Origin of the sequence: Rhizobium sp. NZLR8 (assembly GCF_019685025.1) — a bacterium.
GTDB lineage: Bacteria > Pseudomonadota > Alphaproteobacteria > Rhizobiales > Rhizobiaceae > Rhizobium.
Window position 1 is genome coordinate 1 of record NZ_JABDVY010000012.1, and the last position, 57052, is coordinate 57052.

The 57052-nt window shown below is 58.5% G+C and carries 59 protein-coding genes and 1 pseudogene (1 of these 60 cut by a window edge); 32 read left to right on the plus strand and 28 right to left on the minus strand.

The window, feature by feature from the left end; all coding sequences use genetic code 11:
- Positions 1-675, plus strand: a 675-nt coding sequence (locus HJB89_RS23325) for a DUF6030 family protein (protein ID WP_221140778.1), incomplete at its 5' end; no start/stop codon positions are given.
- A gap of 27 nt (positions 676-702) precedes the next feature.
- Here HJB89_RS23325 and HJB89_RS23330 read toward each other — a convergent pair.
- Entirely contained in the window at positions 703-1077 is a 375-nt protein-coding gene (locus HJB89_RS23330) for a hypothetical protein (protein WP_221117536.1), read from the minus strand.
- 196 nt (positions 1078-1273) lie between these two features.
- Here HJB89_RS23330 and HJB89_RS23335 point away from each other — a divergent pair, with 196 nt between their 5' ends.
- The 12 genes from HJB89_RS23335 (at position 1274) to HJB89_RS23390 (ending at position 12533) form a co-directional block, all read left to right on the plus strand.
- Positions 1274-2347, plus strand: coding sequence for an endo-1,4-beta-xylanase (locus HJB89_RS23335; protein WP_207581445.1), 1074 nt, complete (start codon positions 1274-1276; stop codon positions 2345-2347).
- Between the two features lie 31 nt (positions 2348-2378).
- Positions 2379-3530, plus strand: coding sequence for a glycosyltransferase (locus HJB89_RS23340; protein WP_207581446.1), 1152 nt, complete (start codon positions 2379-2381; stop codon positions 3528-3530).
- On the plus strand, positions 3530-4033 hold the full coding sequence (locus HJB89_RS23345; protein WP_007630830.1) for a DapH/DapD/GlmU-related protein: 504 nt from the start codon (positions 3530-3532) through the stop codon (positions 4031-4033). Before HJB89_RS23340 ends, HJB89_RS23345 begins: the two co-directional genes overlap by 1 nt.
- Complete coding sequence (gene pssM, locus HJB89_RS23350) at positions 4030-4932, plus strand: exopolysaccharide glucosyl ketal-pyruvate-transferase (RefSeq protein WP_207581447.1); 903 nt, start codon at positions 4030-4032, stop codon at positions 4930-4932. Before HJB89_RS23345 ends, pssM begins: the two co-directional genes overlap by 4 nt.
- Before the next feature lie 151 nt (positions 4933-5083).
- Positions 5084-6586, plus strand: a complete 1503-nt coding sequence (locus tag HJB89_RS23355; protein WP_207581448.1) for a lipopolysaccharide biosynthesis protein — start codon at positions 5084-5086, stop codon at positions 6584-6586.
- A gap of 31 nt (positions 6587-6617) precedes the next feature.
- The gene (locus HJB89_RS23360) at positions 6618-7649 is read left to right on the plus strand and encodes a polysaccharide pyruvyl transferase family protein (RefSeq protein ID WP_207581449.1); all 1032 of its coding nucleotides are present in this window, start codon (positions 6618-6620) and stop codon (positions 7647-7649) included.
- A gap of 10 nt (positions 7650-7659) precedes the next feature.
- Positions 7660-8481 (plus strand): galactosyl transferase, encoded by an 822-nt coding sequence (locus HJB89_RS23365; RefSeq protein WP_207581450.1) that lies wholly within the window; start codon positions 7660-7662, stop codon positions 8479-8481.
- Between the two features lie 81 nt (positions 8482-8562).
- Positions 8563-9507: a glycosyltransferase family 2 protein gene (locus HJB89_RS23370; RefSeq protein ID WP_221150580.1), complete on the plus strand. Its 945-nt coding sequence runs from the start codon at positions 8563-8565 to the stop codon at positions 9505-9507.
- Between the two features lie 23 nt (positions 9508-9530).
- Entirely contained in the window at positions 9531-10415 is an 885-nt protein-coding gene (locus HJB89_RS23375) for a glycosyltransferase family 2 protein (protein ID WP_207584357.1), read from the plus strand.
- The gene (locus HJB89_RS23380) at positions 10412-11392 is read left to right on the plus strand and encodes a glycosyltransferase family 2 protein (protein WP_221117518.1); all 981 of its coding nucleotides are present in this window, start codon (positions 10412-10414) and stop codon (positions 11390-11392) included. The genes HJB89_RS23375 and HJB89_RS23380 overlap by 4 nt, the downstream gene beginning before the upstream one ends.
- 209 nt (positions 11393-11601) lie before the next feature.
- Positions 11602-12060 carry a glucuronosyltransferase gene (locus HJB89_RS23385; protein WP_221150581.1) on the plus strand — a complete coding sequence of 153 codons (459 nt, stop codon included), beginning with the start codon at positions 11602-11604 and terminating at the stop codon, positions 12058-12060.
- Positions 12057-12533, plus strand: coding sequence for a glycosyltransferase (locus tag HJB89_RS23390; protein WP_207581454.1), 477 nt, complete (start codon positions 12057-12059; stop codon positions 12531-12533). The genes HJB89_RS23385 and HJB89_RS23390 overlap by 4 nt, the downstream gene beginning before the upstream one ends.
- Positions 12534-12677: 144 nt before the next feature.
- Here the strand turns inward: HJB89_RS23390 and HJB89_RS23395 are convergent, their stop codons facing one another.
- The 4 genes from HJB89_RS23395 to HJB89_RS23410 all read right to left on the minus strand — a co-directional run bounded on the left by HJB89_RS23395 (position 12678) and on the right by HJB89_RS23410 (position 18798).
- Positions 12678-13373 carry an SGNH/GDSL hydrolase family protein gene (locus tag HJB89_RS23395; protein ID WP_207581455.1) on the minus strand — a complete coding sequence of 232 codons (696 nt, stop codon included), beginning with the start codon at positions 13371-13373 and terminating at the stop codon, positions 12678-12680.
- A gap of 185 nt (positions 13374-13558) precedes the next feature.
- Positions 13559-14866, minus strand: coding sequence for an HlyD family type I secretion periplasmic adaptor subunit (locus HJB89_RS23400; protein ID WP_207581456.1), 1308 nt, complete (start codon positions 14864-14866; stop codon positions 13559-13561).
- 15 nt (positions 14867-14881) lie between these two features.
- Positions 14882-16669: a type I secretion system permease/ATPase gene (locus HJB89_RS23405; protein ID WP_221117519.1), complete on the minus strand. Its 1788-nt coding sequence runs from the start codon at positions 16667-16669 to the stop codon at positions 14882-14884.
- A gap of 503 nt (positions 16670-17172) precedes the next feature.
- A complete protein-coding gene (locus HJB89_RS23410; RefSeq protein WP_221150582.1) occupies positions 17173-18798 on the minus strand; it encodes a right-handed parallel beta-helix repeat-containing protein in 1626 nt (541 codons plus the stop codon).
- A gap of 687 nt (positions 18799-19485) precedes the next feature.
- On the opposite strand from HJB89_RS23410, the gene HJB89_RS23415 reads away from it, so the two are divergent.
- A complete protein-coding gene (locus tag HJB89_RS23415) occupies positions 19486-20196 on the plus strand; it encodes an Ig-like domain-containing protein (RefSeq protein WP_207581458.1) in 711 nt (236 codons plus the stop codon).
- Positions 20197-20300: 104 nt separating this feature from the next.
- Here HJB89_RS23415 and HJB89_RS23420 read toward each other — a convergent pair whose 3' ends face one another.
- The 5 genes from HJB89_RS23420 to HJB89_RS23440 all read right to left on the minus strand — a co-directional run bounded on the left by HJB89_RS23420 (position 20301) and on the right by HJB89_RS23440 (position 27039).
- Positions 20301-21005, minus strand: coding sequence for a hypothetical protein (locus HJB89_RS23420; protein ID WP_221150583.1), 705 nt, complete (start codon positions 21003-21005; stop codon positions 20301-20303).
- Positions 21005-23281: a polysaccharide biosynthesis tyrosine autokinase gene (locus HJB89_RS23425; RefSeq protein WP_221150584.1), complete on the minus strand. Its 2277-nt coding sequence runs from the start codon at positions 23279-23281 to the stop codon at positions 21005-21007. The genes HJB89_RS23420 and HJB89_RS23425 overlap by 1 nt, the downstream gene beginning before the upstream one ends.
- 51 nt (positions 23282-23332) lie before the next feature.
- Positions 23333-24043, minus strand: coding sequence for a sugar transporter (locus HJB89_RS23430; protein WP_207581461.1), 711 nt, complete (start codon positions 24041-24043; stop codon positions 23333-23335).
- Between the two features lie 79 nt (positions 24044-24122).
- Positions 24123-25334 carry a polysaccharide biosynthesis/export family protein gene (locus HJB89_RS23435; RefSeq protein ID WP_164014128.1) on the minus strand — a complete coding sequence of 404 codons (1212 nt, stop codon included), beginning with the start codon at positions 25332-25334 and terminating at the stop codon, positions 24123-24125.
- Between the two features lie 298 nt (positions 25335-25632).
- Entirely contained in the window at positions 25633-27039 is a 1407-nt protein-coding gene (locus HJB89_RS23440) for an O-antigen ligase (protein ID WP_207584358.1), read from the minus strand.
- 304 nt (positions 27040-27343) lie between these two features.
- Here HJB89_RS23440 and HJB89_RS23445 point away from each other — a divergent pair, with 304 nt between their 5' ends.
- Both HJB89_RS23445 and HJB89_RS23450 read left to right on the plus strand, forming a co-directional pair.
- Positions 27344-27943, plus strand: coding sequence for a transglutaminase-like cysteine peptidase (locus tag HJB89_RS23445; RefSeq protein ID WP_207581462.1), 600 nt, complete (start codon positions 27344-27346; stop codon positions 27941-27943).
- A gap of 269 nt (positions 27944-28212) precedes the next feature.
- Positions 28213-29541, plus strand: coding sequence for a UDP-glucose/GDP-mannose dehydrogenase family protein (locus HJB89_RS23450; RefSeq protein WP_221150585.1), 1329 nt, complete (start codon positions 28213-28215; stop codon positions 29539-29541).
- A gap of 110 nt (positions 29542-29651) precedes the next feature.
- Here HJB89_RS23450 and HJB89_RS23455 read toward each other — a convergent pair whose 3' ends face one another.
- Positions 29652-30446, minus strand: coding sequence for a metallophosphoesterase (locus HJB89_RS23455; RefSeq protein WP_207581464.1), 795 nt, complete (start codon positions 30444-30446; stop codon positions 29652-29654).
- Between the two features lie 664 nt (positions 30447-31110).
- On the opposite strand from HJB89_RS23455, the gene HJB89_RS23460 reads away from it, so the two are divergent.
- Positions 31111-31314 carry a KTSC domain-containing protein gene (locus tag HJB89_RS23460; protein WP_007630795.1) on the plus strand — a complete coding sequence of 68 codons (204 nt, stop codon included), beginning with the start codon at positions 31111-31113 and terminating at the stop codon, positions 31312-31314.
- An 81-nt stretch (positions 31315-31395) separates the two neighbouring features.
- On the opposite strand, the gene HJB89_RS23465 is transcribed toward HJB89_RS23460, so the two are convergent.
- The 3 genes from HJB89_RS23465 to ung form a co-directional block, all read right to left on the minus strand.
- Complete coding sequence (locus tag HJB89_RS23465; RefSeq protein WP_207581465.1) at positions 31396-32001, minus strand: alpha/beta hydrolase; 606 nt, start codon at positions 31999-32001, stop codon at positions 31396-31398.
- Positions 32002-32012: 11 nt separating this feature from the next.
- Entirely contained in the window at positions 32013-32945 is a 933-nt protein-coding gene (locus HJB89_RS23470) for a VOC family protein (RefSeq protein WP_207581466.1), read from the minus strand.
- Between the two features lie 130 nt (positions 32946-33075).
- Positions 33076-33783 (minus strand): uracil-DNA glycosylase, encoded by a 708-nt coding sequence (ung, locus tag HJB89_RS23475; RefSeq protein WP_221150586.1) that lies wholly within the window; start codon positions 33781-33783, stop codon positions 33076-33078.
- A gap of 236 nt (positions 33784-34019) precedes the next feature.
- Between ung and HJB89_RS23480 the strand changes: the two genes are divergently transcribed.
- The 3 genes from HJB89_RS23480 (at position 34020) to HJB89_RS23490 (ending at position 37348) form a co-directional block, all read left to right on the plus strand.
- Positions 34020-35444, plus strand: a complete 1425-nt coding sequence (locus HJB89_RS23480; RefSeq protein ID WP_207581468.1) for a phosphomannomutase — start codon at positions 34020-34022, stop codon at positions 35442-35444.
- Positions 35445-35481: 37 nt separating this feature from the next.
- Positions 35482-36909, plus strand: a complete 1428-nt coding sequence (locus tag HJB89_RS23485; RefSeq protein WP_207581469.1) for a mannose-1-phosphate guanylyltransferase/mannose-6-phosphate isomerase — start codon at positions 35482-35484, stop codon at positions 36907-36909.
- A 133-nt stretch (positions 36910-37042) separates the two neighbouring features.
- Entirely contained in the window at positions 37043-37348 is a 306-nt protein-coding gene (locus tag HJB89_RS23490; protein ID WP_164014133.1) for a hypothetical protein, read from the plus strand.
- A 15-nt stretch (positions 37349-37363) separates the two neighbouring features.
- On the opposite strand, the gene HJB89_RS23495 is transcribed toward HJB89_RS23490, so the two are convergent.
- Positions 37364-38320: an endonuclease/exonuclease/phosphatase family protein gene (locus HJB89_RS23495; RefSeq protein WP_221140815.1), complete on the minus strand. Its 957-nt coding sequence runs from the start codon at positions 38318-38320 to the stop codon at positions 37364-37366.
- A 280-nt stretch (positions 38321-38600) separates the two neighbouring features.
- Between HJB89_RS23495 and HJB89_RS23500 the strand changes: the two genes are divergently transcribed.
- Complete coding sequence (locus HJB89_RS23500; protein ID WP_221140817.1) at positions 38601-39617, plus strand: NAD-dependent epimerase/dehydratase family protein; 1017 nt, start codon at positions 38601-38603, stop codon at positions 39615-39617.
- Between the two features lie 36 nt (positions 39618-39653).
- Here the strand turns inward: HJB89_RS23500 and HJB89_RS23505 are convergent, their stop codons facing one another.
- Entirely contained in the window at positions 39654-39968 is a 315-nt protein-coding gene (locus HJB89_RS23505) for a hypothetical protein (protein ID WP_207581472.1), read from the minus strand.
- 228 nt (positions 39969-40196) lie between these two features.
- Between HJB89_RS23505 and HJB89_RS23510 the strand changes: the two genes are divergently transcribed.
- The 7 genes from HJB89_RS23510 (at position 40197) to HJB89_RS23540 (ending at position 47003) form a co-directional block, all read left to right on the plus strand.
- Positions 40197-40433, plus strand: a complete 237-nt coding sequence (locus HJB89_RS23510) for a hypothetical protein (RefSeq protein ID WP_207581473.1) — start codon at positions 40197-40199, stop codon at positions 40431-40433.
- A gap of 348 nt (positions 40434-40781) precedes the next feature.
- On the plus strand, positions 40782-41486 hold the full coding sequence (locus HJB89_RS23515; RefSeq protein WP_207581474.1) for a CerR family C-terminal domain-containing protein: 705 nt from the start codon (positions 40782-40784) through the stop codon (positions 41484-41486).
- Positions 41483-42490 (plus strand): secretion protein HlyD, encoded by a 1008-nt coding sequence (gene hlyD, locus HJB89_RS23520; RefSeq protein WP_221117526.1) that lies wholly within the window; start codon positions 41483-41485, stop codon positions 42488-42490. The genes HJB89_RS23515 and hlyD overlap by 4 nt, the downstream gene beginning before the upstream one ends.
- On the plus strand, positions 42487-44229 hold the full coding sequence (locus tag HJB89_RS23525; protein WP_221150587.1) for an ATP-binding cassette domain-containing protein: 1743 nt from the start codon (positions 42487-42489) through the stop codon (positions 44227-44229). Before hlyD ends, HJB89_RS23525 begins: the two co-directional genes overlap by 4 nt.
- Positions 44226-45368 (plus strand): ABC transporter permease, encoded by a 1143-nt coding sequence (locus tag HJB89_RS23530; protein WP_221150588.1) that lies wholly within the window; start codon positions 44226-44228, stop codon positions 45366-45368. The genes HJB89_RS23525 and HJB89_RS23530 overlap by 4 nt, the downstream gene beginning before the upstream one ends.
- Positions 45368-46477 carry an ABC transporter permease gene (locus HJB89_RS23535; protein ID WP_221150589.1) on the plus strand — a complete coding sequence of 370 codons (1110 nt, stop codon included), beginning with the start codon at positions 45368-45370 and terminating at the stop codon, positions 46475-46477. Before HJB89_RS23530 ends, HJB89_RS23535 begins: the two co-directional genes overlap by 1 nt.
- A 130-nt stretch (positions 46478-46607) precedes the next feature.
- Positions 46608-47003, plus strand: coding sequence for a DUF1236 domain-containing protein (locus HJB89_RS23540; RefSeq protein ID WP_003542187.1), 396 nt, complete (start codon positions 46608-46610; stop codon positions 47001-47003).
- Here HJB89_RS23540 and HJB89_RS23545 read toward each other — a convergent pair.
- The 7 genes and pseudogenes from HJB89_RS23545 to HJB89_RS23575 form a co-directional block, all read right to left on the minus strand.
- Positions 46993-47226 carry a hypothetical protein gene (locus HJB89_RS23545; protein ID WP_259672104.1) on the minus strand — a complete coding sequence of 78 codons (234 nt, stop codon included), beginning with the start codon at positions 47224-47226 and terminating at the stop codon, positions 46993-46995. The genes HJB89_RS23540 and HJB89_RS23545 overlap by 11 nt on opposite strands.
- A gap of 100 nt (positions 47227-47326) precedes the next feature.
- Positions 47327-48857, minus strand: a pseudogene (locus HJB89_RS23550) (winged helix-turn-helix domain-containing tetratricopeptide repeat protein).
- Between the two features lie 84 nt (positions 48858-48941).
- Positions 48942-49379, minus strand: coding sequence for an EamA family transporter (locus tag HJB89_RS23555; protein WP_207581480.1), 438 nt, complete (start codon positions 49377-49379; stop codon positions 48942-48944).
- 41 nt (positions 49380-49420) lie between these two features.
- Positions 49421-50464, minus strand: a complete 1044-nt coding sequence (locus HJB89_RS23560; protein ID WP_207581481.1) for a Gfo/Idh/MocA family protein — start codon at positions 50462-50464, stop codon at positions 49421-49423.
- A 9-nt stretch (positions 50465-50473) separates the two neighbouring features.
- Positions 50474-51259, minus strand: coding sequence for a ThuA domain-containing protein (locus tag HJB89_RS23565; protein ID WP_221117529.1), 786 nt, complete (start codon positions 51257-51259; stop codon positions 50474-50476).
- A 195-nt stretch (positions 51260-51454) separates the two neighbouring features.
- Complete coding sequence (locus tag HJB89_RS23570; protein WP_207581483.1) at positions 51455-51796, minus strand: multidrug efflux SMR transporter; 342 nt, start codon at positions 51794-51796, stop codon at positions 51455-51457.
- 18 nt (positions 51797-51814) lie between these two features.
- Entirely contained in the window at positions 51815-52378 is a 564-nt protein-coding gene (locus HJB89_RS23575) for a TetR/AcrR family transcriptional regulator (RefSeq protein WP_221117530.1), read from the minus strand.
- 167 nt (positions 52379-52545) lie between these two features.
- On the opposite strand from HJB89_RS23575, the gene HJB89_RS23580 reads away from it, so the two are divergent.
- A complete protein-coding gene (locus tag HJB89_RS23580) occupies positions 52546-52956 on the plus strand; it encodes a group II truncated hemoglobin (RefSeq protein ID WP_221132346.1) in 411 nt (136 codons plus the stop codon).
- Positions 52957-52958: 2 nt separating this feature from the next.
- On the plus strand, positions 52959-53330 hold the full coding sequence (locus tag HJB89_RS23585) for a DUF423 domain-containing protein (RefSeq protein WP_221132345.1): 372 nt from the start codon (positions 52959-52961) through the stop codon (positions 53328-53330).
- Positions 53331-53439: 109 nt separating this feature from the next.
- Here the strand turns inward: HJB89_RS23585 and HJB89_RS23590 are convergent, their stop codons facing one another.
- The 5 genes from HJB89_RS23590 to HJB89_RS23610 all read right to left on the minus strand — a co-directional run bounded on the left by HJB89_RS23590 (position 53440) and on the right by HJB89_RS23610 (position 56344).
- Positions 53440-53754, minus strand: coding sequence for an antibiotic biosynthesis monooxygenase (locus tag HJB89_RS23590; protein WP_221116572.1), 315 nt, complete (start codon positions 53752-53754; stop codon positions 53440-53442).
- 9 nt (positions 53755-53763) lie between these two features.
- Positions 53764-54036: a hypothetical protein gene (locus HJB89_RS23595; RefSeq protein ID WP_221150590.1), complete on the minus strand. Its 273-nt coding sequence runs from the start codon at positions 54034-54036 to the stop codon at positions 53764-53766.
- Positions 54033-54440 carry a DUF2325 domain-containing protein gene (locus HJB89_RS23600; RefSeq protein WP_221150591.1) on the minus strand — a complete coding sequence of 136 codons (408 nt, stop codon included), beginning with the start codon at positions 54438-54440 and terminating at the stop codon, positions 54033-54035. Before HJB89_RS23600 ends, HJB89_RS23595 begins: the two co-directional genes overlap by 4 nt.
- Positions 54441-54547: 107 nt before the next feature.
- Positions 54548-55867 carry an energy transducer TonB gene (locus HJB89_RS23605; protein WP_221150592.1) on the minus strand — a complete coding sequence of 440 codons (1320 nt, stop codon included), beginning with the start codon at positions 55865-55867 and terminating at the stop codon, positions 54548-54550.
- A 54-nt stretch (positions 55868-55921) separates the two neighbouring features.
- Positions 55922-56344, minus strand: a complete 423-nt coding sequence (locus HJB89_RS23610) for a hypothetical protein (RefSeq protein WP_221116569.1) — start codon at positions 56342-56344, stop codon at positions 55922-55924.
- 175 nt (positions 56345-56519) lie between these two features.
- Here HJB89_RS23610 and hemP point away from each other — a divergent pair, with 175 nt between their 5' ends.
- Positions 56520-56702, plus strand: a complete 183-nt coding sequence (hemP, locus tag HJB89_RS23615; protein WP_207584360.1) for a hemin uptake protein HemP — start codon at positions 56520-56522, stop codon at positions 56700-56702.
- Positions 56703-56710: 8 nt separating this feature from the next.
- On the plus strand, positions 56711-57052 hold the 5' portion of the coding sequence (locus HJB89_RS23620; protein ID WP_221116568.1) for a hemin-degrading factor. It continues 708 nt past the right edge of the window; 342 of the gene's 1050 nt are visible here — the first part of the coding sequence; its start codon is at positions 56711-56713; the stop codon falls past the right edge of the window.

Sequence of the window (57052 nt, forward strand, 5' to 3'; positions counted from 1 at the left end):
CCCCTGCCCCGCCCGACGCCCCCAGCCACCTTCACGTTTCCATTGCATATCATCGAACCGCCGGTGGCACAGACCGCGTCGACTTTTCTGCGGACATGGCGGATATCCGGGCCTGCAATGTGTGCGGCGCTGCGCAATGCCGGCATCGAAACCAGCGATTGGGCGGCGGCAAGCTTCGACGCCGATACGTTCGAATGCATTTTCGAGCATAGCGGCAAGCGGGAGAAGGATCAGCTTCCGAGCTCCATCTTCGTCATCGTTCGCGGCGACGCCACCGGCGCGATCAACAACATGCGGGTGAAAATCATCAATCCCGAGACGGATCAAAATGGTCAGCTCGATCCCAACATTCTGCGAATTTTCGAAACCATGTTGCGGCAACCGCAATGGCTCGATTTTCACGAGACGCTGAACGCGATCAAAAATCTGAGGGACATCAAGGAAGACGGCTTTGGAGCCAGCATCAATTTCAGCCGCGAAGTGCTCAATCCTGGGCGGTATAATTTTACGCTAGCCCTGGATGCCACTTCGGGACCCCAGAAAAGAACGAGAAACTATTTTTCCGAGAGAGCATGGCTTCGATCGCCCGAGCCGACGGTCGGGACCGACCTGCGGCCGGCATCCATTCCTGCCGATGCCAAGGCACCGGCACAAAGTCAGGAACATCCGCATTAGGGTCAGCTGAGATTATGCGCCGACTTCTCACGCCATGTAACTTGCATCGTCGTGATGCCTGGCCAAAATCTCGTAAAGCTCTTTCAAACTGTCCGCACTCGGCCGTTCGGTGCTGTCCCCGCCCGCCAAGCGCCAGACACGCTCGACATTGAGGTCCTGCGTGACTTGCTCAAGGTCTTCGTTCAGCGAGCGAATGGCGGCCTCCGATCGACGCAGCCGCCCCGACAGCCTGACAAGCGCTGCGAACGACAGAAAAATGACGCCGGTGACACCGAGAACGAGCGCCGAGAATTGTCGGGCATCGAGAAGAAATAGATCGTTTCGAATGGTCGTCATAAAAAAAACGGCATTTTGCAATGCCATATGAAAACAGCTTATCAGATAGCTAAACCAATCTTCCATCACCAGCGCCCTCCAGAACAGTTTATATCGTGGCGCCGGCTGAAAAGTCTAGCAGACACTGACAATATCCCCTACGGCGAAAGTATATTTAGGGTTGAATTACTCCGTTGAATTGAACGCGAATGCCGCGTTGCCGACGAGCCTGGCCCTCTAAATTTGGCCGCGGACATCAAAAAAGCCAACCGTGAGAGATAAAATGAATAGAAGACGTTTCCTCGCCTCGGTTCCGCTCGCCCTGTTGTATGCCAATGCGGGCCACGTCCTGGCACAGGTGCCTTCAGCGGGAGGGCTGCGCGCCCTTGCCGACGGCAAGGCGTTCCGATTCGGATCGGCAATCGACCTGCAAAATATCAGCGATCCAATTGCTTCCGAGATATACATCAATAACGTCAATTCAATAACGCCGCGAAACGAACTGAAGTGGAATGCGACGGAAAAGAGGCCCGGTGTTTTCAGTTTCAGGAATGCGGACCGGATGGTTGCATTTGCGCAAAAAAACAACATGAGGGTTTATGGCCATACGCTGATCTGGTATCGCGTCCCGGAGTGGGTGTCGGACATCACCGACGCGAAGGCGATTCAGGCGACGATGAACCGTCACATAAAACAGGTTGTCACTCGCTATAAGAACTCAATCGACGCTTGGGATGTGGTGAACGAGCCGTTGGAATATGATGCGCCGGATCTGCGAGATTGTGTTTTCCGACGCCTTCTTGGCGACGACTATATCCGTATGAGCTTCGATATGGCACATGAGGCAAATCCCGGCGCAATGCTGGTGCTGAACGAAACGCATCTGGAGAAAAAATCCGACGTGTTCGAACAGAAGCGCGCGCGTATCCTGAGAATCGTTGAGGATCTCGTCGCCCGGAAATCGCCGATCAATGCGGTGGGGCTGCAGGCGCATTTCCGTCCCGGCCTCGACCGGATCGATCCGGAAGGAATGGGGCGCTTCTGCGCGGCGCTGAAGGACATGGGTGTCGGCGTGTTCATCACCGAGCTTGATGCCTCCTGCCAGTTCCTGAACCGCGACAAAGGCTTTTCGCCGACGTCATACGCGGATATTTTCGGTGATGTGATCACTGTGGCGGCCGAGCGTGGCGACTTGAAAGGCGTGACAGTATGGGGCATGTCGGAAAAATACGGCGAGCGCATTGAGAACGAAGCCGCTCCCGACGCAGCCTGCGCAAAGCGCGTTAATCTTTATGACGACAACAATGCGCCGAGAAGTGCGGTTAATGGCATCAGGCGGGCAATAGAGGCGATGTGATGGGCAAGACAACGGAGACGTCGACAGATTCATGAGAAAAGCCGTTATTTACGTGGAAAAATTTTTGCCTGCCAGCCAGGCATTTGTTCTCAATCAGGCGGTAGCATTTCGTTCTTTCGAAGCTGAAATTCTTGCCGGCACGCGAATTCCGTCCGCCCACACCAAAAAATCCACTATCCCGGTTCATGACATCCGTCGGTCTCCCGTTGCGCGGGCCGGCGAACTGCTTCTGAAAATTCCGCAGATCGGCCTTCCCTTTCTCTTTCCGGCGATCGGCCAGGCCGATCTCGTTCACGCCCATTTCGGCAAGAACGGTTATGTCATCGGCCCCCTGGCGCGCGCCGCCGGCAAGCCGCTGGTCACGACATTCCACGGGTTCGACGCCACCTATGGCGGTGACCCGAAAAAGCCGGGCGGCTTCAATCAGGTGCGCTTTTTTGCCAAGGGCCGGAGCGAGATGGCTGGCTGGAACAGCTGGAATATCGCCGTTTCCGATTTCATCCGCGATCGGCTGCTGGCGCTCGGCTTTCGCGCCGACCGCGTCTATCGCCATCATATCGGCATCGATCTCGATCTGTTCAAAATGGAGCCACGTCCACGAAAAAAAGGGCTGGTGGTTTCCATTGCCCGCTTCGTCGACTATAAGGGCCACCGCTTCATGATCGACGCGCTGGCACGCGTGGCGGCCGCCGGCACTCCGGTCGAATTCGTCATGGTCGGCCAGGGTCCTTTGAAGGAGGAAATCGAAGCACTGGCGCGTCGTTCCTTGCCAAGCGTCACGATCCATGAAAATCTGTCGCAGACTGAGATAAGGGATCTGCTCGCCAGTGCGGAGCTTTATCTCCATGGAAGCGTGACCCTCGATAATGGTCACGCTGAAGCTTTCGGCCTGGCCAATCTCGAGGCCGAAGCCGTGGGAACTCCGGTCGTCGCATTTCGCTCGGGAGGCGTGGGCGAAGCGATCGAAGAGGGGAAAACTGGTTATCTCGTGGAGGAGCGGGATGTCGCAGGAATGGCCGAAGCAGTCGGAAGGCTGCTCAATGACCAGGCCCTGTGGACAGCCTTTAGCGCGCGGGCACCGCTTCTGGTGGCCGAGCGCTTTGACTTACGTCGTCAGACGGGGATGCTCGAGGACTATTACAGTTCCGTGCTAGACGAATTTTCCAGCCGGGGTCGGACTTGATGGTGCAGACAGGAAAAAAGCCGAAGTGGGGACTGAACGTATTTCGGCCGCTGCGGAACGGAATTGTGAAGGCCAAATGGCTCTACTATACGAAGTTCTGGGGAATGGACATCGATCCGACGGCCAGCTTTTCCCTGAGCGTGCGGTTCGACAAGACCAATCCGAAGGGATTGCATATCGGCGCGGAAACCTATGTCGCCTTTGAGGCGGCGATCCTGACCCACGACCTCACGCGCGGGCTCTATCTTCACACGAGAATCGGCAGACGCTGCTTCATCGGCGCCCGCAGCATCATTTTGCCCGGTGTTGAAATCGGCGACGAATGCGTCATCGGCTCGGGCTCGGTGGTGACCAAGAGTGTTCCACCGCGCTCGCTGGTCGCGGGCAATCCGGCAAAGATAATCCGCAGCGATATCGAGATCATTTCGCGTTACGGGCGCATGGCACGCGAAGACGAGACGGTCTCGATCGTCAAGCACTTGCCGACTGGAGAAGCACGATGAAGATGTTTGCCTACCGCGGGAAACACGAGAATTTCGGCGATGAACTCAACCATTGGCTCTGGGAGCGTCTGCTACCCGGCTTCTTCGACGATGACGAAGGCCAGCTCTTTCTCGGCATCGGTTCGATCCTCTACGACAATTTCGATCCGAACATGCAGAAGATTGTCTTCGGCTCGGGTTATGGCGGCTACACCAACCCGCCGAAAGTCGATCGCAACTGGACATTCTATTTCGTCCGCGGAAAGAAGACCGCCGAGATTCTCGGCATCGATTCGAGCTACGCCATCGGCGATTCGGGCATCCTCACGCGGAGCTGCTGGGATGCAAAAAGCATCGAGAAGCGTTATCCCGTCTCGTTCATGCCGCATTATGAAAGCGCCATGTACGGCAGCTGGGATAAGGTTTGCGATCTCGCCGGTATCCACTATATCGATCCGCGCTGGTCGGTGGAAAAAGTTCTGACCGAAATCAGCGCATCACATAAAGTCGTCTCGGAAGCGATGCATGGCTGCATTATATCAGACGCGCTTCGCGTTCCTTGGCGGGCGATTCGCCCGATCGCTCCAGGGAACAGAGCCAAGTGGTACGACTGGGCGAGTGCACTTGATCTGGAGATCGATTTCGACCCGATCGGCCCGTCGAACCTCGTCGAAGCCGGAGCCTCGCTGGTTCGGAAAAATACCTACCTATTGAAGAACGTAACATTCCGTCACCGCCGGATCCGCCAGCTGACCGGAAATTATGTCTTCGGATCGACCGTCAAGACATTGCAGCGAGTGGCAGAGAAGCCGGGCCAGCTCAGCACAGACGAGTCTATTGTAAGAGCACACGAGAGAATGCTGGTCGAGCTGAACCGGCTGAAGCAAGATTTTTCCAAGAAAGCGGCAAGCGCCCTTTAAGGTCGCAATCGCTTTCGTGACGAGGCAATTAAAGCATGATGCTTTCTAACTTCATGAATACCCTCTGCGCCGGCAAGGAGCAGAAGCACCTTCGATGCGCATGCGGCCCGCTCAAATGGTCAATGTCCGCGACCTCGGGAGCCGTTCGCCCATGAGCAGTGTGACCGACCGACTGATCCAGGGCAGCATGTGGCTGAGCCTGTCCCGCGCCATCGTCAACGGGCTTTCGGCACTCAGCACCTTTGTCCTCGCCTGGTATCTCGTACCGGCTGACTTTGGTCTCGTCGCTATTGCAACGACGATTCAAGTCATCTTGAGTTCGGTCACTGAGCTTTCGCTCAATCAGGCGCTCATCCGCCACGAGTCTCCGAGCGAAACCCATTTCAGCGCGGTTTGGACACTGAGCGTGACAAGAAGCGCCATATTGGCGCTGCTCTTTGCCGCCGCGTCTTATCCGATCGCCGAGTTTTATAATGAACCTCGTTTGACGAGCGTGATGCTTGCCTTGAGTTTCAGCCTGCTCCTGAGCGGCCTCGCCAACCCACGCCGCGTCATGCTCCAGCGCGATCTGATCTTCTGGCAGGAGTTCGTGCTGAACGTCTCGCAAAAGCTGGTCGGTTTCGTCGTGACGGTGGCAATTGCCGCCATCTACCAGAGCTATTGGGCTCTCGTCATCGGCACCCTTGCCTATCAGGTGACCAATATCATCGTGTCCTACACCGTCTTGCCGTTCTGGCCGCGCATAACCTTCCGCCATGCCCGCGAATTGTTTTCCTTCTCGGTCTGGCTGACGGCCGGACAGATCGTCAACACGCTGAACTGGCGCATCGAGTATCTGCTGATCGGTAAGATGCTGGGCGCCACACAGCTTGGTCACTATACGGTCGGCAACACTCTTTCGACGCTGCCGACGCGCGAGGCTACCGCGCCGTTGAACCAGACGATTTATCCGGGCTTTTCGAAGGTCCGGAACGACCCGGTCCGGCTTGTCGCAGCCTATCAGCGCGCACAGGCCCTGTTGGCTGCGGTGGCGCTTCCGGCCGGAATCGGCATGGCTGTTGTGGCTGACCCGATGATGCGGCTTGCCTTGGGAGAGAAGTGGGCTCCTGCGATCTTCATCGTGCAGGCACTTGCATCGGTCTTCGCCCTGCAGACCCTTGGCTCGCTCGTCCAGCCGCTGGGCATGGCGAAGGGCCATACCAAGATGCTGTTTATCCGCGACACGCAAATGCTGGTGGTTCGCATTCCCATCATCATCGCCGGTCTCATGATGGCCGGGCTTCCGGGCGTCGTTTATGCGCGCGTGCTGACGGGTCTGATTTCCACCGTTGTCAACATGCTTCTCGTCAAGCGCTTAATCAATCTGCCGTTCTTCCAGCAGCTCGCGGCAAACTTCCGCGCGCTTGCCAGCGTCGCCCTGATGGCCGCCGGCATCTGGGGATTGTCGCATTTCATGAGCGCTCCCGTCGACAAGCTGGCCTTGGCCCTTCACCTGGCCATTCTGGTCATCACGGGCGGTATTCTCTATGTCGGTTCCAGCTTTGTCCTGTGGCTCGCAATGAACAAGCCAAATGGCCCGGAAACCGAAGTTCAGCGTATCTTTGCCAAGTTCCTGTCAAAAGCCAAACGTATTGCCGTTCCCAAGTCGGCTTAAAGCTAAAACGAACATTAACAAGTGAGGCAGAATGACCAGCCTATCCAGATCTGAGCTGATCGCAAAACTCAATGGCATGATCCATGATTGCCTGAAGGACTATGTCTCGCGCGACGAACCGCTCGCGATTCTCGACTTCCCCGACATCCGCAATTGCGGCGACTCGGCGATCTGGCTGGGTGAGATGGCCTATCTCAAGGATCGCTTCGGCAAGCGCCCGGACTATGTTTCCAGGCTGTACGATTTCTCAGCCGAAGAGCTGAAACGGCGAGTTCCCACAGGCCCGATCTTCATTCACGGCGGCGGCAATTTCGGCGATATCTGGGTTGCCCACCAGGATTTCCGCGAAGCGATCATGGAGCGTTTCCCCGATCGGCAGATCATCCAGTTCCCGCAGTCGATCCACTATAGTTCGCCTGAGCGCATCGAGCAGTCCAAACGGGCAATCGGTCGCCACAAGAATTTCGTGCTGCTCGTGCGAGACGAAGAATCGAAGGAATTTTCCGAAAAACACTTCGACTGCACCGTACGGCTATGCCCGGATATGGCCTTTGCCATCGGCCCACTTCCGGACAGGGCCACCCAGATTCCCGTTCTCGCCATGTTGAGAGAGGACGCAGAACGGGTCGGCGGCACCGATCGCAACATTCCTTCCGAAATTCCTGTGGAAGACTGGATCACGGAGTCGAAACGGAAGGTAGATATCGCCAAGAAGCTGGGGGTGGCGTCGGCCTATCTCGCATTGAAGCCAAGCGAAGTTGCATTGCGGAGGCTGGACGCCGCAGCGCACAACCGTTTCGAGCGCGGCATCAGTCAGATCTCGCGTGCTCGCGCAATCGTCACCGATCGTCTGCACGTCCATATTTGCTCGTTGCTGCTCGGCCGCCCACACGCCGTGCTGGACAACAGCTACGGAAAAATTCGCCGCTTCATGAATGCTTTCTCCGGCGGAACGGATCTTTCATACAAGGCAACCTCGCTCGACGACGGGATCGAATGGGCGCGTCACCAGGCGGCGATGGACCATGCCGGTCGAAAAGAAGCCATGAGCTTGCGGGCGTAGGGAGAATTCGATGCCACTCGTCACCTTCATTATACCGGTCCGGCATCAGGACAATGCCCGCGATTGGAGCAGGCTGAAGGCAAATCTCACCCAGACCGTGGCCTCCATTTCCAACCAGACCAATGGGGACTGGCGCGGAATCATTGTGGCGAACGAAGGGGCCGATCTGCCTGATCTGCCGGAAAAATTTTCCGCCTTGCGCGTGACTTTTCCGCCAAACGACCTGCATGAGCTTGGAAAAGGCAGCAAGGAAGACTTCCTCGATGCCTTCCGGGCTGACAAAGGCCGGCGTGTTTTGAGCGGCATGTTGAACGCCGCCGACAGCCGCTTCTTCATGATTGTCGACGATGACGATTTCGTCAGTTCTCGAATCGTGCAACATGCATCCGAAAATCGGGACGCCAACGGGTGGACGATCGACCATGGTTACATCTGGGACGATGGCGGCAATTTCCTGTTCGGCCATGATGACTTCAGCCATCTCTGCGGCACATCCTTGATCGTTCGTGCCGATCTCTACGATCTGCCGAACCGATTTGAGGATGCTTCGCTCGACTGGATCAAGTCGATGCTTGGTAGCCATGTCCGTATCGCGAAAATTCTGGCGCAACGCGGAGCGCCGCTTGCGAAACTTCCCTTTCGCGGGGCGGTCTATCGGGTTGCCCATGGCGGATCGCACAGTCAGGCACCAAGCCTGCTGCGACAGTATTTCCTGAACCGCGGCGTGCTCACCAAACCGCGGCGCTGGTTGCGTAATCTTCGTAAGCTGAGGGTGCTCGGCGAAACTCATAGGCGCGAATTCTTCGGCAAGACGCGGTCGAATCCAGCCTAAAACCCTTTCACCCGAACATCGCACAGGCAGTCAAAATATGAGGCTTTTCTCTTTCGACTTCACCAAGAGGGTTGGTAACTGATGTCGGATGTATTCGTCAGCGTTATCTTTTCATCCTACAATGGCGCCAGCCGCCGGCTGCGCCACACTTTGGATTCCTTGGTGCGCCAGGAGCTTCCTCATGATCGATGGGAACTGATTGCTGTCGACAATAACAGCAATGACGACACGTTTGATCTTTTGAAATCCTATAGCGACAAGCTCCCGATCATCATCCTGCAACAGTACAAGCCCGGAAAGTCCGGCGCGCTGAACTTGGCTTTGGATCGGGTGAAGGGAGATCTTGTCGTCTTTACGGATGACGATATTCGCGCCGAACCGAATTGGCTGAAGGCGATCGTCGACTGCGCCACCGCCCATCCGGGCTACGGCGTCTTCGGAGGCCGAATCGTCCCTGATTGGGAAAAGGAGCCGACGGCCCGCTTTATCGAGTGGATTCCCATGGGATCCACCTTTGCGATCGTGAATGAAACGCAAAGCGGACCGTGCGACCCGACAAAGGTCTGGGGCCCCAATACGATCATTCGACGTGAACTGCTTGGACCGAGCGTACGCTACCGGGAAGATATCGGTCCTCTTCCAGGTAAGATATTTGCCATGGGCGAAGATGCGGAGATCATCATTCGTTTGGCGGCAAATGGCGCCAAATCCTATCGATGCGCCGAAGCCGTGGTTCATCACTGGATTCCGGCAGCAAGTGTCACCGAGGACTGGGTGCAAAAACGCGGCGAGCGGCTTGGTTATGGCATGCCGGCGCTCTTTCCCGACGAAGTGCCTGGAGGGGTAAGGCTAAGTGGAGTTCCGCTTCCGACCTGGATCGAAAGCGCGCAATGGGCATTGCGGGCAGCCACGCTTTATCTCTTGCCGCAATCAAAGAAGCGTTTCTGGGCTATCTGGAAATATTACTACATGCGGGGGTATCGTGCTGGAATTCGCCGATATGCGCCTCAGACGCTGGCGCGGTGATCGATTGTCCAGGAGGCGATGATTTGAAACTCTCGGTGCTCATCAATAATTTCAATTATGGTCGCTTCCTGCGCCCATGCATCGATAGCGTTCTGTCGCAGACCTACCCTGACTTCGAAGTGGTGGTGGTCGACGACGGATCGACCGACGATTCCCGTGAGATTCTTGCCTCCTACGGGGAACGGATTCTGACTATATTGAAGGAAAACGGTGGTCAGGCGTCGAGCTTCAATGCAGGCTTTGCGGCGGCAAGCGGCGATATCCTCTTTCTCCTGGATGCCGATGATGCGTTCTTGCCCGGTAAACTCGCACGGATTGCCGAGATCTACGATCGCAACGAGATCGACTGGTGTTTCGACCGGGTGACGACCGAGGAAAATGACCAGCCTCCTGCAGAGCTTCAAGTGACGCTGTTCGACAAGCGGCACGCGCTTCGCAATGGCGGCTTCCCTTCGCTTCCGGTTCCGACATCGGGCTTGAGCTTCCGCCGCAGCCTGCTGTCCCAGATATTGCCGATGTCCGTCGCGACCGACGTCGTTCTGAGCGACAATTATATTAAGTTTGCCGCGGCGTATCTCGGCCGCGGCGCCATCGTCGAAACACCGCTGACGTTTCAGCGCATTCATGCCTCAAACCGCTATACGGGCACAAGCAGGGCAAAGACGCTGCGCCCGCGGATCATGATCGCGACAGGGCTGGAACTGGCACGCCGCTACGACGGGCTGCAGGCGCTCGGCAAGAGCCTGGTGGCCGGCGGCATTGCCGAAACGACATCGCTGCTGAAGCTCCGGAGCGAAGCGCGCAACATGGTGGCGGGCGGTCCGTTCGGCGATGATGCCGCGACCGAATTGGCCTTGATGGCGGCGCGCAAGCGTTTGGGAAAGATGCTGCGGAGGGGACAGTCGTGAACCAGCAAGAAACTTTCCCGCATTCAGCAGCCGGTACCGACGTCGGCGCAGCGCCGTTGAAGATCGCCGTCGGCGTGCTGACCTATCGGCGTCTGGACGGGATCGCCAAGCTGCTTGACGTCATGACGCGCCAGATCAGGCACCCCGTCCGCCCCTATCATCTCACCATGGTGATCGTGGATAATGATGCGGCCGGCAGCGCCAAGGCAACGGTGGAGAGCTTCGGCCAGACAGGCGCCTACGACCTGATCTACGTCGTCGAGCAAAACCAGGGCATCCCCTTTGCCCGCAACCGCGCGCTGGATTCGGCACCTCCGGGCACAGACCTCTTCTGCTTTCTCGACGATGACGAATGGCCGGTCGACGGCTGGCTGGACGCTATGCTGGAGACTCGCCAGAAAAGCCGCGCCGATTGCGTCTACGGCCCCGTCCAGCCGGTCTATCCGGAAAACCCACCGGAATATTTCATCAAGGCCAGGGTATTCGAGCGCAAGAAGAACGTGGACGGCCAGCGTATCGGTTATGCGGCTTCGAATAACGTCATGTTCGACTATCCCCTGATCCGCTCGTGGAATCTTCGTTTTGAGGAGAAAATGCGCTTCACCGGCGGCACGGACTATCTTTTCTTCAATCAGGCCATCCGCCGCGGCATGCAGGTTTTCTGGGCTGACAAGGCCCTTGTCTATGACATCGTTCCGGCAAACCGAATGACCTGGAAATGGGTGTTGCAAAGACAGTATCGGCTGGGCAATACCTTCGCAGTCAGCGAGGTTCTGCATGGCAACCTCAAGCGCCGGATTTATCGCGCCGCCTATGGCGCCACGAGAGTCGTGCTTGGACTGGTCATGCTGCCGGCGATCTTGATTTCACCCTACTGGGGCATGCGGGCTCTCACCCATGTTCTGCGCGGCGCCGGCATGGTTAACGGGATTCTCGGACATGCCTATCAGGAATACAAGCCCAATGCCGCCCTCTGATATTGTTTGCGCAAACGCCCTTGGAGAATTTCTGGCCCTTACTATGTTTCAGCCAAAAGCATCATGCGTAACGGCGTCGATGAACTTCATGGATTCAACCAACCGGGCCAAGAATGGTAGACTTTCACTGAATTACTCTGACACAACTGCTGTTCGAACCGAACGGTTTTTCGCTCTTGTCGTCGGTCAAATATAGGGGATGCCTGTCTATGACTGAGAAAAAATTGAAGGTTCTCGCTGCCTCCTCGGGAGGCGGCCACTGGGAGCAGATGATGGCCATGCGGAGCGCTTTCGAGGGCTGCGATATCGTCTTTGCAACGACCATCCCAGGGCTGCTTGCCAAATACGACATTCGCGACGGCCTGGTCCTTCCCGATTGCAGCCGCGACTCGATTACCATGTCGATCCGGTGCTTTTTCAGCGCCTTCGCCATCGTTATCAAACACAAGCCCGACGTCGTCATCTCCACAGGTGCGGCGCCCGGCCTTTTTTGCCTGCTTGCCGGCAAACTGATGGGCAAGCGGACGATCTGGATCGATAGTGTCGCCAATGTCGAGAAGCTCTCCCTATCGGGAAAATTGGCTGGCCGTATCGCGTCGCTCTGGCTCACGCAATGGCAACATTTGTCGCGGCCGGATGGCCCCCACTACGCAGGAGCTGTCCTTTGATCCTTGTCACCGTCGGAACGCAGCTGCCGTTTGATCGCCTCGTCAAGGCAGTCGACACCTTCGCGAAAGAACTTTCCAAGCCGGTTCTGGCGCAAATCGGCAAGGGCACCTACACGCCACAGAATATGAAATGGATCAAGAATATCGAGCCCGCGGACTTCGATAGGGTCTTTTTCGATGCAAGCGTTATCGTCTCGCATGCGGGAATTGGCACGGTGCTGACCGCAAAACGTTTTGGAAAACCGATCATTCTCGTTCCCCGGCAGGCGTCGCTTGGCGAGCATCGAAACGATCATCAGCTTGCCACGGTAGGCCAGCTCGCCGGCCGACCGGGCATCTATGTCGCGCATACCGACGAGGATCTCAAAAACTATCTTCTCGACGATCTGGACAGCCCGTCTCACGAGGACCCGTCAGAGGTTGGACGGGCTTCGCTGGTCACCTACCTTAAAGGCTATCTGGCGACAGTCTGACCCCAAGCCCCCGCGGACCCTAGAGCATGTCTCGCAAAAGTGTGCCGCGGTTTTGCGATAAAGACATGCGTAAAAACAAAGACCTAAAGCGTGACAAGCGAATCTGAAAGATCGCGACACGCTTTATCGGCAAGGCAGGAATCTTCAGTCTTTGCAGTTGCCGCCGGCGATATGTTTGACAAGTTCCGGCACGATGATTTTGGAAGCAATGTCGGGCAGCGGATGGGCACCATCAGGAATCGCTGCGGCCAGATCCCCCGATGTCAGACGCTGCCAGTTGGGCCGGTGGTCGACAAACTCCAGACCTCGTTTCTGGGCCTCCGCCTCATGGGCCGAGATGTAGCTGCCGACAAAGGGGCGGATAAGGCCACGCAGTCCCGAAAACGGATTCATCGCCATGACGATGATCCGCGCGTGCGGCAGGCGCAGCCGAATCTGGTCGAGGATATCGCCGATATCCTTTCGGCTTTGCGCAAGCGACACAAACCGCTGCAATGCCGCATCGTTGGCGTAAAGCTCGATCAGCACGATATCCGGCTGCTCGGCAATAACGCGATCGATCTGGGTGAGAGCCCATAGCGACGTCTCGCCACTCTTTGCGACGCTCTCGACCGTCACCGGCCTTTGCAGGCAGGCTGCAAGCGCCGTCTCGAGAGACGATTGCCACCCCCCGCGGGCCGTCAAAGATGTTCCGAAGGCTACTATTTTCATCGGCGGGGAATTTTCGGCATAACCGCTTTCGGGCGCTGAGAGCATAACCAGACACGCCGAAAGCAGAAGCCATCCATAGACCGATCGTCTCTCAGTTGGCACCGTGCTCCAAAGCCGCAAACGTATCATGGAGAAACCATATCTCGGCGGAGCCCAGAGGTCACGCGTCCTTCCTTGAACCAAGCGGCAGCAGGATTACAAGTTTCTGAAGTCGACCACTCATGCCGGGTTTGACGCGGCTATGGCCTCATGCGGCCTCGCTGATCGGAAATGCCATATGTCAGGACCCTCGCAACGACGCGGTCCAAGCGCCATCACTCCTCACGAAATACGTGCTGCATCTGATCGGTCAGCGGCTTCGTCAGATAGGAGATGACGTTCCTGTCGGCGATCTTGATAAAGACTTCGGCCGGCATGCCGGGATAGAGCTTTATCGACTTCAGCTTCGCGATGCTTGCAGCCTCCGGCTTGACGCGAAGGGGATAATAGCTGATGCCCGTCCGCTCATCCTTGACGATATCAGGTGCAATCGAGGTGATCTCGCCGCGCACATCAGGCGTCGTGCGCTGATCAAAGGCGCTGAAACGCACATCGACGGACTGGCCGACGTGAACCTGGTCGATATCGCGAGTGGCGACTTTCGCCTGAACCGTCAGATCGTCATTTTCGGGAACGACGAGCATCAGCGTCTCACCAGGATTGACGACGCCATTGACCGTGTGAACAGAGAGTTCGTGAACGCGCCCACTGAGCGGCGCGGTAATGTCGAGACGGCGGAGTTGATCGACAGCGGTTCCGCGGCGCTCTTCATTCTCGGCGATCTTCGCCTCAACGTCGGTCAGTTCTTTCGCGATCTCCGAACGACGATCCTCGTCCAGCTGGATTGACTGGCGATCGATCTCGATTGCCTTGCCTTCGGCCTCCGCCTTTGCGGCGATTTCCTGGCCGCTGTTACCCTTGAGTTCGGCGCGGGCGCGCTTGAGCGCATTCAAACGCTGGAGCGTAACCAGCCCCTTCTTGTAGAGCGTATCGACGCCCTCGAGCTCCTGTTCGATCAGGCCTAGGGAATCATTGGTGGCGTCGATCTGAACGACCAAGCCCTTGATCTGCTCGGCCAGCTGATCCTTGCGCGACGCCAACTGGCTCTTCATGCCGATCAGCGCCGATCTGCGGCTATCGAACAACTTCGTCTCGCCGTCGAGCAGATCCCGCGCGGCGGTGCTGGATGTCAGATCACTGATGTTTTCCTCGACATCGAATGACTCGGCGTCGATCCGTTCGGCTTTCAGACGGGCACGGCGCGCATAAAGCTGAGCGAGCGTGCTCTCGACGATCGAAAGCTGTGCTTTTGTCGTCGTGCCATCGAGCTGTATCAACACCTGTCCAGCCGTCACATGGTCATTTTCGGAAACCAGCAGTTTCGAGACGATACCACCGATCAGGTGCTGGACCTTCTTGACATCACCATTGACGACGACCACGCCTTCGCCGATGACGGCGCTCGAAAGTTCCGTCGTTGCTGCCCAACCGCCAATGCCGCAAACGAGAGCTAGCGACAACACGCCGACAATGGCGACATGACGATTGAGGGAACGTTTGGATTCGCTGATAATCTTGTTCAAAATTTTCCCTCCGGCCTATTCGGCCGCATTCATGCCGTCGACCACGACTTTGAGCTGAGCCACACGCTCGGCAATCGGTGTACGCGCTGCTTCAATCGGTGTGCGCGCTGCTTCCGGTCGGCTGACCCGTGCCAGAACTTCCTCCTTGGGACCGAATGCGATCATCCGGCCGTCCTGCATCATCAACACGAAGTCGCACACGGCCAGAACGCCGGATCGATGTGCGATGACAACGACGATGCCGCCGCGTGCGCGCACGCTCATGATCGCGGCACTCAGTGCCCGTTCGCCTTCTTCATCGAGATTGGAGTTCGGTTCGTCGAGCACGACGAGGAAGGGGTCCGCGTAAAGCGCTCTTGCCAGTGCGATACGCTGTCTCTGGCCGGCCGAAAGCGCTGCCCCCCCTTCACCGATTTCGGTTTCGTAACCATTCGGCAGACGAAGAATGAGATCGTGAACACGCGCCGCCCTCGCCGCGGCAACCACGGTCTCAGGCGACATATCCTTCGCGAAACGGCAGATATTCTGCGCGACGGTCCCCGAGAACAGTTCGACGTCCTGCGGCAGATAACCAATGTGCCGGCCAAGCGCGTCACCATCCCACTGGTCGAGTGCTGCGCCATCGAGGCGGATGGATCCCCTGGCGGTCGGCCAGATGCCCATCATCGCCCGCGCCAAAGATGACTTGCCCGAGGCGCTGAAACCGATAACCCCAAGTGCGCTTCCTGCTCTCAGCCCGAAGCTGACATCGGAAATCACCAAGCGTTGGCCAGCCGGCGGCCCGCTTGCCAGTCCCTCGACCGTAACCTGTTTGGAAGGCGCCGCAAGCGCGAGGGGGGCTGGAATTTCCGGAATGGTTTTCAGCAGGTTCGCAAGCCGCCCCCAGCTTTGCTGGGCGGAAACGAACCCGCGCCAATTTCCGATCGCTGCTTCCACAGGAGCCAGCGCGCGAGATGTCAGAATGGAGCCCGCGATGATGATGCCTGAAGAGGCCTGTCCTTGAATGACCAGGATCGCGCCGGTCGCAAGCGTTCCCGATTGCAAGGCGATACGGAAAATCTTCGAAAGGGTCGCATATCCGTTGCCGACATCCGATGCTTGCCGGTTGATGCCCCGGTATTCCCCGTTCTTGCGTTCCCAGATTTCAGCCATGGTGCCCGCCATGCCCATTGCGTGAATGACCTCGGAATTGCGGATCGAGGTCTGCGCAAACGCATTTCGCATATTGGCGGCGTCGGACTGCCGTTTTGAAACCGTACGCGTTCCCTGGTTGGTCAAGAACGTCAAGATGGCCAGAACCAGAGATCCACCAATCGCGATATATCCGATCGCTGGATGAAACAGGAAGCAGATGACGATATAGAAGGGAAGCCAGGGCAGATCGAACATCGCCGTCGGGCCCATGCCGGACAGGAAGGTTCTGATCTGGTCGAAGTCGCGCAACGGCTGAAGCCCGTCCCCGCCGATTTTGACCTTCAACGGCGCCTTGATGAGCGCCCGGAACACACGTCCATTCATCATCTCGTCGAGCGCACCGGCAACACGCACGAGCATTCTGCTTCTGAGAACTTCGAACGCTCCCTGGAAGGCGTAAAGAGTTAACGCAAGTATTGCCAAGGCAGTCAGCGTCGGTATGCTTTTGCTTGGGATGACTCTGTCATACACCTCAAGCATAAAAAATGAACTTGTAAGATAAAGGATATTGATAAGCGCGCTAGCTATGCCAATGAAGATAAGCCCCCCTTTGCACTTCCGTAAAGCTTGGGATGGCTCGCTGACATCGGTTGCCGAACTCTGAAACACGAAATATTCCTCTCATACCGCATGGCACACAACCCCAAAAGGCGAGCGTGCACTGCAGCTACGGGTCCATCAAAACCCGATCAATGACATGACTGCCTTTGGACCCTCGGCACCGGTGCCAAATTCCGCTTGCAAGTCCACAGCCTATTATATGAATCCCACCGAAAAGTGACCAACAAAAAAACCAATTGATAGCGCGTGATTTCAGGGGTTCTACGTTAAAGCTACGCTAAATATACCGGCCTAAGCAAGTGAAAATCGCAAACCGCCCAATTACGGCTCAAAGCGATGACCGTGTCGCGCGCCATAAACACGATGCTTACTGTTGTATTAACTATAAATTTAAACTATAGTTCGCTCTGCTTATGAACGGCTGAAATATTTTTCCAGCGTTCCTTTAGTCCATTCCGATAGCCGGCAGCAATTCATGATCGAACGTTGAAGCCGGAAAACGTCAGTCGGACGATGACAACCGTCCGACGCTCTCTCAGCGTTGGCCTGCCTCAGATCAGCAGGTGCGCGGCTTGGCTGGAATGGAATGCATCGACATTGATGGACACACCGAGCGAGTCCGTGTCGATGTGCGAAGCGCCGTCAGAAATTTTGTACTGGAAGGTTTCGCTGACGTTGCCGCTGAGGCCGGCGAGTTTCGTCACGTCTACTGTATAGGTATAGTCGCCATCGCTCTCGACATGGATGACCCCATATTTCCCGGTCAGCGTCAGGCCATGCTTATCTACTGCGCTGTCACCGAAGCGGCGGAGCAGCACGATTCCGTTAAGAGCATTGTCGTTATCAAGAAGATTGCCGTGATAAGCGCTGCCAGTATCGGTCGAAATCTTCAAGTTGTCATGGACTGCGACAATTTTCGGCGCGGCGACTGCAGGTACGGTCGCGACCGTCGTTTCCGTCGCAGGCGCCGGGGTGCTATGTTGCGGCGGCGCGGCCACTTCCGCAGGGTGATCGACCACCGGTTCAGCAGGCGCCTGCTCGTGGTTCGACGACGTACCACCATCCGTGCTGCCGGCGGCGCTGTCGAGCTCGGCCTGTGCTTGCTCGAACGTCTTGTTCTCACCAACAAAGAACGTGTTTTGCGCGGCGATTGCGGCCGGCATCGTCAGCGTCAATACGTCGCTATCTATAATATTATCATGGAAGGAGCCCGACGCAGGCCGGTCGACCTTAAGTGCCGCGGAGGACAGATCGTCAAAAACGTTGTCATGAACATCGATATTCTCGCGAATATAGACGGGGTTGCCGGCGGCGCTGACCAGAACCCCATAAACCCCGCCATGGATATAATTTCCGCTGATGTCATAGTTTTTCGCATCGCCCTGATCGCCAAGGCCGATGCCATAGGACCAACTGTAGCCGCCATATCCCGAGATGTTGTTATCGTGGATGGCTATATTGGTGCCCGCCTGAGCACTCAAGCCGAAGCCGCCGCCGATGAGCGTGTTGCCCTCGACCAGGGCATCCTGAGCTCGGATCAGCACCAGGACACCTTTGGCGCTGTTGGTTTGCGTCTGCTCCAGATGATTGTCCTTGACGAGAATGTTGCTGCTGTCGTTGAGCTGAATGGCGTCTGCCGCGCTTCCCTGGGCGTTGGTGACGGTGTTGTTGATCAAGGTGACGCCGTTGACCTTCTCCATCCAAATCCCATCGGAATGGACACCGGTCAGCGTGCTGTTCTCGATGGTGATGTTCTGGCTGCTTTGGAAACTGACGGATCCGGGCTTTCCGGCAAGGCCCGTATTCGTCACCTCGACATTCCGCACGACCCAGTTGGACACGTTCCCTGCATATATCGCGTTCGCCCCAGTATCGGCGATCTTGATATTCTCGATAACGATATTCGAGGCCTTGGAACCATGGATGCCATCATTGCTGCTGTGAATGACCGGTGCGTCGCCAAGACCGTAGCTGCCAATCGTGATCGGAGCCGTGACGCTTCCGGAGTATTTCAAATCGAATTGTTCATTGAACACGCTTCCGGCAGCAAGCAGCACGCTGTCGCCGGGGTTCAGCCTCAGTGACTCGACGGCGGACAATGTCGCGAAAGCCGAATTCTCCGTGGTTCCGCTATTGTGGTCGGATCCTGTCGCTGAATTCACGTAGTAGACGGTCATGCTCTGATCTCCCGGAGGTAATGGAAATCTTCTAAGCCCGCCTCTCTCTCCGTCAGCTAAAATGAAACACTAAAATTCTTTCTATCTGTCGATATTCTTGATCGCAGGGGGTACTTTCTTCGTCTTCAAGGTATTTTTCATGGCGCCAAAGTTGTAACGCACAAACGATATGTATTTTTACTAGAATGTCAGTTCGCTAGCAGTCCATTTTGCGTACCCGACGGATTGCTGTGATCATGCCGCCACAACTGCGAAGGTTCTCCCTACAGCGTATCCTACAATGGAAATGACAGTGATGAACTTAATATGATGTGAGATGGGTATCGAGACTACACGGCAAAATCATCAAAAGAGATTGCTAGCCCAATGTGATTATTTGACAATTTCATCGACATGGAACTGAATATCTGTATTCCCATTGATTGCCTCAGAATAAAATTCCTTACATTCTGAAGAAATATATGCAGCCGTCCGATACACTGCGTATTCACTTATTATTAATGCACTAAGCTGCCAGTGTTTCATCCTATTACCCCGATTGTAGGTGTGCCATTATTGCATATAAGGCGCCCCAATGTTCATATCATGTTAATCTCAGCCTTGACTCTGTGTATTAACATATCCTTAATCCTACCCGTCGCTAAGGTTAAAATTGACCAGCGAAGATCAATTCAAGGAGAGACAACAATGGCTATTCACGCAACCGACGATACTGCAACATTTCTGGAAACCGACGTCATCTCGGGAAACTTGCTGAGCAACGATTCATCTGACAACGGCCACCTATTCCTTCGCGCATTCGACCAGCAGAGCGTTGGCGCCAAGCAGGGCAACAGCCAGGTTACTGAAATCCAGGGCGACTACGGCACCTTCTTCGTCAAACCGGACGGCAGCTACACCTACGTTCTGAGCGCTGCTGCGAAGGTCAACTTCACCAATGGTGAATTGCTCCAGGAAAAGGTCTCGTACAAGATCTCCGACGGCAGCGGTCATACGGATGTCGGCCTATTCACCCTGAATATTCAGGGCGTCACTCAGGTCAAGCCGATCGCTGTCGACGACCATTACAGCTTCAACGAAGGCAGCCCGATCGGCGGCAATGCGCTCGACAACGACATTCCCGGCGACAATGGACATCTCTTCCTCCGTCAGTTCGCCGGCACGAACGTCAACGGCAACCCGAGCGCAACCACCGACGTCGCCGGCACCTATGGTACGTTCCATGTCAAGGCCGACGGCTCATTCACCTATGATCTGGCAGCAGATATCGCACCGGGCGATCACGTCACAGAAACCATCCAGTATTATAAGATCTCCGACGGCCAAGGTCACACGGATGCCGGTATTTTGACGCTCAATATTACGGGCACGGATTTTGTCTCAGGCGCCACCGTCTGATCAATAGCCAATCAATCGACAACGCCCGCCGCGCGAGCGTCGCGGCGAGCGTTGAACAACGGACGTTGTGACCCCCGGAGCCTTCGGCAGAAAAACGCTGATGATTATTTGCTGCAGCGCTGCCGGAATCGCGCTGTCGCTCGGTCCCCAACGCCTGCCCAGGTTCGGTCGAAGATAGGGCGGAGTTGTGGGCTGATGACTTTAATGGTGACGTTGACCCTGCAACGGTCGCCAAGTTTCAGCATCGTCGTGAGATCGCTATTGAGCGCAGTCTTTGCCGCTGAAAGCGTTGCGTCAGTAAAATCGTTCCAGAAATAAAACCGGGTCAAAATCATCGACTCGTCGTGGGGCGCGAGAGCAACCGAACGCTTCATCATTCCGGCAATCGAAAGCGGCTCTTCCGCAATCACAGACTGGACGGCCGCGAGACGAAGCCAAAAATTGCTGTTCGTCGGCATGCACGAAACCGCATGCTGTAGAAAGTGACGGGCACCCGATGCGGCCGCAGCCCAGGCGTCGTAATCGACATCGATATTCTGCCGATCGAGTTGCGCCAAGACGAGAGTAACGCCAGGAGCCACGATGTCGGATCGGCAATAATGCCCGTCAACCATGGCGACGGTCCGCGCCGCGTATTTGGCGGTGACGTCATTCGCGACCGTGTCTCCACGCTCGATCCTTTCCGCGACGATCGAGATGCTGGCCGTTCTTATCGAAGCGTACAGCTCTCGACCGGCGAACATCGCAAAGGCGACGGCGACGACAACGAAAACAATCCTAGTAACCGAAACGAACTGACCGCGAAGCATCAGCTTTCAGTGTAGTATCGCGAGTACCGCTTATAATAATACTCGCTAGAGCCGAATGTGCGATAAAGCTTCATCTGCGACGGGTCGACCTTGGTCAATATCGCACCGACGCATTTCGCATAGAGCTCCGGCTCGGACAGCAGGGTGGACTGCACGACCTTACGCGATGTTTTCCCCCACTCGATAACGAAAACCACTGCATCGAGCTTGGAGTTGATGGCGCGCGCATCCACAACAGGCGCCAAAGGCGGCAGGTCGACAATAATGTAGTCGAAGCTTTGACGCGCCATTTCGAGAAGTTGATCCATGCCGCGTGAGGCGAGCAGCTCCGAGGAATGCGGGACACGATACCTTGCAACCGTCGGCAGAAATGCAAGCTTCGTTCTGGGATCGAGAAGGATCAGATCCTTGAGAGGACGGCCATCGACGATCGCCTCGAGCAAGCCGGCCTCGGCATGACGGCCGATTGCCCGGGTCGAACCGGGATTGCGCATGTCGCCGTCGATAAGCAGGCAACGGGCGCCCTGCATTGCCAGAAGCTTGGCAAAATTGATGGATGTCGTCGACTTCCCCTCTCCGGGCAGGCTCGACACCACGCCTATGACCTTGCAGCGCTGATCGGCCGCACTGAGGTCGATCGCGATCTTGGCACTCCGAAGCGTCTCGGCAAACGCTGAGAGCGGGTGCTCCTCGACATAGGTCGTGGTCTTGCTACCCCTGGCGATGCTTCGCGGATTGCTTGGATCGACGAGGGACGGATCATCGACGTTATCGTCAACCAGCGGCATGACGCCAAGCGACTCGACATCGAGTACTTCCTTGATGTCATCGCCGGTACGGAAGAACCGATCCCGGAATTCCCGGAAAGCGCCTATACCGCTTCCGACCGCACATCCGAGGAACATCGCAAAAGCGACGACGAGGGCTCTCTTCGGTGCACTCGGCTTCGTTGGGGTTTCCGCCATCGTGATGATGCGGGCAGCCGTAATCGGGAAGCTCTGCTGCTGAATTGCTTCTTGGTAGCGCGTCAGGAAGCTCTGATAGAGATTCTTGTAGGTATCGCGCGTGCGCTCGAGTTCGCGAACCTGCACCTGCGTTTCGCCGGCCGTCGCAGCAACGCCCGTCGCCTGCGTCACACTGTCACGCAAGGAATTTTCCCGCGACTTCGCGACCTGCAGCTCGCTTTGGTAGCTCTCGGCGATGCGGTTCAACTCATCGAACATGAGTCTCTTATATTCTTCCATCTCCGCACGAAGCCGAACCGCCTGGACGTGATCGGGACCGAGCCGCGCCTCAATTTCGGTTTCGAGCTTGGAAGCCTCCAGATATTTCTTGCGCAGCTCGTTCGAAATGGAGCTGTCGAGCACATCCGTGACGATCGCATCGGTCTGCTTGGCGTCGATGATCGATTTGACGCGCGCATATTTTGCCTCGGCCTTCGCCGTCTCGGCCTGGGCATTGATCAATTGCGTGTTTATCTCGGAAAGCTGCTGCTCGCTGATCAGCGTGCCGGATCCGGCCTCGACAAGCCCATGCTCGCTGCGGAATTTCTGAACCGCAAGGTCGGTGTCCAGCGCCTGCTGCCGGAGTTCCTCGATACGCTCCTGCAGCCATTGGCCGGCGCGGCGTGTCGCCTCATATTTCGAATTGAGTTTATCGACCAGATAGACGTCGGCAATGGCCGCTGCGATCTCACGCGCCATATCGGCTGACTGCGAGGTGTAACTGACATCGAGAACGTAGGATTTGCCGACACGCTCGACATCGATATTGCCGGCCACGGTTTCCGCAGCGTACCGCCGCTGCATTTCGGGATCGGGCGCTACTGCCGCGTCATCGGCAAACCATGATCTGAAATTCACCAGGGATTTCAGCGTTGCGACTGAAAACAGCGAATTCCGCTGTGCATTGAACACCGGATCGTCGACCAGTTTCAGCTTATCGACGACGGCATAGGCGATCGTGTCGGACTTCAACAGCTCGACCTGGCTGAGGACAGTACCTTCGTCATCATCCATCTGGCCGAAAGCCGCCAACTGGTTGATCACCTGGTTGTCGCTGCGGTCGATCAGCACGCTTGTGTCGGCGGTGTAGACCGGCACCGAAGTCAGCACATATACAATGCCGAGAATAGCGAAGGCGAAAGCGCACGCCGCAACCATCCGCCACTGTCGGCGGGCAATCGCGATGAGCTTGTCGAAATCGATGAAGTCAGCTTCGTTTCCCGTATCGCGGGAGGGGTCGATACGTGGCGTAAGTTTATCTGGCGATAGCAATTTCGATCTCCAACTAAGGCGTCAAGCGCCAAGATCTACGGGCAATTCCAGCTATTGTATGACCGGTGTGCTCGGACTGGTCGATCCCGTCGGGTCGGTGGACGACTGCCCTCCCCCATTTACGGTGAGGAATATCCTTGTGGTCGTCGAGGTCGAGGACGAGTTATCTCCGTCACCGGCGTTCGAGACCAGCGAACCGGCAGTCGTCGGGGCGCCATCGAAGGGCGTGCCATCGTCCGATCCAGGACCTGTCTGCCCAATCGACCCCGTATTGCCGATGCCGGCTGCGGCAGACGCACTTCCACCCGGGCCGAGCGCTGCAGTTCCGCCTTCGGCGAGGACCTTCGCAAAGGCGGCGAGCAACGGCGCAAGGTTGGGATCGGCACTTGCCGCATCGGCAACAGCTTTTTCGATCGCCAGCTTGAACTGCGGGTCCGTCACTTGGCAGCTGTTTGCCGCCCGTCCGAGACCGGAGCCGATCGCCGCCATCTGTGCGGCATTGGCCTTCTTGGCCTGCTCGATCACCGGCGACAGAGCGTCGTTGCTGCTGCCGACCAGTGCGCGAACACGCGATGACAGAACCAACGGATCGGACATGTCGAGCAAAATCGCGGGATTAGCCGTGAAACCAGTAACATCGACCGAAGTCAGATTTGCCGGCCCCAGGCAAGCAGCCGCAAAGGCGCTCGACGTCATGCCGGCAAACATCGCGACGACAATTCCGCTATACGCAAGCTTACGATAAACACCTGACCTTGCCATAACATAGTCCTTCATCAAATCCGCTATATAGGCCGCCGGCATTGATCACTCGCGATCGATGCCGGCTCGCCTATTTCAATCAATTTCCGAGATCCTCGACCGCGTTGCGGGTATCTTTCGCATCGTCGGCCACGCCGGAAACAGTGGACGATACCGAGTTTACGATGTCAAGGAACTTGACCAGTTCAACAGAGTCCGAATTGGAAATATAGATAATATCCTTGTCTTCCATCTTGAATTGCTGAACGGCAAACAAGGTTGCCGGATCGCGAAGATTCGCGCGGACGATCACCGGAACCGTCTCACCTGCAAATCTCGTCGTGTCCACGTGCATCGCCTGAACCGTCTTCTTTGGAACAAGGCGATAGAGCAGGACCTGAGCCGGATCGGCGCGGTCGTCACGCAGACCGCCCGCCTTGGCGATTGCCTCTCCAAGGGTCAGGTCGGACTCTTCGAAATCGAAGCGGCCGCTGGTGCCTGCGGCGCCGAGCATAAGATAGGTGCGGCGCTCATGGTCGATCGAGATCGTATCATCCGGCGCAACATAGATATTTTCCACCGGATTCTTCAGCAGCGTGCTGTAGGCGACGGTTGCAGTCTTGCCGCGGCGCTGCAGCGTCACATTCGTTTCGATATTGTTGGTCGTCAAACCGCCCGCTGCGGAAATAACGTCGAGAACGCGCTCACCGGCCGGGCTGATCTGGACGCGCTGGGGATTATTGACGTCGCCCAGCACAGCAACCTGGCTGGAGCGACTCGTCGTTGTCGTGATAACCACCTGCGGCTCGATCGCACGGCTCGCCAGACGATCCTCGACGTCCTGTTCCACCGTCTCTTTGAGGCGACCGGCAGCCGGAACCCGACCCGCATAGGGGATTGTGATCGTTCCGTTTCTATCGATGGTCTGCTCAGGCAGAGAGATGTAATTGCCGGGTCGGCTACCAGCATCGGACGGAATGAAGAGACCACCGGACTGAGCTTCGAAGATGGCGACCTGAACGACGTCACCGAAACCGAGTGGAATTTCAGGCGCTCCGCCTCGGCCGCCGCCAAACCCCTTGAACGAAGTCGGCTGAGGAGCGGTAAAATATGTCAGAACGTTCTTGCTGAGATCAATCAGAGCGTAGTCGATGCCGACACGACGCTCCTTCGTTGTCACTTTCACCGCCGCATCTCGATCAACGTCTTTGTGATCGGGACCGGATCTTGGCAACGAGGTGCAGCTTGCCAATATAGTCGTTAGCGCTACAACAATGGCGACGCGTGTACTACCGATACGAGAACAACCCATAGAATAACCTGTGTTGACGCCCCTGAAGCTACTGCCCCGCAATCTGACAAAATACAAGACAATCCCCGATCTATAATCACTGAAAGCCGATTAACATTCTCTAACTGTGGCAAGCTGGCAACGACCAGCACCTCAAGGAAGCGAAAACGGCCCAAGCCCGGCTCTTCTGGCGCCGACAATAATCTAAAGGCTAGACCCGCTATAAAATCTCTTGCGTTTCAGAGTCAACAGCGCGGTACCCGCGCAATTGGCATTTTCGAAAAACCTTCATAAAAAACATCCATTTAAAAGAACAAGCTCATATTGCCGCATCCGCCTCCCCATGGTTGCGCCCAAGGCTTATCGCCACAACCGCACTCAGGAAAGCGGAGAAAAATACGGCGAAACCCGGTATTTGCAGCGAGAAATCGACCGCCGCGTGAAGAGCGACCAAAACCGTCGCCGCCAGGCCGAGAAGAACATAATGCCTGAGGCGCCGCCTTTGAGCGAGCCCTTGCCAGAACACCCTGGCGAGGACAGAGAAGGCAAGGATCGCCGCAATCGGGAACAAGATCCCCAGCCCCAGAAATCCTTCGAGATAGAAATTGTGCGCTCGGTCAAAGATTCCGAAGATTCCGCAGGCCGGATCACGATAGGCAGAAAACACGGTCCGGAAAGTTCCGAGGCCGGTCCCGGTCAACCAATGATCCGAGATGGCGCGCCATATGCCCGGCAGGATGCAGAAACGATCATCATCCTCGAGCCGCCGCTCTTGTGCGCGCAAAATCGCCTGACCCGCAAACACCGTCAGCAGCACGACAACGAAAACGATTGCCGAGAGGAGCTTCAGCATGGAATGCCATCTTGGCGCCGGTCTCAAGTGACGCCTCGAGCCGTTCCAATTGATGACAAGCCACGGAAAATAGATGAGAGCGGCAACAAAGGTCGCAAATATCCCAGCGCGCGAGCGGGTTAGCATCAGCGCGGTGAAACACGCGCACAAGAGCAGGACGTAGATCCACGATTTCAAGACAAGAGTGTTTCGGCCTGGCTCGCCGGGCGGGTGGTTTGAATAGGAACGGGCAATGTCTCTGACCAGGGTCAGCATCAGCAGCGTTCCAAGTCCAAGGAAGGTCGCGGCGGTGTTGCGGTTGACGAAGACCGCGGTGAGGCTGTCGAGGTAGGCGTGTTTCTCCACGACAATCAATATGTTGGGAAACAGCGAAAACTGCAGCAGGCCGAAAACAGCAATGCCGCCCGCAGAAAGCCCGAGGAGGGTCAACACTTTCCTCGCGCGCTGATCGGTATCGCATAACAGAAGCCCCGTCAGGAACGTAACGAACGGCAGCGCCACCGAGAGGATCGACGCCAGAGTGTCGGCCGGTTCGACCGAGATTGCCGCGTACTCGACACCTGCCAAGTCACGCGCAGCACTCCAGGCCGGATTTGCCAGCCAGTTGGAAGGCAGTTCGATGGTCTGGATGCACGTCCAGCCTGTCACCACGACGAGCATCAACAGAGCGCTGCTGAAAACCCATCTGCTTTGTCTTGGCTCTTCGACCAGCAGTGCCGAAATGGCACCGAGGGTAAACATGCCGATCGCGGCAAAGGCAAAGGGAAAGGGCGTGACGCTCCCGAACGGAATGAGCGTCAGTATAACGAGACCGATAAAGGCAAAGAGAAGAGCCTCTCGCAAGACCTGCCTGTTGATGAGGTTGGATAACATTCGATCTCTTCGCCAGCGAGCGGCAATGGCAGAATTACAACCAGAGAGGTTAATATACACGTACTAACATAGGTTGCATATCAAGGGCTTGCGTGTTAAAGTGTAACAGAATTTCACATCGTTTAAAATTGTCGCGAAAGACTTAAGCCAATCGAGACAAGCCCCGGCTATGCTCCGTCAAGCAGCAGGAACGGGACAGACGTTCTGCAGTCAATACTTGGCAGATCACTAAATCGCCATGCCATTGACTGAGACAAAAGGCAAGCCTGATCTCAATCGGTTGTCCTGAACGGGGATTTAACAGATGAAGAAAACATTCGTTACACTTCTGGCGCTGGCCTTTACAGCAGGGAATGCCTGTTCGGCATTTGCCGCCGGTCCCGCAGGTTTCGCCCGAGGTTTGAACGGCAATTCGGCGGTCAGCTATATCTCTGAAAAAGGCAAGATCATTCCGCCCTTCGCCCAGGTGTTGTTCTGTGCTCAGAACCCGGCCGAATGCCGAGACAACAACGGTCTTTCGGTCGTCGCGCTCACGGATGAGCAGATGCTGCAGTTGAAGAACGTGAACGGCACCGTCAATCGTACGATGATCGGCCGAAACGATTCCCGCACCGAATTGAACGGCGATGTCTGGAAGGTGAATGTCCGCAGCGGTGACTGCGAAGATTTCGCGCTCACCAAGCGCAGCCGGCTGATCGCGATGGGCTGGTCGTCGCGCGCTTTGCGAATCGCGACCGCATATACACCCTCCGGTGAAGGGCATGCCGTCCTGGTGGTCAGGACCGACAAGGGCGACCTCGTGCTCGACAACAGGCAAAGCAGCATCAAGAACTGGCGGGATACCGATCTGCGCTGGGACAAGATTCAATCGGGAACAGACCCCTATGTCTGGTACCGGCTGTGACAGCGGGCGCAGCAAAATAAACTGAACGCACCTTCTTAGAGATCGAAGTCGAGCCGCTCTGACGAACGGCTCGACTTGTCATATTGCCCACACAAACCTATGTTTTTTGCCATTGACGCGGCCGCCGACAGAAAGCTGCAGCGCCCAGGGTTCGATTTCCGGTGTGGGTATCAAGCGATCTTCGATATTGTCTTTTCGCCCAGATTAAGTATGACGGTCGCCATGCTGCGACGCAGCATGACGTTCTACTCTAATGATTTGAGGGAAATATGCGCATCACGATGATTGGATCAGGCTATGTCGGCCTCGTTTCAGGCGTTTGCTTTGCGGATTTCGGCCACGACGTCATCTGCGTCGACAAGGATCTGAGTAAGATCGAAGCCCTTCGCGACGGCCACATTCCGATCTTCGAGCCGGGTCTCGAGCAATTGGTCGCCGAAAATACCAGCACTGGCCGCCTGTCGTTTTCGACGGATGTCGGCGAAAGCGTCCGTAGCGCCGATGTCGTGTTTATCGCGGTCGGTACACCATCGCGGCGCGGCGACGGCCACGCGGATCTTTCCTATGTCTACGCCGCTGCGCGCGAGATAGCTGCCTACGTGGAAGGCTTCACCGTTATCGTCACCAAGTCGACGGTGCCGGTCGGCACCGGCGACGAAGTCGAGCGCATCATGCGCGAAACCAACCCTGCGGCGGATGTCGCGGTCGTTTCCAATCCGGAGTTCCTGCGCGAAGGCGCGGCGATCGAAGATTTCAAGCGTCCCGACCGTATCGTCATCGGGCTGAATGACGATCGGGCGCGCGAAACCATGACCGAGGTCTATCGGCCGCTTTACCTCAACCAGGCACCCCTGGTCTTCACCACCCGCCGCACGTCGGAACTGATCAAATATGCGGCCAATGCATTCCTCGCGATGAAGATTACCTTCATCAACGAGATCGCTGATCTGTGCGAGCGGGTCGATGCAAACGTCCAGGACGTTTCGCGCGGCATCGGTCTCGATGGCCGTATCGGCGCCAAGTTCCTGCATGCCGGGCCGGGTTACGGCGGTTCGTGCTTCCCCAAGGATACGCTTGCCCTTGCCAAGACGGCGCAGGATTTCGACGCGCCGGTTCGTCTCATCGAGACGACGATTTCGATCAACGACAACCGCAAACGGGCGATGGGACGCAAGGTCATTTCGGCTGTCGGCGGTGATATTCGCGGCAAGAAGATTGCCATCTTAGGCCTGACCTTCAAGCCGAACACCGACGACATGCGCGACAGCCCGGCGATTGCCGTCATCCAGACCTTGCAGGACGCCGGCGCCCAGGTGGTCGGCTACGATCCTGAGGGCATGGAGAATGCCCGCAAGGTGATCGAGAACATCGAATATGCGAGCGGTCCCTATGAAGCGGCCGCTGGTGCGGATGCGCTCGTCATCGTCACCGAATGGAACCAGTTCCGCGCACTCGATTTCAATCGCCTGAAGCAGTCGATGCGCGCCCCAGTCTTGGTCGACCTGCGCAATATCTACCGCAGCGACGAGGTGCGCAAACACGGCTTTACCTATACGGGCATCGGCACCAATCTCTATCAGGAATCGACAACCGCCTGACAGGCTCTGATGAACCGGTAATTGTCCTGACGCCGCGGGCAAAATCCCGCGGCGTTTGGTTTTTGGAGTACCGCGCCGAAACCCTGAACGGTCGGGTCACGCCTGCAGATCTAATTGAGGATCCCGACCCGCGTCCCTTTTATCGTCAGCACGGTCAGCCGGCCCGTCGCCGAAACTGCGGTGTCGATACCGATTCGCTGCGGGCCGAATGTCGGGATTCGCGCCGGGGTATGCCCATGGATCACGAGGACGGGAAGCTGCGGTCCTTCATCCAGGAAGGGCTGACGGATCCACATCAGATCGCTGTCCTTCTGCCTCTTGAGGTCGACGCCCGGTTTGATGCCGGCATGGACGAAGACCACCCTTCCCATCCGCAGCATGATCGGCAGCGATTCCAGGAATTCGATATGCCTCTCGGGGATCATGTGGCGAATGACGCGAGCAATCATTTCGCTTCCGGCCGCCGACTGCAGCAGATGCTCGATATCGATACCGTATGAATGCAACGTCTCCGTCCCGGCAAAACCCAGCCATTCAAGAATGCGCGCCGGTTTGCGATAAAGCTTCACCAGCTCCGCGTCGTGATTGCCGCACAGCGCGAAACGCTGAAATCCCGGCGGCGGGGTCTTGCTCAGGAACTCCAGCACCGCACTCGAATCAGGCCCGCGGTCGACATAATCGCCGAGCAAGACGATAAGTTTCGGCCCCGGAATGCGCGCGGCGTCCTCCTCGATGCGGCGATGCGCCTCGACAAGCTCGTTATAACATCCGTGAACATCGCTCATCGCGTAGACCGCAGCGAAGTCGCCTTCGGCAAACGTCAGCCGAGCGCGTCCTTTGCGGTTAGCGGCCAGTATCGGTATCTGTCGTCGCCACGGCCCGAGATAGTTAAACATGTAACCCATTTATGCGATCCGATAGCACACGAGGCTGTCGGATAAGCTCCATTCCTTACCCATCCCTGCACGGGATGAAGCTCAGTGTTCAAAAAGAAGTAGGCCTGATCACCGCCTCTTGGAAAGAGTAACCGGAACCGGTTGCGATATTACGATATAATCCGTCGCTATTTGCTGCGCCGGCTGAGCCGAGCTGGCGCCTCCATCACTGCCGGACCGTCTCCTCCGCACGGGACACCGCACCTTCGCGTCGAATCAATCCTTACATCGCCACCTTTGCAGATCGGCTTTCCGAGGCACTCGTTCCGCCGCTCACGCGACGCGCCTGCTAGAAACGCCAGTTGTAGTCGGTCATTTTAGAAGGCGTCACGGCTATTATTGCGACAGCATTTTGGTATGCGATGGTTAATTCAGCGTTAAATCAAATTACTGGTTCCGTAAGCGGCTGTGTCAATCACCGGCGCTCCAAGCGAGAGAACTTGTGGCAATCGGATTTCCACAGGCAATGCCTCCTGAAAAGCTGCAAAAATCAACTATAACGAGAGCCAACATAAAAAAATGAACGCTTAAGATTATCATGCTTGACGCTGCCGCGGCGCCGCATGATGATGGCGCATTGCAGCGTGAATGACATCCTTCACCAAATCTCAGATCAAAAACTGCGGGGTGCGAAGTGGAAACTGCGGTTGATTCGAAACTTATCGAGGCGATCACCTACGACGAAGACAGCCGGCATCTACGGGTCTATCTGACAAACGGTCAGAGGCGAGAATATGAAGGCGTCCCCAAGGGCGTCGTCGTCGGCTTGACGATGGCGGAATCCCCGGGAAATTTTTATATGACGGCAATCAGAGGCAAATATCCTCCCCGTCCCTAAGGATCTATCATTCCAGCCGAGATGCGGGACCGGCATTTACCGGCCCCGCAAATCAGCACCACCGAGTGGCGGCACATTCCATCAATAGCCACTGAAGAAATCGCGAACTGCATTGATCTCGAGCGGCGCAATCTCATGGCCGCCGGGATGCCATACCGTCCTGACATCAGCCCCGCGATCTTTCAGATGCTCCGACAGCGCCTCGGTCACGGGGACAGGAGCGATCGGATCCCGCTGGCCGGCCGTCACCAGCACCTTTCTCCCCGCAAGCGTTGCCTGGGCTTCAGGCTGAAACGGAATGAGCGGGTGCATCAGAACCACGGCATCGAAGATACCCTTCTCGATCAGCATATTGGCAAGAATGTTTGCGCCGTTCGAAAAACCCAGGCCGAGAATCTGGGAAGCCTGGTGCTCCTCAGCCAATGAACTAACATAGGTGGCCATCTTCTCCGTCGCTCGTGAAAGGTCGGCCATGTCGTAGACCCCCTCCCCGGTGCGCCGGAAGAACCGCGCCGCGCCATGTTCGGAAACGTCGCCGCGCGGCGAGAGAACCGTCGCTTGGGGCAACAGGCGCCGGCCGAGGTCGAAGAACTGGTTCTCGTCGCCACCGGTGCCGTGCAGCACCAGCAGAATGGGTTTATCAGGTGCACCGGCATGCAGCCGGTGCACATATCCAGCTTCGGTCATATCACCTCTCCTTACGCTTCGAGCGGCTGCAGGTGTTGCTCGAGCAGCGCGCGAAGATGAGCGTGCTGCGGCGGCAGCTTTAGAGCTTCGCCGAGGTGGGCCGTATCCTCATCGCGGTCAAAGCCCGGCTCATTGGTCGCGACCTCGAACAGCACGCCGCCCGGCGTGCGGAAATAGATCGCCCAGAAATAATCGCGGTCGATCACCGGGGTCACCTGATAGCCGGTGTCCATCAGCGCCTTGCGCACTTCGAGCTGCTTCTCGCGATTTTCGACGGCGAAGGCGACGTGGTGGACGGAACCGGCGCCGGGAAGCGCGCGGGCGATGTTCGGCATGGTCTCGAGATCGATGAGATGCGCGCCGTTGCCGTCAGGCTTGATCAGCCGCTTGACACCGTCCCGTTCCTCGACGACCTCGTAGCCCATGAACTTCAGGAGTTCGGCAGTGGCGCCCTCATCCCGCAGGCGCATGGCGACGGAATGGAAGCCGCGAATGGCGTGGTCTTCGCTGATGCCGGCATGTGTCCAGGCTTGACGGGTATCGTCCCTGACCTCGACGAGCGCAAAACCGTCACCGTCGGGGCCGGAAAAATTCAGGCGCTTCTCGCCGAAGCTTTCCTCGGCCTTCAGCCCGCCGATGTTCAACGTGCTGAAACGATCGCTCCAGAAGCCAAGCGAGCCTTGCGGAACGGAAAACACTGTCGTGCCGACCTCCCCTGTGCCCGGACGGCCCTGCGCCATCTTCGGGAATGGGAAATAGGTCATGACAGTGCCCGGCGCACCTGTCTCATCACCATAATAGAGATGATAGACGTCAGGCGCGTCGAAGTTCACTGTCTTCTTGACGCGGCGCAAGCCAAGCGCATTGGTGAAGAACTGGTTGTTGGTATGGGCGTCCTCCGCCATCGCCGTGACGTGGTGCAGACCCCTGATCTGATCGAGCATGTGAGACCCCTTTCTTGCCCGCAGCTCGCGGGCTTTCGATGAGGCTAAGATGCGCGCTCAGGCTCCCTGCGAACAGACCCGTAGAGCAAAACGCATTGTCTTCTTTTAGTGAACGAAGACTACCGCGCGTTCACAGTTCGGTGTCGTGGGGATCGACCGGCAATTGCCAGTCGATCGGCTCGCGTCCCCGCGATTGCAGGAAGCCATTCGCCTTCGAAAAATGCCCGCAGCCGAAAAACCCGCTATGAGCCGAAAGCGGCGAGGGATGCGGCGCCCTGAGCACGAGATGCCGCGTCGTATCCACGAAGGCGGCCTTGCGCTGGGCATAGGAGCCCCAGAGCATGAAGACGACGGATTCGCATTCGTCGTTGATCTTGCGGATGACGGCGTCGGTGAAGCGCTCCCACCCCTTGCCCTGATGGGCCGCCGCCTGCCCTTCCTCGACGGTCAACACGCTGTTCAGCAGCAGCACGCCCTGTCTTGCCCAATGTTCGAGGAAGCCGTGACGCGCCGGCGCTATGCCGAGATCCGTCTTCATCTCCTTGTAGATATTGACGAGGGAAGGCGGGATGCGCACGCCCGGCCGCACGCTGAAGCACAGCCCGTGGGCTTGCCCCTGCCCATGATAGGGGTCTTGGCCGAGAATGACGACCTTGACGTTGGAGATCGGCGTCAGGTCGAGGGCGCGGAAATATTCGCTGCCGCGGGGGAAAATCCGTTTACCGACCTGCTTTTGCGTCACAAGAAAGGATTTGAGTTGCTGCATATAGGGGCTCGAGAACTCCGCCGCCAAGGCGGCCTTCCAGCTCGATTCGAGACTGACTGACGTATCGCTCATCCAGCAAACCCTTCGCATACGACGAAACAACGGACACACGGTTCTAACAAAATCGATCTACGCTGCAATGCCTGTCCGCTCGGCAATGGGTCTACGCCTTTGGGATAGGCGAGAGAAGATTGCGAGAGGCTGTGCGAGGCACGGTCGTCCGTGTTTAACTATATGACGTCTTCGGTATTTACGCCGGCAGGTGGCCTGAGTAGAACCTTGATCATAAACCGGGGACATGTCTTCAAATGAAATTCGGCACGAGCGGCCTTCGCGGACTTTCAGTGGATCTCAAGGGACGCGCCTCTGCGCTTTATGCGACGGCGTTCGGCAAATATCTGCTGCAGACCGGCAAGGCGCAGGTCGGCGATGCCATTCTGATCGGCCGCGATTTTCGCGATTCGAGCCCCGATATTTCGGGAAATTGTGCCGGCGCACTCGCCGCTCTCGGCTTCCGGGTATTCGACTGCGGCAATGTACCGACACCCGCCCTTGCCCTCTATGGTCTCAAGAGCAATGCTGCATGTCTGATGGTCACCGGTTCGCATATTCCGGCGGACCGCAACGGCATTAAGTTCTATCGCCCGGACGGCGAGATCGACAAGTCGGACGAGGCTGATATCACCGCATTGGCGGCCGAGATCGAACGAACAGGCGAGGCCGTTGCAGAGGCACCGGCCATAAACGAAGATCATGAGGCGATCTGCCGGCAGCTCTTTTTCCAACGCAATGCCGCGCTGCTGCCGCAAGGCGCGCTATCCGGTCTGAAGATCGGCGTCTACCAGCACAGCACCGTCGCCCGCGACCTTCTGGTTGACGTTCTCGCCCATTACGGCGCCGAGATCACCGCTCTCGGGCGTTCGGAGAGTTTCATTCCCGTCGACACCGAAGCCGTTTCCGAGGAGACGGTCACACTGATGAAGCACTGGGTGTCCGAGCATAAATGCGATGCGATCGTCTCGACCGATGGCGACGGTGACCGCCCGCTGGTCACCGACGAAACCGGCACGCCGTTGCGCGGCGACCTTCTCGGCCTTGTCGCAGCCAATTTTCTTGGCGCCAGCACGGTGGTGACACCGGTAACCTCCAATTCCGGTATTGAGGCGGCGGGTTCTTTCGCCGTCAGGCGCACCCGCGTCGGCTCGCCCTTCGTCATCGCAGGCATGGAAGAGGCCGTGGCGGCCGGCGGGGATCATGTCATGGGCTTTGAAGCCAATGGCGGGCTGCTGACTGCAACCCCTTTCGATATCAACGGCCAAAATGTGCGCGCCTTGCCGACGCGCGACTGTTTTATCCCGATGCTCGCGATCCTGTCGCTCGCCGCCGTTCGCCGGCAGCCGCTCTCGGCCATTGCCGCCTCCTATCACCTGCCCTTTGCCGCCGCCGATCGCCTGGAGAATTTTCCGGTGCAGACGAGCGCGGCGCTGATGGAGCATCTGCGCGCCTCCAATGAAAACCTTGCTGCCTTCCTGCAGCCGGTCGGCGAGGTGGCGACGAAATCCGACATCGACGGACTTCGCGTGACGCTGAAAGACGGCAGGATCATGCATTTCCGCCCCTCCGGCAATGCGCCGGAAATGCGCTGCTACGTCGAAGCCGGGAGCGAAACTGCAGCCCTGGATCTGCTGAAGACAGGGCTCACCCAAATAACGAACTGGGCAGACGCCCGCTAAACATGCCACGAACAAGATTTTTTCAAGGAACCCGCCTATGACGCAGAAAATCGTTCCCGTGATCATGGCCGGCGGCAAAGGCACGCGGCTCTGGCCGCTTTCCCGTGCCACCGCCCCGAAACAGTTCATCCAGTTCGTCGGCAACAAGACGCTGTTTCAGGAGACGCTCGAACGCGTTTCCAACCCGGAGCTCTATGAGGCTCCGATCGTCGTCACCAACGAGGAATTTCGCTTTCTGGTCGCCGAGCAGGCCCGTGCGCTGGCCGTCCCGCTCGCCGCGGTGCTGCTTGAACCAGTCGCCCGCAACACCGCCGCAGCGGTGGCCGCCGCCGCAACACTTGCCGCTGAGCTTTTCGGCAAGGGCACCATCATCCAGATGCTCGCCTCGGATCACGAAATCCTCGCCGACAACAGCTATTTCGATTGCATCCGCATCGCCCGCGATGCCGCAGCCGACGGCAAGCTCGTAACCTTCGGCATCAGCCCTACCGAGCCGGCGACCGGTTACGGCTATATCGAAATCGGCGATGCGCTCGAAAACGGCGCCCACAAGGTCAGCCGTTTTGTGGAAAAACCGACACTGGAAAAGGCCGAGCAGATGCTCGCCGACGGCGGCTTCTACTGGAACTCCGGCATCTTCATGTTCCCGGTTGCGGAACTTATTGCCGAACTGCAGGAATATGCCCCCGATGTGCTGAAGGCGGCAAGCAAGGCCGTTTCCAAGGCAAGCCGCGACCTCGACTTTACCCGTCTTGAGGCCGACCATTTTGCCAAGAGCCCCGATATCTCCATCGACTACGCGATCATGGAAAAAACCTCCAAGGCCGTGGTCGTCCCCTCGCCGTTCAAATGGTCGGACATGGGAAGCTGGGATGCTGTCTGGAAATCCGGCGTCCGCGACGACAACGGCAATGTCGCCGCCGCAAACACCACCGTCGTCAATACCCGCAACTCACTGGTCATGACCCATGGCGTGCATCTTGCCGTCCAGGGCATGGAGGATGTCGCCGTCATTGCCAGCGAGGACGCCGTCTATGTCGGACCACTCAAAGACAGCCAGAATGTCGGGCAATTGGTCAAGATGCTGGCCTCCTCTTCCGCGACGGCGAAATTCACCGAAACCCACCCGACCTCCTACCGGCCGTGGGGCGGCTACACCTCTATCTTCAATGGCGATCGCTTTCAGGTGAAGCGCATCTTTGTCACGCCGGGCAAGAAACTTTCGCTGCAAAAACACCATCATCGCTCCGAACACTGGGTCGTCGTCAAGGGAACCGCCGAGGTGACGGTCGGAGAGACCGTGCGGATGCTGCGCGAGAACGAGAGCGTCTATATTCCGCTTGGCGAAGTCCATCGCCTCGCCAACCCCGGCAAGATCCTTCTCGAACTGATCGAGGTGCAGACGGGCTCCTATCTCGGCGAGGACGACATTATCCGCATCGTCGACGAGTTCGGAAGAACGTAGCGTCGCAGCCAAACCGGTGGCGGCGTCCAAACAATTGGCCGCTTTTCCGGCACGACCGCCATCGCTGTTGAATTCGCTATCGGAATTCTCGTAGAATGGGCATACCGAAGACATGACTGGAGATATCTCCCTGATGCGCATCTTGCCCGCCCTCGCCGGATTTCTTTCAATCATGGTACCGGGAATGGCGTTTGCCGAAACCGCAAAGATGCGAACCGCAAGCGAGGCTGAAATTCGCGAACACCTGCCGGGCACGTCGGAACTGAAAGAAAGCAGCAACGGTTACGAATATCGCAAGGGCAACGCCAATGGCTATAAAATAACAAATGGCCAAGTCTGCGTCCGGTTTCCCAACAAGTCGACCGACTGCGTCAGCGTGAAGACCGACGGCGAGAAATTTCAGATGATCGACAAGAAAGGCGGCAGAACGAAATTTTGACTTTGCCCGGCAGGCTTATCTTGCCGGTGAGGTTTCGCCGCTTTTGTCGAGGACGAATTCGGCGATCAGGCCTGAATGGTTCGAGCCAAGACTGTCATCAAGACGTTTCAGCGATGTCAGATGAAGCGGCGCGCGCGCAAATATGTGATCGATGGCGATCCCGAGCAAGCCGGCGCCGACCGGCCATGTTGCCGGTTCCGGCACGATTGTTTTCAGCTTCTGGTCGCGCAGGAAACCCTGGATGCTCGGGGCGATCACCGAGGAGTTGAAATCACCCGACAGCACCAGAGGACCGTCGATCAATCCAAGCGTTTTGGCGAGATCTTCCAATTCAGCCATCTGGAAATCGTCGAAATAGGGTTTGGTGAGGTGCGCCGAAACCAGATTGATGGTTTCGCCGCCGAAGTCGACGCTCGATATAACCAGCCTGTTTTTCCGGAGACTGCCCATGCTTGCGACCTGTCGGCTGACGAACGGGCGTTTGGACAGCACCAGCGTATCGCACGTATCCTTCCCGCTTTCGCAACCGATGTGATAGGGATAGGCCTTGAACAATTGCTGCAGATGGAACGTCAGCGGCTTGGCTTCGAGCAAATTGACGACATCGGCATTCGAAGCGATCACCATATCGGTGATTGCAGTCGAGTTTTTCCAGTTGTCGATCGCGATATTGAACGACATCAGCCGAAAAAGTGGCGGCCTGTCCGTGCCTCCGTCGTCCTCAGAAAACTCGCGCAGCGTGATGACGCCGTGAAAGATGAGAAGAAGCGAGGCAAACAGAAGGACGAAGCCGTAGATCTGTCTCCTGACAGCCAGAATGATAAGGCTGGCGGCAACAAAGAGGACGCCGAAATGAACCTGAAAGCTGTAGAGGAAGGACAGCAGCCAGAAGTTCGTGACAAAGCGTAGAGACACGATCGCGATCGCAACGGTCAGAAACGCACAGAGAATCCAATAAATTATCTCTCTCATCGATCCTGACCTGCTTGCAGCCGACCGGCCGGCCATAACACGCAGGCCAACATGTTGCAATGCAGCATAACAGCCGATGGCCGCGGCTGACCTCAGATGATATCGACGACCTCTCCGTCATTCGGCGGGGCAGCCGGCGAATACGCCGACGACCGCAGCGAGGGCGGCCGCCGCCTTCTCTTTCAAAGAACTATCGACTCGGCCTCTTCTTATCCTGTAAGGGGTCACGTGATAGGGAATCGGCTTTTTGCCGTCGGCAGTGAGCCGAGAGAAGGTGGGAATGCGCTACTTCATTACCGGGACCGCCGGCTTTATCGGTTTTCATCTGGCCAGGCGTCTGCTGCAGGAAGGGCATGAAGTCACAGGCTTCGACGGCCTTACTCCCTATTACAATGTCAAGCTCAAGGAGATGCGTCATGCGGCACTCTCCCAATTTCCGACCTTCACACCCGTCATATCAATGCTCGAGGATCGGCCAGCTCTGGAAGCGGCTGTTCTGGCGGCCAAGCCCGACATCCTGATCCACCTCGCCGCACAGGCCGGCGTGCGCTATAGCCTTGAGAATCCTGAGGCCTATCTTCGTTCGAACGTCGAAGGCTCGTGGAACATCATGGAAATCGCGCGGCGCGTCGAAATTCGTCACCTGATGCTGGCCTCGACATCATCGATCTATGGCGCCAATGCGACCGTCCCCTTTCATGAGACCGATCGCGCCGACGAACCGCTGACCATTTATGCCGCGACGAAGAAATCGATGGAGTTGATGGCGCATAGTTATGCGCATCTGCACAAGATTCCGACCACGGCCTTTCGCTTCTTCACCGTTTATGGCCCGTGGGGTCGGCCCGACATGGCGCTGTTCAAATTCACCAAGAACATGCTCGAAGACCAGCCGATCGAGATCTATGGCGAAGGCAACATGAGCCGTGATTTCACCTATATCGACGATCTCATTGAAGCGATCGCCAGGCTGTCGGCAATCGCCCCTGGCGAGGAAAACCGTCTCGACAACGTGGCTGTCGAAACGCTTTCGCGCCAGGCGCCCTTTCGGGTCGTCAATATTGGCGGCGGCCAGCCGGTCAGCCTGATGGATTTCGTCGAAACGGTCGAGAAAGCGCTCGGCCGTCCTGCCATCCGCAAGATGCTGGCGATGCAGAAGGGTGACGTGCCGCGCACCTTCGCAGCCCCCGATCTGCTCGTCGCGCTGACAGGTTACAAGCCGGATACGACGTTGGAAGTCGGCGTCAAGGCCTTCGTCGAGTGGTATCTCGACGTCCGCGGCGAACTCGACGCCTAACCTATTTGCCGGACTGTTTCCGGTCGGTCCAGAATGTCAGCGGAGAAACGTCACCGCGTGCACGGCATTGACCGCCTTCGAGAACACATAGTCGACGACCACGGTCAGGCTCTGCGAATAGGCCTTGAGCTGGTAGTTCTCACCCTCGACTTCAGCCGGGCTGCGCAGGACGAAAGGAACCGCCGGGCGCACGAAACCGGCCCGTGTCGTCAAAGGAATTTCGGGCGAATGGCCGATGGCGGAGGTGTACATCAGGTCGCGGGCAAGGCTGGCGGGACCGATGGCGAGCGCCGGCCCGGCAGCGCCGGTGATGGTCAGAGTCAAAGCCATGGCGGCGAGAATTTTGTGCATGTCGAAGTCCCCGTTTGCGGATCGGCGGGCTTCGCTTCGCCCGTCTCCAAACGATCGACGCGTCTGTCCACGCTTCGGTCGCTTTCATGAGACCACTCTACACATCAGTATTTGCAGGGCTTTTAAGCAGGTCAGTCAAATTTTACGAAATTTGATTTTCTTTGGAAGGCCTCAGCACTCACCAGGAAAATAGGTTCGCCGACCCGCAGGGCTGGGAAAGCGACGTCGGTGCAATATACCAATGATTTGAACGCTGATCGCAATCTAAAGAACGCGATCCAGCCTCTTGTTGATATGCAGGTTCGGCATCAACCCCGCACTTTGCGCAGCATGATAGGATTCACGCGCCGCATCGAACGAGATCGACCACATGATGGCGCTCAAGAGGAGCGCAATAATATAAATTTGGATACGCATCTCATCGGCGATACTGAAAGAGCAAGGCAGATTTGTGTCAGAAAATGATCGTAGAAATAGTAAAAAACGCCGGCCTTTTTTGTCCCGCAATGAGTGGCGCCAGACACATTAGTGTCGCGAAAATTAGCGATAGCGCATCGCTACCTGTTAGCAGCCAACCCCCAGGCTTGGTTTCTCTTTCCCACCCTGAGAACCCTGAGAGGTCCGTTCGCCACGGGCCTCTTTGCCTTTTCCTGCCGATGTTTCCCGCGGGTAACTGAATCACCTGATGCGCAGAGCTGACATCAATCTCGGCTAAACGCCTGTTCATGCCAGCGATAGATCTCGGGTCGAATTCCTTCTTCAGAAATATATCAATCGATTGACTTATTATCCGTTTGGAGTTATAAAACCATCATGAACCAGGAACGCGACGCCCGAACCCCGCCAGCATCCGCCCGCGCCGAGATCGCGCGTCAGAAGATGCTTTCCGCCGCCCTCGACGTCTTTGGCCGCTACGGCTTCGACGGCGCCTCGACACGTCAGCTGACCGAGGCCGCCGGCGTCAACCTGCAGGCGATCCCCTATTATTTCGGCAGCAAGGAAGGTCTTTACATCGCCACGGCCGAGTATCTGATGGCCCGCATCGATACGCATGTCGGTGACATGAGGGCGCGCATCGGCACATATCTCATGACGCTCGATGCCGCTGGCGAACCGCTCGGAGAAACCGAGGCTCGTCGCTTCCTGACAGACATTCTCCAGACCATGGTGACGCTTTTCGTCGGCAAGGAATCCGAATCCTGGGCGCGCTTCCTGATCCGCGAGCAGATGGAGCCGACCGAAGCCTTCGCAAGGGTTTATCAGGGCATCATGCGGCCGATGATCGAGATGGGCCGGCGGCTGATCGGCGTCATCCTGCGTGAAGATCCCGCCTCGGAACATGTGCGCCTGCGCACCTTCACCCTTCTCGGCAGCATCCTCGTCTTTCGCGTCACCCATGCCGCCGTGCTTGCCCAGATGGAATGGGACGCCGTCGGCCCGGAACAGGTGGAAATCTTGCGCGGCCTCGCCGCTGAACTGGTCGATGTGCTCGGCCCGTCCAAGGCAGGTGCAGCATGAAACGCATCCTCGCCCTCCTTCTCCTCGTTGCGGCGGGTGCCGCCGCCTGGTGGTACGGCCTGCCCGAAAAGCTCGGCTGGCTGCCCGAGGCCCACCGCGAATTTGTCCTTTACGGCAATGTCGATATCCGCCAGGTCTCGCTCGGCTTCCGTGTCAGCGGCCGCCTTTCTGAACTTCACGTCGACGAGGGCGATGTCGTCAAGAGCGGAACGGTTCTGGCCGAACTCGATGCCGCACCCTATGAATTCGCTGTCCGCTCCGGCGAAGCCAACGCCGCAGCTCTTCGGGCAACGCTCGACAAGCTGAAGGCCGGCCCGCGCCCGACAGAGATCGCCCAGGCGCGCGCCGCCTATGATGAAAGCCTGGCGGATCTCGAAAATGCCAACCTCGCCTATGACCGCGCCCGCCAGCTTCGCCCGCAGGGCACGATTTCCGAGGCGAGCCTTGACCAGGCGACCGCCGCAAGGGCCATGGCCGCCGCCCGCTCCGATTCCGCCAGCGAGGCGCTGAAGCTGCTGCAGGAAGGCTCGCGCGTCGAGGATATCGCCGCCGCCGACGCGCAGGTGAAGGCTGCCGAGGCGAGCCTTGCCTCGGCCCGCACCTCGCTTGCAGATACCGAGCTTCGCGCCCCGAACGACGGCGTCATCCTCTCACGTGTGCGGGAAAATGGTGCGATCGTCTCGCCGGCGGATACCGTCTTCGTATTGTCCCTGACCGAGCCCGTCTGGGTGCGCAGCTATGTCGCCGAACCCGATCTCGGCCGCCTCCACCCCGGCATGAAGGTTTCCGTCGCCTCCGATACGGCGCCCGACAAACCCTATGAAGGCACGATCGGCTTTATCTCGCCGGTCGCCGAATTCACCCCGAAATCGGTGGAGACGCCGGAACTCAGGACCGATCTCGTCTATCGCCTGAGGATCGTCATCGACCAGCCCGGCCCGGATCTGCGCCAGGGCATGCCGGTCACCGTGCGGCTTCCGCCGCCTGCGGCGGGTGGACAATGACCGCCGAACCCGGCCGGGACGACAAGCCGCTCGTCCGGATCGACGGCGTCACTAAGCGCTTCGGCGATGCGCCCCCTGCTCTCGACGCCGTCTCCGGCGCGATCGGCGGCGGTGCGATCACCGGCCTCGTCGGTCCCGACGGCGCCGGCAAGACGACACTGATCCGGCTGATGACCGGCCTGATGCTGCCCGATACCGGAACGGTGGAAGTTCTCGGCTTCGACACGAGCAAGAATGCCGCCGGCATCCAGGCGGCCATCGGCTACATGCCCCAGCGTTTCGGCCTCTATGAGGACCTGTCGGTGCAGGAAAACCTCGATCTCTATGCCGATCTGCGCGGCCTGCCGAAGAGCGAACGCGCCGGTGCCTTCGACGAGCTGCTGACCTTCACCGATCTCAAGCGCTTCACCGGCAGGCTTGCCGGCAAACTCTCCGGCGGCATGAAGCAGAAGCTCGGCCTTGCCTGCGCACTTCTCAAAAAACCGCGCCTGCTGTTGCTCGACGAGCCGGGCGTCGGCGTCGACCCGATCTCGCGTCGCGACCTCTGGAAGATGGTCGAGAACCTGACCAAGGAAGGCATCGGCGTGCTCTGGTCGACCGCCTATCTGGATGAGGCTGAGGCCTGCGACCACGTGCTGCTGTTGAACCAGGGAAAGCTGCTGTTTTCGGGAAAACCGGCTGAGATGACCGGCCGCGTCAGCGATCGGGTCTTCCGCGTCTCGGGCATATCGGGGCGCCGCCGGCAAGTGCTTGCCGGGCTTCTGCAGGCAGATGGCGTCATCGACGGCGTGATCCAGGGCGAGGCGATCCGCCTCGTCGCCGCCAAGGATAAGAAACCGGATATCGGATCGGCCGGCGATGGCGCAACGCTCGCCCCTGCCCCGCCCCGCTTCGAGGATGCCTTCGTCGACATGCTTGGCGGCGGTCCCGGCGGCCGCTCCAGGTTGGCGGAAGCGCAGGAGCCGCTGAAGGCTGAAGGCGACCGGCCGGTGATCGAGGCCAGGGGCCTGACCAAGCGTTTCGGCGATTTCACCGCTGCCGACGATATCAGCTTCGATATCCGCCGCGGTGAGATCTTCGGCCTGCTCGGCCCGAACGGCGCCGGCAAGTCCACCACCTTCAAGATGCTCTGCGGCCTGTTGAAGCCGAGCGGCGGCGAAGGCCGGGTCGCCGGTTTCGATCTTCGCCGCGATGCTGCCGAAGCCCGTAACCAGCTTGGTTACATGGCGCAGAAATTCTCGCTCTACGGTGATCTCACCGTCATCCAGAACCTCGAATTCTTCGCGGGCGTCTATGGCCTTCGCGGCCAGCACAAGCGCGAGCGCATCGAACTGATGGTCAGCATCTTCGATTTCGGCCGCCACGCCCGCGAGCCCGCCAAGGACCTGCCGCTCGGGCTGAAGCAGCGCCTGGCGCTTGCCTGCGCCGTCATGCACGAGCCGCGCGCCCTTTTCCTCGACGAGCCGACCTCCGGCGTCGATCCGATCACCCGGCGCGAATTCTGGACGCATATCAACGCGCTTGTGGAAAAAGGCGTCACCGTGCTCGTCACTACTCACTTCATGGACGAGGCGGAATATTGCGACCGCATCTCGCTGATCTATCGCGGCCGCTCGATCGCACTCGGCTCGCCCGATGAGTTGAAGGCCCGCGTCGCAACCAAAGATCTGCCCGACCCGACGATGGAGGACGCCTTCATCGCCTTGGTGCAGCAATCGGAAGCGGAGGATGCCGCATGAGCGCCTCCCCCCGCGAACCCGAACTTGGCCGGCTGCGGCGTCTTTCAGCCCTGGTGCGCAAGGAAAGCTACCAGGCGATCCGCGATCCGAGCAGCATTCTCATTGCCTTCGTGCTGCCGCTGATCCTGCTCTTTCTCTTCGGCTACGGCGTTTCGCTCGATACCACCCGCACCCGCATCGGCCTCGTGACCGAGGAGATGACGCCGCTGACACAGGATCTGTCGGCAAGTTTCCAGGCCTCGCGTTATTTCGAAGTCGCCGTCGGCCGCCACCGGCGCCTGTTCGAGGAAGATCTCGTGCTCGGCAAGGTGCGTGGCATCGTCGTCATCCCAGCCGATTTCACCACGGACTATATCGCCGGCAACCGTCCGGATATTCAGGTGATCGTCGATGGCTCTGATCCGAACACGGCCAATTTCGTGCAGAATTATGCCCAGGGCGCCGTCGCCAATTGGGAACGGCAGAGGCAGGCGGATGTCGCCACTTCCAATCCGGCCATCTCGGTCGAACAGCGCTTCTGGTTCAATCCGGAACTGACCAGCCGCAATTTCCTCGTGCCCGGTTCGATCGCCATCGTCATGACCCTGGTCGGCACGCTTCTGACCTCGCTCGTCGTCGCCCGCGAATGGGAGCGAGGCACCATGGAGGCGATGATGGCGACGCCGGTAACGGCGGTTGAATTGCTCATCGGCAAAATCCTGCCCTATTTCGTGCTCGGCCTCACCTCGATGACGCTCTGCGTGCTGTTTGCGGTCTTTCTCTTCGGCGTGCCGTTCCGCGGATCGGTCGCAGCGCTTTACGCCCTGTCGGCCGCTTTCCTGATCCCGGCGCTTGGCCAGGGTCTGTTGATCTCGACGGCAACGAAGAACCAGTTCCTCGCCTCGCAGCTGGCGCTGATCTCCGCCTTCCTCCCGGCCTTCCTGCTGTCGGGCTTCCTGTTCGAGATCAATTCCATGCCTGCCGTCATTCAGTGGATCACCTTCATCGTGCCGGCGCGCTACCTGATCCCCAGCCTGCAGACGGTGTTCCTAGCCGGCGACATCTGGCCAATGTTCCTGCAGGCGATCGGCGTGATGCTGACGATCGGCGCCGTCATGTTCGTGCTTGCGGCGCGCAACACCCGAAAGAGGATCGGCTGATGTGGACAAGGCTCTACGCCCTCATCGTCAAGGAACTGCTTGCCGTCCTGCGCGACCCCAAGGGCCGCGCCATCCTGATCGGCCCGCCGATCGTCCAGCTTCTCGTCTTTTCCTATGCCGCGACGCTCGAAGTGCGCAATGTGGACGTCATGATCCTCAACCGCGACAGCGGCCATTGGGGCCAGGAACTGATCGAACGCATCGATGGCTCGCCAACCTTCCGCCGGATCGAGATGGCGGGAAGCCAGGCGGATATCAGGGTGGCGATCGACAACCAGACGGCCATCGCGGCGATCGAGATCGGCCCGGATTTTTCGCGCAATATCGAGGCGGGAACACCGGCCGACCTGCAGATGGTGCTCGACGGCCGCCGCTCCAACGCCTCGCAGATCGTCGCCGGCTATCTCCAGCAGATCGGCGCGACACTTTCCGCCGAGACGCCAGCCGGCAGACGCGCCGGCACAGGTATCGTCTCGACAGTGCCCCGCAATTGGTTCAACCCGAACCTCACCTACCAATGGTTCATGGTGCCGAACCTGATCGCCAGCGTCGCGCTCCTGATCGGCCTGATCGTCACGGCTTTGTCGATCGCCCGCGAGCGCGAGCTCGGCACCTTCGATCAGTTGATGGTCTCGCCGCTGCGCATGCACGAAATCCTGATCGGCAAGCTGATCCCGCCGATGATGATCGGCCTCTTCCACATCACCGTCTATATACTGGCCGCAGTCTTTCTTTTCGACGTGCCGCTGCGCGGCTCGCTCTTCCTGCTTTACGGCAGCGCGATCTTCTACCTCGGTTCGGTCGCCGGTCTCGGCCTCTTCATCTCGGCGCTGTCGATGACCCAGCAGCAGGCGATCCTTGGCGCCTTCCTGTTCATGGTCCCGGCCATGCTGCTCTCCGGCTTCGCGACGCCGATCGAGAACATGCCGGCATGGCTGCAGCCGGTGACCTTGATCAATCCGCTGCGCTATTTCCTGGTGATCGTCAAAGGTGTTTTCCTGAAGGATATTCCGCTGAGCGAGGTGGTGAACCAGACGATCCCGCTGGCGCTGATCGCCGCCGTTACGCTCAGCGCCGCCGCATGGCTCTTCCGCCGGCGGCTGGAATAATGCATCGCGACAAACGCTTCGGCCGCCTCACAGAATGTGAACCGACCTTCCAAAGCGTGACTCTCTCCTGCCGGAACCTCGGATTGGCGCGGTCGTTACTCAAACGCAACCCCAGCAAAGGAGAAGCATAATGTACAAGATTCTACTTGTCTCCAGCGCCCTTGCGCTGTCGTCACTTGCAACCAATGCGCTCGCTGATGGCGCCGTGACCGGTGCAGCCGGCGGCGCCATCACCGGCGCGATCGTCGGTGGCCCCGTGGGTGCCGCTATTGGCGGCGTAGCCGGTGGTGTCGCCGGCGCCGTTGTCGATCCGCCGCCGCGCGAGGTAGTCACCTACGTCCAGCAGCAGCCGGCCCCGACCGCCTCCGTGGTCGTCCAGGAACCAATCGTCGTCGGCAAGCCGCTTCCGGCCGATGTCGTCGTCACACCGGTGCCGGACAACCCGAAATACGCCTATACGGTCATCAACAATCAACATGTGATCGTCGAACCCCGCACCCACCGCGTGGTGCAGGTCATAGAATAAACCACCGAAAAATCAGATCGCCGTGCCGCCTGCTGCGGCTCGGCAACTCCGGCCCCGCTTCGGCGGGGTCTTTTTTCGTGTGTTTGCGCCATCTGCCGATCAGCGCGAACAGGGCAACGAGCCGTCGCGGCGGGGCGAACCCTTGCGGCAGCGCCTCTATCCGGATCCGGTCGCCGTAAAGCCTGCCCTGTTTAAGGGATAGAATATGCATGTTGGAAAGCATGGGACGATCCTCCATCGATTGATGGGATCAGCATCGCCGAAGCGACGGGGCCGGGTCCTTAATGCTCCGGATAAAAGCTGCTAAAACTTCCAAATGCCTCTCAGCGCGGCCGCATCCCGGCGCGCGCCAGCCCTTCCAGAACCGGCGCAAAACGCTGGGGATTCTTGGCCGGCTGACCCGCCAGAATGCCTTCCAGTGTCACATCAGGTGCAATCGCCTCCAGCGCGCGCAGCAACTGCCGCGCCTGCTCAATATTGCCGAGATGCGCGTGTGCGGCGATTAGCATCCAGTAGGTCGGGTCGAAATGGGCATTGAGCGCCAGCGATCGTGACGCAAACGAAAGCGCTGCCTCGTAATTGCCGCGGAAGATCTCGGCCATCGCGATGCCTGTCAGCGAAAAACGCGCATCCGGATCGCGCGGCCGCAGCCTCACGGCGCGGTGCAGACGCTCGAGCGCCCATCGATATCGCCGCAGTGCAGGGCCGCAATGCCGGAACAGGCGGCAACGCGAAGATCGTTGGGATTGGCAGCGGCGGCGGCCTCCAGCACGGCCATGCCGCCGTCATAATCCTTGCCCGTCTGCAGCAGCGCCATGCCGCAATGGACCATCACCCGGGGATCGCCGGCGGAATGCTGAAGGCCGCGGCGTGCAAGCCTGAGGCATCCGCCTTGTCGTCCCCTCCGAGCGGCGGCCAGCCCATGGTCGTACGATGTTCGAGCGCCCAGGCGGCAAGTGACAGGATCAACGCATTTTCCGGCTCCATGGCAAGGGCCTCGCGCAGCAGCGCATAGGCGACGGCGTTGTTTTCGATCGACTCGTCGGTTATCGCCGCAAGCGCGCGCAGATAGAGATCATAAACCGCCGGACTGTTCGGCCGGTCGCGGCGCGATCTCCGGATTTCGGCAATTTCGATTGCCGGTTCGACAATCGAAGCGACGTGTTCGGTAATATGGTCCTGGAAGGCGAAGATGCCGCTGATGCCGTCCTCGAATTGATCGGCCCAAGATTGGTCGCCGTCACGCCATCGACCAATTGCCCGTTGATACGCACCTGCCCGCCTTCCCGCCGGATGCTGCCTTCGAGCACGTAGCGGACCCCAATTCCCTGGCCACCTCTCGCACATCGATGCTGCGCCCCTTGTAGACGAAGGCGGAATATCGCGAGACGACCGAAAAGGAGCGGAAGCGGGCAAGGGCCGTGATGATCTCCGTCACCACGCCATCGGCAAAATAATCCTGGTCGGCATCACCACCGAGATTGGCGAAGGGAAGAACCGCGAGAGAAGGCGGCTGCGGCGCCACCGACGCCACCCCGGCATCGTCCTGGCGCGGCAGGCGATAACCGACCCTCGGAACGGTGACGATCCACTCCGTGCCGTCAGGCTTCGGGCCGAGAAGCTTCCTGAGCGTGGCAATCTGAACGGTGAGGTTGCCTTCCTCCACGGCAGGCCCCGGCCAAGCCCGCTCCATCAGATCCGCTTTGGTGACGACGCGACCCTCGACCTCCAGCAGCATGCCGAGCAGCGCGCTGTCGGTCGTGGTCCTATCGCCACGGACTTGCCTTCCCGCCACAGGCTTCCTGTCACGGGATCGCAAAGGAACGGACCAAAGGAGAGCGTTGAATTGCCCATGAGGAAGCATAACGCGAAAATATCGCAAACTGAAAGCGGCTCGACGCGCGACGAATTTATGATCGTAAGGCTCGATCCGCGGCTTCATGCCCGGTAAGCGACGAGCACGGCTCCTCCAGCAATCATCACGACGCCAAGCCAGTTTGGCAGCGTCAGGCGTTCGCCCAGGAACAGCACGGCAAAGACGGCCACGAAGACGACGGATAGCTTGTCGATCGGCGCGACGCGGGCGGCATCACCGAGCTTCAGAGCGCGGAAATAGCAAATCCAGGATGCGCCGGTGGCAAGACCCGAGAGCCCCAGGAAGAGCCAGCTCCTGCTCGACACCGAAGACGGTTCCTGCCAGTTGCCGGTGACATAGACCATCATCCCCGCCGCCAGCAGGATGACGATGGTGCGAATGAAGGTCGCGAAGTCGGAATTGACGTTCTCGACGCCGACTTTGGCGAAAATCGCCGTGAGCGCTGCGAAGCCGGCGGAAAAAAGCGCCCAAAGCGGCCAGCTTGTGAGGAGGCTTTTCATGCGGCGTTCCTTGTCCCGTTACACCTCGATCTCAAGGACGATCACACCTTCAACTCGCGCCGTTCGCGCTCGGTCACCATCGCAAGGTCGAGCACTTTCTGCAGGTTGGCGGCGTGGCGGAAGTTCGGGTCCGGCTGGACACCAGTTGCCACGGCCTCGGCAAAACGCTCGTAGTTGGTCGCCACCGGTTCAACTTCGATCTGCGTCCAGGTGGCCGTTTCGACCCCTTCGCCGAGGCAGCCATGCAGCTCGGAACCGCCGGGACGGTGGATAACCTCAAGGCTGCCCCTCTCGCCATAAATGCGCAGCTTCAACTCGTTCAGATGCCCCGTCGCCCAGCGGCTGGCATGGACGACGCCGAGCGCGCCGTTGGCGAAATCGACAGACATGGTGAAGCTGTCATTGGCATCGAGCAGATATTCGCCGATCTGGCCGCCCGGCGCCTTGTTGAAGGTCTTCAGCCGCGCAAAGACGTGGTCGATGTCGGTCGCCGCGCCATAGGCGGCAAAATCAAGGATATGGATGCCGACGTCGCCGAGCACGCCGTTCGAGCCGTGGCCAGTGGAAAGCCGCCACAGCCAGGTCGATTCCGTGCGCCAGTCGCCCCAGGCACGCGAGACGAGCCAGCTCTGGAGATAGGAGGCTTCCACGTGCCTGATCGTGCCGAGCTCGCCGGCGAGCACCATCTCGCGGGCGCGCTGCAACGGCGCGACATTGCGGTAGGTCAGGTTCACCATGTTGATGACGCCGGCCTTTTCCGCCGCCTCCGTCATCTCCAGCGCCTTCGCATAGTTCTCCGCCAGCGGCTTTTCGCAGAACACATGCTTGCCCGCGGCGATCAACGCCATCGTCGTCGGGTGATGGATCCGGTCGGGCGTGACGTTCGTCGCCGCATCGAATTCACCCCAGGCGATCGCCTCCTCCAGTGAAAGAAACCGCTTTTCGATGTTGAACTTGTCGGCGAAGGCCGAAAGCCGCTCGGGATCGGTGTCGACGGCACCGACCACCGTCACGCCGTCGATGAGGGGGAAGCGGGCGAGCTGGTTTTTCGCCATCACCCCCGTGCCAAGAACGAGTAGTCGCATGGATGCTCCTCAGCGGTAACCGGCTTCGCCGGCCTGGTGCAGTCTCGGGCCGCGTTCGACGATCGGCTCCAGTGCCTTTTCTACCGGCACATTTGGTGCGTCGGTAATGCCAGTCAACGATCCCTCAGGGTTATAGGCCCACTTGACGCCGTTGATCAGCACCTTCTGGATATTGACGTCGTGATAGGTCGGATAGGTCTCGTGGCCGGGGCGGAAATAGAAGATGTTGCCGGCGCCGCGCCGCCAGGTCAGGCCCGAGCGGAACACTTCGCCACCCTGGAACCAGGAAATGAACACCGTTTCGAGCGGCTCCGGAACCGAAAACTGCTCGCCGTACATTTCTTCGTTCTCGAGCTCGAAATGCTCGCCGATGCCCGCTGCGATCGGATGGCGCTGGTTGATCGTCCATAGACGCTCGCGCTCGCCCGCTTCGCGCCACTTCAGCGCGCAGGGCGTGCCCATCAGCCGCTTGAAGATCTTGGAGAAATGGCCGGAATGCAGCACGATGAGGCCCATACCCTCCCAGACACGCCTGGCCACCCGCTCGACGACGACGTCGGAGACCGCGCCGTGATCCTTATGGCCCCACCAGGTCAACACATCGGTTTCGGCAAGGCGGGCCTCGTTGAGGCCGTGTTCCGGCTCCTGCAGCGTTGCCGTAGTTGCCGAGATACCGGGATCCGTATTCAGCGCGTTGGCGATCGTCGTGTGCATGCCTTCGGGATAGATCCCACGAACGATTTCGTTGGTAGTCTCGTGGATATTCTCTCCCCAGACGACGGTGCGAATGGCCATGATGTGCTCCTGTAGAAACTGGAAGTATTGGTAGGCGGGAAAGACAGGATTCAAAGCGCTTTGGAAAACAGCAGCGCTGGCTGCGCCTCGTCTCCTCCACGTCTAAGCAACACATAGACCTTTGTCAGGAATTTGACAAAGGGGAAAATTTACCGGCAGAAGGCGGAAATTCCACTCGGCAATATCGCAGCAATATCAATGCGAAACGGATTTCGAGAACAGGTTGACGACGACGACGCCCGATATGATCAGCCCGAGCCCGAGGATTGCCGGCAGGTCGAGCCGCTGCTTGAAGAAGACCAGACCGACCGAGGAAATCAGCACGATTCCCAAAGCGCTCCAAATTGCATAAGCAATGCCGACAGGGATGCTTTTCAGCGTCAGCGACAGGCAATAGAAGGCGGCCGCATAACAGGCGACGACAAGCGCCGTCGGCCCGATGCGGGTGAACTGCTGCGACAGCTGCAGCGCAGTCGTGCCGATGACCTCGAGCACGATGGCGGCAAACAACAGCCCGTAGACGGCGGCCTGGCTCATGGCGAATTCCTTTTCGGATTACTTCCCGGTCAGTTCGACAAGGCGATTAATGAGATCCCGCCTCAGAACGCCGTCGATATCATGGCTTTCCAACGTATCTGAGAACCACAACCCGTCGGCGGCAAAACGCACGACCTGGGCGTCGAGGGAGGAGTCGGTGCCGATATATTCCTCGGCCCGCGCCTGCACCCATTGGCGCCATCGAAGGCGCAACCGGGGTTCGGCAAGAAGCGCGATCGTCACCTGCGTCCAACCCCTGGAATCGTCTGGACGATCCTTGATACCGGATACCGCTCTGAGATAGGCGCGGGTGAAGCGTCCCTGCGGCAGCGGATCGCCGCGCATCAGCTCTTCTATATCCGCGTCGAACTTTTCGAGCAGGCTCTCGAACAGTGCATCAAGAAGCGCATTTTTCGTCGGGAAGTGATGCAGCAGCCCACCCTTGCTGACGCTAGAGGCGGCGGACACCGCATCGAGCGTGACCGCGGCCATGCCTGCGCTGGCAGCAAGGCGCGCCGCAACATCCAGCAACTGCTGGCGCACGAGGATAGGCTGCTTTTTGCGATGATGAGCGTTCGACATGCGAGCAAAAGATACCGTCTGGACGGTTTTGTCAAGATGAATTGGCTGAAACTCCTGCCCGCCTGGCAATATGCGCGAATTGCCGCGTCGCTTTGATGACAGTTGCGATCGTTTTCCGCCCGGTGCATGAAGGACCGGGGCAATGGATGGGCATCGGGGATGGTTTCGTGACGGAGAAGGTCACCACTCTATATGAGGCGATCGGCGGCGATCCTGTCGTGCGGGCGCTGACGCAGCGTTTCTACGAACTGATGGACAGGCTGCCGGAGGCAAGCAACGTGCGCGCCGTGCATCCGCCGAGCCTTGCCGGCAGCGAAGAGAAATTCTACGAATATATGAGCGGTTATCTCGGCGGCCCGCCGCTCTATACCGACAAGCGCGGCCATCCGCGTCTGCGCAGCCGCCATTTCGTCGCCAAGATCGGCCCCGTCGAGCGCGACGAGTGGCTGCTCTGCTTCCGCCGTGCCCTCGACCAGACGATATCAAGCCAAGCGCTGCGCGATCTCATCTGGGCGCCGGTGGAACGGCTCGCCTATCACATGCAGAACAAGGCCCCTGACATACAGGAAAAGGAATGACCATGAGCTTGAATGCGCGCCTGGAGCCGGTGCTCTATCTTTTTGCCGGTCTGTTCGGCGTAGCCGGCGTGGCGCTCGCCGCCCTTGCCGCCCATGGCGGCGGTGAGGCCAATCTCGCGGCATCCGCATCTGCCATGTGCCTCGCGCACGCCCCTACCCTGCTGGCATTGGCTCTCGGCACCGCCAGGCTCAAAACCGCCTGGCTGGCCGGTTTTCTGATGATTATCGGAACCCTGCTCTTTGCAGGCGATCTCGTCACTCTGCGTTTCACCGGCTCTAGCCTCTTCCCCTATGCCGCCCCGACCGGCGGCTGGGCGATGATGCTTGGCTGGCTGGCCGTTGCCGCCGGCGCCGTTTTCCGGGTACGGCCTTGAGGGCTTTGCAAACTGGCTTCGATTCATCGGCCTATCGAAAGGGTTGATGGGAGGTCTCACCTCTCGTCCCTCATCTGTCCTTGTCACAGGAATGAGGGTGAGTACGCAGTTAGACGCCGTCGACCACGTTGAAGCCTTCGAAAACAGGCGGCCCCTTGTACATGGCCTTGCGGTCGCCGGCATTGCGGTGCGCCGCTCGAAAATTCTCGGACTTGGTCCAGTTCTGAAAATCCGCTTCGCTGTTCCAGACCGTGTGCGAGGAATAGAGCGTGTAGCCCTCCTCTTCGTTGGCCTTCCCGCGCAGCAGGCGGAATTCGACGAAACCGGGCACTTCGGCCAGGCTGGAATCGCGATTGCGCCAGACCGTCTCGAAATCAACTTCGTTCCCGGTTGCGACCTTGAAGCGGTTCATTGCGATATACATGCGATCTCCTTAGGCCTTCCTCTTGCCGGCCCTTGCTGCATAGCAGGGAAAAGCGAGAACATTATTGCCGTTTGCTGCCGCCGGGCCAAGCGGTCTCGTCGTCGCTTCTCCGGGCATGCGCGCTTCCCAAGTCGGGAACAGCATCACATTCCGGTAGATCTGCTGACGATCGGTATGCTGCCGGAAAAGTGCGTAGAGCTCGGGCACGAGGCCCTCGCCTGTCTGCGCGGCAAGCTTATGCAGGCAGATCATGGTGAAGCCGTCGGGACGCTGGTCGTTCATCGGGAATTGTCTCGTTCGTTCATCGTATGCAGCGCACGTTCCAGGCTAGACTTGCTGCCGTTGCGAAGCGGGATGAAGGCCTTGCCGAATTTCTTGCAGCCGGTCTTCACGCGCAGGCAGGCATCGTGGCTGATACAGTCGATCGGGCAGAACACGCAGTCGACCGAGGGCAGCACGGTATCTATGCGGGAAACAGCTTCGCGCAGGCCGCCGTCATGATGAAGGAGCTCGGCGCCGAAATTGCTGGCGATCTGGCGAAGATGCGCCACCTGGCAGTCACGCCCGCCGACATAGAGAAAACTGCGGCCATCCAGTTTGCATCGTCCGGCGGATAGCTGGCTGGCGTCCTCGGCCGCGCTGGCGCGGGCCTCCCTGTTCGAACCCTTCTTGCCCTTGCGAGCCATATACCACCCGTTCGCTCGTTGATCGTCACACGATTCCTGCGTGTGCGGGTGGACCTTATTAAACTTGATTTTTAGAGTAAAGTATAAAGTTGATAAGTTTTCTCATATTATTCGACCGCGATCGGCACGGAGGTAAAGCTCCTTCCATTTCCACCGGGCGTTGGACCGAATGGAGCCGCGCGCCGGATAGCATCGACGGCGCGCTTATCGATCTCGAGAATGCCAGACCCGCTTACTACGCGAACGGATGTCAAGCCGCCGCTGCCATTCACGGAAAACGAGACGACCACGGTTCCCTCGACACCACGAGGTGTTCTGATCGCGCGGCGAATGCGACTACGGACCTTGCCGTCGTAATTGGCAAAGACTGCAGTTCCGACCCCATTATTGTTGCCGGCGGTGCGCGAGTTACGATCCGACTGAGCCGACCGATCACCTTCAGCAACACCACGAGTAGAATCTTGCTGCGTCTCACCCTGCGAACCAGCGGTCCTTTTCAGTGGACGCTTTTTCTCGACCGGTTTCGGCTTTTCCTGCGTGACCTCTTTCGGCTTCGGCTCTGGGGTTACGATCTCCTGCGGCTCGTCCGGCTCCGACTGCACCTCTGCTGTCTCGACGGGCTTGACCTCTTCAGGCTCAACTGCGGCCACAGGGGGCGTGTTGGATGGCTGAACGTCCGTGGGGATGTCATCGGCCGGCTTCTGCTCTTCCGGAACGACCGTCGACAGCGGTTGTAGGACGGCGGTTTCAGCTGGAACCTCGGAAACGAGAACCTCCGGTGCGACCGCCGCCGCTGTTTCCGGAGAGACGCGCGTCACTTCTGGAACCGGGGCTTGCTGGATCGGATCCTGAGCCTCCACAGGCGAGACATCGGTCGGCTGAACGGTTTCCGGCTGAAGGTTAGCCGCTTCGGTCGGCTGGATTGTATCCGGTTCAACGGCCTCCGGAATGATTTCTTCCTGTACGGTCACATCGGTCTCGCCTGCAGCGGTCTGATCGACGTCCGAATTGCCGTACATCACAACGCTGACAGCTTCGCCCGCTTCCTCGATCGCCTCCTCCGGCGCCTTCGGGAAGGCAATGATCAACATGGCAGCCAACGTCGCATGAAAAATCAACGAGCCAACACAAGTCAGCGCCAGCCGCCGCCGCACCGGTTTCTTCTCGCCTTCCTGCTTTTCCACCGCCGCATCCATCGCCGGCGCTGCGGCACGCGCAGTTGATGCGGCTTCCGGATGATCGGGAAAAGAGGATATCTGCGCCAAACGCGCATAATGGACCACCGCCTCGCCGGCCGGTTGCCGCGGCGCATTGCGCAGGTCGGAAAGCTCATGGCCGGGATGCATGTAATTGTCGTTGAGACTGCCGTCAGCGTCCGGCTCCCCGATGAGCACCTGTCTCGATCTGGACTTCGCTGAAATCGCCATTGTTATGCCTCGGACAGCCTGAAACATGTCCGCCGGGGTCAGCCCCCGGCGTATTTAGCCCTCGAAGGGAATGGAAATCTGCGAGCGGGTGACGAGACCCTTCATGCATTCGCCCGCCGCCGGCCCGTCGCAGACCGGCGTGTCGTTGATGAGGATCCGGGTCACGCTTTCGCATTTGACATTCGGCATGTCGAACTGGCGCACGCGTTTCTTGCCCTGCGGCAGATCGCGGAAATCGAGCACGGTGATGCGGTCGACGGCATTCTTGTCGTTGAAGAAGGCAAGCTCGAAAGAGATCTTGTTGATCGGCGCCTGAAGATTGTTCTCGGCAACGAAGGTCATCATGCAGCCCTTTTGCGACGGCGCCAGAGCGTTGAGTTCGACATCGAGCTTGGCGGTTGCCGCATCCTGCGCCTGGCATATGCTTGAGACCGCCATCACCACGCCGGCCGCAACAGCCGCAAACCTAACCGTCATTATCTTCTCCGCTTCTGTCCCGAACCGCCGCCAGGCAGCCTCAAATCAGCAATCTCAAAAACTTGACTGCAATAGTCTCCTATTGCGTCTTTAAAAAACCATGAGTAAGAAAGTCAAGTTAATTGTCATCACAACCGGGGACCCCAATCCCGGCCCCACGGAATTGCCAACCGAAATGATGGTTGAAAAGCCAAATAACTTTAAGCACGTGCCGCTGCCGAGCGCGCCTGCGGCGCAGCACCGGATCGTCGAAAGCGCGGATCTTTTCCGCGGCACGAACGAAATCATGATCAGACACGACGGTTTGACCTATCGCCTGAAGATCACCCGGCAGGGCAAGCTCATTCTCAATAAATAGGGTAAGATATGACCGAGCAGACAAGACCGGCGCCAGCCGAAATCCGTGCGTTTCGCGCCCAAAATCCGAAGATGCGCGAGCGCGAGATCGCTGCCCAGCTGAAGATTTCCGAGGCAGCTCTCGTCGCCGCCGAAACTGGCATCAGCGTGACCCGCATCGATGGCAGCGCGCTGATGCTCCTCGAACGCGTGGCCGGCCTCGGCGAAGTGATGGCGCTGTCGCGCAACGAAAGTGCCGTGCACGAAAAAATCGGCATCTTCGAAAACATCAAAAGCGGCGTGCAGGCCGCAATCGTTCTCGGCGAGAATATCGACCTGCGCATCTTCCCGAGCCGCTGGGAATACGGTTTC

Coding starts and splice junctions, on each gene's coding strand:
- HJB89_RS23345 (WP_007630830.1), top strand. CDS start 3,530: ATGGTGCAGACAGGAAAAAAGCCGAAGTGGGGACTGAACGTATTTCGG.
- HJB89_RS23535 (WP_221150589.1), top strand. CDS start 45,368: ATGTGGACAAGGCTCTACGCCCTCATCGTCAAGGAACTGCTTGCCGTC.
- hemP (WP_207584360.1), top strand. CDS start 56,520: ATGATGGTTGAAAAGCCAAATAACTTTAAGCACGTGCCGCTGCCGAGC.
- HJB89_RS23385 (WP_221150581.1), top strand. CDS start 11,602: ATGACTGAGAAAAAATTGAAGGTTCTCGCTGCCTCCTCGGGAGGCGGC.
- HJB89_RS23600 (WP_221150591.1), bottom strand. CDS start 54,440: ATGGCTCGCAAGGGCAAGAAGGGTTCGAACAGGGAGGCCCGCGCCAGC.
- HJB89_RS23355 (WP_207581448.1), top strand. CDS start 5,084: ATGAGCAGTGTGACCGACCGACTGATCCAGGGCAGCATGTGGCTGAGC.
- HJB89_RS23415 (WP_207581458.1), top strand. CDS start 19,486: ATGGCTATTCACGCAACCGACGATACTGCAACATTTCTGGAAACCGAC.
- HJB89_RS23470 (WP_207581466.1), bottom strand. CDS start 32,945: ATGCTCGATCAGATCAGGGGTCTGCACCACGTCACGGCGATGGCGGAG.
- HJB89_RS23430 (WP_207581461.1), bottom strand. CDS start 24,043: ATGGCAAGGTCAGGTGTTTATCGTAAGCTTGCGTATAGCGGAATTGTC.
- HJB89_RS23590 (WP_221116572.1), bottom strand. CDS start 53,754: ATGTATATCGCAATGAACCGCTTCAAGGTCGCAACCGGGAACGAAGTT.
- HJB89_RS23455 (WP_207581464.1), bottom strand. CDS start 30,446: ATGGGTTACATGTTTAACTATCTCGGGCCGTGGCGACGACAGATACCG.
- HJB89_RS23370 (WP_221150580.1), top strand. CDS start 8,563: ATGTCGGATGTATTCGTCAGCGTTATCTTTTCATCCTACAATGGCGCC.
- HJB89_RS23610 (WP_221116569.1), bottom strand. CDS start 56,344: ATGACGGTTAGGTTTGCGGCTGTTGCGGCCGGCGTGGTGATGGCGGTC.
- pssM (WP_207581447.1), top strand. CDS start 4,030: ATGAAGATGTTTGCCTACCGCGGGAAACACGAGAATTTCGGCGATGAA.
- HJB89_RS23450 (WP_221150585.1), top strand. CDS start 28,213: ATGCGCATCACGATGATTGGATCAGGCTATGTCGGCCTCGTTTCAGGC.
- HJB89_RS23330 (WP_221117536.1), bottom strand. CDS start 1,077: ATGGAAGATTGGTTTAGCTATCTGATAAGCTGTTTTCATATGGCATTG.
- HJB89_RS23500 (WP_221140817.1), top strand. CDS start 38,601: ATGCGCTACTTCATTACCGGGACCGCCGGCTTTATCGGTTTTCATCTG.
- HJB89_RS23515 (WP_207581474.1), top strand. CDS start 40,782: ATGAACCAGGAACGCGACGCCCGAACCCCGCCAGCATCCGCCCGCGCC.
- HJB89_RS23465 (WP_207581465.1), bottom strand. CDS start 32,001: ATGACCGAAGCTGGATATGTGCACCGGCTGCATGCCGGTGCACCTGAT.
- HJB89_RS23365 (WP_207581450.1), top strand. CDS start 7,660: ATGCCACTCGTCACCTTCATTATACCGGTCCGGCATCAGGACAATGCC.
- HJB89_RS23545 (WP_259672104.1), bottom strand. CDS start 47,226: ATGCTTTCCAACATGCATATTCTATCCCTTAAACAGGGCAGGCTTTAC.
- HJB89_RS23560 (WP_207581481.1), bottom strand. CDS start 50,464: ATGCGACTACTCGTTCTTGGCACGGGGGTGATGGCGAAAAACCAGCTC.
- HJB89_RS23395 (WP_207581455.1), bottom strand. CDS start 13,373: ATGATACGTTTGCGGCTTTGGAGCACGGTGCCAACTGAGAGACGATCG.
- HJB89_RS23525 (WP_221150587.1), top strand. CDS start 42,487: ATGACCGCCGAACCCGGCCGGGACGACAAGCCGCTCGTCCGGATCGAC.
- HJB89_RS23440 (WP_207584358.1), bottom strand. CDS start 27,039: ATGTTATCCAACCTCATCAACAGGCAGGTCTTGCGAGAGGCTCTTCTC.
- hlyD (WP_221117526.1), top strand. CDS start 41,483: ATGAAACGCATCCTCGCCCTCCTTCTCCTCGTTGCGGCGGGTGCCGCC.
- HJB89_RS23575 (WP_221117530.1), bottom strand. CDS start 52,378: ATGTCGAACGCTCATCATCGCAAAAAGCAGCCTATCCTCGTGCGCCAG.
- HJB89_RS23445 (WP_207581462.1), top strand. CDS start 27,344: ATGAAGAAAACATTCGTTACACTTCTGGCGCTGGCCTTTACAGCAGGG.
- HJB89_RS23495 (WP_221140815.1), bottom strand. CDS start 38,320: ATGAGAGAGATAATTTATTGGATTCTCTGTGCGTTTCTGACCGTTGCG.
- HJB89_RS23490 (WP_164014133.1), top strand. CDS start 37,043: ATGCGCATCTTGCCCGCCCTCGCCGGATTTCTTTCAATCATGGTACCG.
- HJB89_RS23565 (WP_221117529.1), bottom strand. CDS start 51,259: ATGGCCATTCGCACCGTCGTCTGGGGAGAGAATATCCACGAGACTACC.
- HJB89_RS23595 (WP_221150590.1), bottom strand. CDS start 54,036: ATGAACGACCAGCGTCCCGACGGCTTCACCATGATCTGCCTGCATAAG.
- HJB89_RS23530 (WP_221150588.1), top strand. CDS start 44,226: ATGAGCGCCTCCCCCCGCGAACCCGAACTTGGCCGGCTGCGGCGTCTT.
- HJB89_RS23480 (WP_207581468.1), top strand. CDS start 34,020: ATGAAATTCGGCACGAGCGGCCTTCGCGGACTTTCAGTGGATCTCAAG.
- HJB89_RS23505 (WP_207581472.1), bottom strand. CDS start 39,968: ATGCACAAAATTCTCGCCGCCATGGCTTTGACTCTGACCATCACCGGC.
- HJB89_RS23540 (WP_003542187.1), top strand. CDS start 46,608: ATGTACAAGATTCTACTTGTCTCCAGCGCCCTTGCGCTGTCGTCACTT.
- HJB89_RS23585 (WP_221132345.1), top strand. CDS start 52,959: ATGAGCTTGAATGCGCGCCTGGAGCCGGTGCTCTATCTTTTTGCCGGT.
- ung (WP_221150586.1), bottom strand. CDS start 33,783: ATGAGCGATACGTCAGTCAGTCTCGAATCGAGCTGGAAGGCCGCCTTG.
- HJB89_RS23485 (WP_207581469.1), top strand. CDS start 35,482: ATGACGCAGAAAATCGTTCCCGTGATCATGGCCGGCGGCAAAGGCACG.
- HJB89_RS23410 (WP_221150582.1), bottom strand. CDS start 18,798: ATGACCGTCTACTACGTGAATTCAGCGACAGGATCCGACCACAATAGC.
- HJB89_RS23605 (WP_221150592.1), bottom strand. CDS start 55,867: ATGGCGATTTCAGCGAAGTCCAGATCGAGACAGGTGCTCATCGGGGAG.
- HJB89_RS23340 (WP_207581446.1), top strand. CDS start 2,379: ATGAGAAAAGCCGTTATTTACGTGGAAAAATTTTTGCCTGCCAGCCAG.
- HJB89_RS23360 (WP_207581449.1), top strand. CDS start 6,618: ATGACCAGCCTATCCAGATCTGAGCTGATCGCAAAACTCAATGGCATG.
- HJB89_RS23435 (WP_164014128.1), bottom strand. CDS start 25,334: ATGGGTTGTTCTCGTATCGGTAGTACACGCGTCGCCATTGTTGTAGCG.
- HJB89_RS23335 (WP_207581445.1), top strand. CDS start 1,274: ATGAATAGAAGACGTTTCCTCGCCTCGGTTCCGCTCGCCCTGTTGTAT.
- HJB89_RS23420 (WP_221150583.1), bottom strand. CDS start 21,005: ATGCTTCGCGGTCAGTTCGTTTCGGTTACTAGGATTGTTTTCGTTGTC.
- HJB89_RS23570 (WP_207581483.1), bottom strand. CDS start 51,796: ATGAGCCAGGCCGCCGTCTACGGGCTGTTGTTTGCCGCCATCGTGCTC.
- HJB89_RS23555 (WP_207581480.1), bottom strand. CDS start 49,379: ATGAAAAGCCTCCTCACAAGCTGGCCGCTTTGGGCGCTTTTTTCCGCC.